This window comes from Alteromonas sp. R7, from assembly GCF_055755235.1.
Genome location: NZ_JBVTQX010000006.1, coordinates 288358 through 329045, shown reverse-complemented (window position 1 = coordinate 329045; position 40688 = coordinate 288358). Strand labels below are relative to the sequence as shown.

The window sequence follows — 40688 nt, the reverse complement described above, 5'->3', positions numbered from 1 at the left end:
TTTTGAAAATTTATTTTCTGAAGCGTTTCTTCTAAACTCCCGTCTTTACTGGCCTATAAAGGTAGTAGAGACTTACTCCAAGAGGCTTGCTGTTTTGCTTTTCCCCCGAAGCGGATGCGCATTTTAGGGAAATGAGCGCTCACGTCAACACTTATTTTAAAAAAAGTGTCATATTCGTTTTGAACGCTCAAAATACCAACTATTTCCAGTATTTCAGCTTATTCCTTAACCTGAACTTGCGCCAAAGGTTAAGCGGCTTAGCTTTTATCTTACCTTTATAGTTACTATCAAAGTCATCGACTGCATCTAAAATACGTTCGCAATTATGTCCATCTCTATAGGCTTCATGATAATGGGCAAAGTCATTAACCTCTTTCATTAATGATGCTGGTCGCGTTAATGCAGTTTCAATGGCGTTTTCTACTTCGCTTACTTCTGTGACATTAAGTAAATGTTGTCCGGGGTTTGTATTGCGATAAGTGACAACAGGTTTGTTCATCATCATAAACTCTAAAATTATAGAGCTGCTGTCACACAACATGACATCTGATTGCTGAAAGTCTTCAAGACGCACATTATCGACAAACGTAACGTTACTATATTCATCTGCCAGCGCACGATATCTATCTAATAGTGCTTGATCGTTGAGTTTGGGATGGAATGTTAAACGCCAATTCCATTTCTTTTCTTTCACTAACCTACTAATTGTATCGACAAGTACAGGAGCAGAGGTAATGCCTTTAGAAAAAGTGGTGGCGTAGAGAATAGTGGGAACATCGTTTTCCTTCTTATATGAAGAAAAGTAGTCATCCACTTTAGCCCAACCTGTTTGATACACTTTAAAAAACTGATGCTTTGCTTCAAGCTGCTTAAAATACTCTGTGCTACTTGGCCCCTGAGTACAGTACATATCAAACCACCCGCGAATAGAGAAGTGATCATCTGTAGCGCTAGTCTTCTCCCCCCGCTTGCCAATCGGGTAACCGTGAAATACTGATACCTTTATACCTGGCAAAAAGTGATAGATGATATTTCCACACGCAAATATGGCTAAGGGGTTGTATTCAATAACATCATTAATAGTATGAAGGCGAATTTCATCAGGCTTCAATAGATCGGGACATTCTCCTTCCAAAAACCACGCTACTTCGTCACCTCTAGCCCTAATGGCCTCTTGTAGTGGTCTATAAATAGGATACGCATAGGAAAGGGCAGTGAAAAATACATAGCGCTTGGGCATTACAACGTCTCGATAAATTCTATTAGCAAGCTACATTATCATTTTTCTCCTTGTGATTTACTACCCTCCTCTTCGCGTGTTGCTACCCCAAGATAGTTACCTGTTGCTTAAAGCATTACAGGTAGGCTCTGTAACCACCCTACTAGTACCAACTCATCGGCATTGCTGTTAGAGTTTGCGTAATTCACTTTCTGCGCAATTTATATGAGTGTGTAATGCATAAATCGATTGATAGTTTTAAAGGTGTTTCTCCTACATTAGGAAAGAATGTCTATGTTGATGGCTCGGCAAGAATCGTCGGTGATGTAGTTTTAGAAGATGATGCGAGTATTTGGCCGCTGGTTGCAGCTCGTGGCGACGTGAACAAAATTCGTATTGGCGCCCGTTCTAATATTCAAGATGGCAGTGTTTTACACGTTACCCGTAAATCTGAGAAGAACCCCAACGGCTTCCCTCTTATCATTGGTGAGGACGTTACCGTTGGGCATAAGTGTATGCTGCACGGCTGTCAGTTGGGTAATCGAATTCTCGTTGGCATGGGCGCTATTGTAATGGATGGTGTTGTTGTTGAAGACGATGTGTTTATTGGTGCAGGTACATTAGTACCGCCGAACAAAAGGTTAGAAAGCGGATTTCTTTACGTTGGAAACCCCATGCAAAAGAAAAGGCCGCTCAACGACGCCGAAATGGCATTCCTGAAACAGTCTGCCGTTAACTATGTTGTATTGAAAGATGAGTACCTTGAAGAAGCGAACTAGTTTCGCTTCTCACCTTGCTCAACGATAGCCCTGACACGTTTTACAATATCTGAAGTATCGGGGCGCTTATGTGTCCATATGTAGAAAGCTTCAGCCGCTTGCTCAACCAGCATCCCTAACCCATCTATTTGTGTTTTAACACCAAGTTCGGCCGCCTCTCTCATAAAGCGCGTGGGTGAGTTTTTATAAACCATGTCGTACACCACTTCACAGTTTTGTAAAACACCATCATTTAAACGGCACGGCAATTCATTGCTTAAACTGGCGGCTGTTGAATTGATAATAATATGAGGCGCAACATCTGCGATATCTTCAAGCGCAGCCACCTGCACTTTAGCGTTTGAAGCGGCGCTTGCCACTTCCTCAGCTTTCGCTTTGGTTCTATTGGTGATGGTTAAAGAGGCGGCCCCTGCTTTTAATAACGGGGAGATTACGCCACGAGCAGCGCCGCCGGCACCAATAAGCAACACGAGCTTACCCTTAATTTCCACACCGCTGTTAAGCAAGTCGTTTACCAGCCCTACACCATCAGTGTTGAATCCCCATATTTCACCGCTGTCACCATTCATTAGCGTATTAACAGCTTGTGCATCTTTGGCTGCTTGGTCGTCTACCTTTGCCAAGTTGAATGCATCAAGCTTAAAAGGCATGGTGACGTTACAACCTACCGCGCCTTCCTGAGCTAAAAACGCGTTGGCGGCATCTACAAAACCGTCTACTGGCGCAAGTATCTTTTCATAAGAAATCTTTTCTCCCACTTGTTCAGCAAACATTTGATGGATAGTTGGTGATAAACTCTGTGCAATAGGATTTCCGAATACAGCGAATTTTTTCATGGGAATACGAGACTTATTTAATATAAAGAAGAAAAGCGATAATCGTGCTTCGCAGAGTACACCATATGAACGTATAGGTGGAGAGGAGAAAGTACGGGAATTAGCAAATACGTTTTACGACATAATGGAAACCGATCCACTCGCCAATGAACTGCTAGCTATTCACCCCCAGCCATTAGACAGAATTCGCCACGTGTTCTTTCTCTATTTAAGTTTATGGCTTGGTGGTCCTGATGATTATCAGCAGCAGTATGGCCACCCGCGTCTGCGTGCACGCCACCTACCTTATACCGTAACACCAGAGTTAAAAGCGCAGTGGATGTATTGCATGCGAAAAGCCATGTTTAAAACGGTTGAAGATATCGCCTTAGCTCAACAGTTGATAGACGCACTTGATCAACTCGCCAATCACATGGTGAATACAAAATAAAAAAGCGCGTTGAAAGGATTAACCTTTTAACGCGCAACTCCCCTGTTACTGTCTACGCTCTTTATGGCGCATAAAGTAGTGCAATTGTGAAAGCCTAATAGTTAATAAGGCGTAGAACTAATAATTAGAATGTGTAACCCACCGATAAGGTATACACCCAAGGATCTATTTCAATATCACTTACCTTTCCAGCAGCATCACCCACTTTAAAGGTGGCTTCGGTATCTATATCAATGAATCGAACCGATGCATTGACATGCCATTTGGTATCAATTTGGTAATCCATTCCCACCTGTGCTGACAAGCCAAATGAATTATCAAGCGAAAGGTCGCTTAAGCCAGCTGTTTCATTCGCACCTGTAAACTCTTCATCAAAGATAAAGGTATAGTTGATACCTGCACCAATGTACGGCTGAAACGCAGAGCTGGCATCATTAAAATAGTAGTTTGCGGTAAGCGTAGGTGGAAGGTGCGTGACTTCTCCAAGCTGGTTACCCGTCCCTAACGGGTCAGCAACAGAAAAATTCACATCGTGCTTAAAGGGCGTTGCGGCAAGCAGCTCAATATTAATATTGTCAGTAATAAAGTACGCTACGTTTAGACCTAGCTGAGTATCGTTATCGATATTAAGGGCCACGCCAAGATCAGTTCCACCCGCGACGATGTTAGAGGTAGATTCGTCAGGAGCAACGGTAGTAAGACCGCCACGAACAATCCAGTCGCCCTGCTGGTGAGCGCTAGCTAAAGGTGAGAGTGCAGCAAGAGTAAAGCAAAGTGCAGATGCAGATAAAAAGTGTTTGCGCATGATGTGTCTCTTTTGTGTTTAACTAAGATGGCGATACTTTACGCCTGTGGTTAAGAGAAACATTGATCCAGCGCAAGTTTGATAACTCACTGAAACACAGATGATATTCCACCTTGATGTAGATCAAAAAAACGCCGCATTAACATTAATACGGCGTTTTTTAGTCATTAAAGATGAAAGCTGCTATCGGCGGTCCGCGTAAGGATTTAAGCGCTGCCTTATTTAATAATTAATCACCAATCAGTAGGTTTTAACCAGTCTGTCAGCTTGGCTTCGGCGCTACCCGGTGCAGGTGTATAACAATACTCCCAGCGCGCGAGCGGCGGCATCGACATTAGAATTGATTCCGTACGCCCGCCGGTTTGCAGTCCAAATAAAGTGCCTCGGTCGAATACAAGGTTAAACTCAACGTAGCGGCCCCGGCGGTAAAGTTGGAAATCACGCTCTCTTTCGCCGAAATCGGTTTGCTTACGACGTTCAACAATAGGAACGTAAGCATCGATGAAGCCAATACCAACAGCCTGCATAAATGCAAATGACTGTTCAAAGCCCCATTCATTCAGGTCGTCGAAGAATAAACCGCCCACTCCGCGAGTTTCATTGCGATGCTTTAAGTAAAAGTAGTCGTCGCACCACTTTTTGTACTTAGGGTAGACGTCATTGCCAAATGGTTTGCACAACTTCTTTGCAGTGTCATGCCAATGCAAAACGTCATCTTTAAACGGATAAAATGGCGTCAAGTCGAAGCCGCCGCCAAACCACCAGATAGGTGCTTCGCCCTCTTTTTCTGCAATAAAAAAGCGAACATTAGCATGTGACGTTGGGATGTACGGGTTATGTGGATGAATAACGAGTGATACACCCATTGCTTGAAAGTTTCTTCCCGCAAGCTCAGGGCGATTAGCCGTTGCTGAAGCAGGCATTTGACTGCCAAACACATGAGAAAAGTTAACGCCGCCTTGTTCAATCACCGCACCATTTTTTAGTACTCGAGAACGGCCACCGCCACCTTCTTCTCGCTGCCAGCTGTCTTCAACAAACTGGCCCTTACCATCGGCAAGTTCAAGTGTTTGGCAAATGGTGTCTTGCAGCCCTAGTAAATAGCTTTTTACTTGTTCTATTACTTCAGCGGCATTTTTACCGTCCAGTAATTCTGCTGATGTCATGCTCTTATTACCTCTGCTGTGTCACCATCGCGAATGGTACTGGGTTTAGTTGCACCGCCTACTTCCCCTTCGACATAGAAGACGGAATCAGCGAATACGGCTTTTGCTTCTTCAGTGGTGATGGCTGGCGGTTGGCCGGTCAGGTTAGCGCTTGTAGAAACTAACGGTTTACCTAACTTGTTGCACAATTCCACTACTACAGGGTGATTAGTTACGCGCACCGCTATTTTACTATGCTTGCCGGTTAACCAAACTGGCGCAGATGACGACTTAGGTAATAGCCAAGTATTAGGGCCTGGCCAGCTCGAAAAAATATCGGTGCGTCTGTCAGGGCGAATGGCGTTATCGTTAACATAAGGCAGTAGCTGACTGTAGTTTGCAGCAATCAAGATCACGCCCTTTTCTACCGGTCGCTGTTTTATCTCTAACAGCGCATTTACAGCGGCTTCATTGTCGGGGTCACATCCGATGCCCATTACCGCTTCGGTTGGATAAACGATTAAACTGCCAGCTTGGAATGCGGCAACAACAGGGTCTACTTCAGGTGAGTTAGCCTCAACGGGGGTAAACGTGTTTACGTTCCCATTTTGGATATCAGACATGGTTTTAATCTCTACGTATAGTTCTTCGTATAGTTGTTCGTATAATTACTTTTTATAGCCGCAAGCCGGCTGAGGACACTGTAACTGCCCCTTTTTGTCTATCAATACTCCCCAACCGCAGTCTGGGCAGCTTTCATTAACCGGCGTGAAATTTAGCACATATCGACATTGTGGATAATGGTTGCACGCAAAAAACTGTTTGCCGTATTTGTTAGTACGCGAGATTAGATGCCCTTTCTTACACTTTGGACAATCCACCAAAGTATCTTCTTTTTCTTTAATGGGCTCTATGTGATGGCATGAAGGAAAATTGGTACAGCCGATAAACATGCCAAACCGCCCTTTCTTTATTGCTAAGTCGGATGCGCATTCAGGGCAGGCTACACCGTCTAAGGTTTTCAGTATGGTGGTTTGTTTATCGTGAAGTGGCTTACTAAAGCTACATTCCGGATAGCCCGTACACCCGATAAAAGGGCCGGATTTACTGTTCTTTATATGAAGAGGTTTACCGCACTCGGGGCAATCTCCGAAATTATCATCGAGAGCATGCTCGTGCGCTGAAAAGAGTGAATGGTCTATTTTAGACATGTATTGGACGTTAAGGCCTTAAACGCGCTGTAATTTCACAGCGCATTTTTAAGTAAAGATTCAAATACCAGTGACTACAACTGCATTAATGCAGAACACCATCTGGCTCTTCGAACAAAAGATCTTCCATTTGTGCGTAGGCTTTCTCTTTGCCAGGTACGTTGAATAGTACCATTAGCACCACCCACTTCAGGTCTTCCAAGCAAAATTCATTGGAATCAATTTCCATAACGCGATCTATAACCATTTCGCGTGTGGAGGCATCCAACACATTAACCTGTTCTAAGAACATAAGAAAACCGCGACATTCCACATCTAAACGCATTTGTTCTTCATGCGTGTAAATACGGCTTAAGCTAGTGCTAATACCTTTGCAAAAGTACGGTTTGATGTCCGTCTCTTGCAGTGCCGCTAACTTTTCTAACCATGCGAGGGCTTTATAAATCTCATCGTGATGAAATCCTGCGCGCACAAGCTCTTCCGTTAACTCGTCTTGGTCAACACGAATTTCCGTTTCACTGTGAATGAAGTTTTCAAACAGATACATGAGGATATCGAACATATTATTTTCCCCTCAATTTAACGTAACCACCAGGGACAGCGGCCACTAAACCACGCAACTCATATTCTAATAATGATGCCATTGCTTGCGATACAGATAAGGCATTGCGCTGGGCTATGACATCAATAGCGGTGATGTCATAATCCACACTAGCTAATAATTTATCGGTTGCCAAGCTATTCGCTGTACTTTTTTCGTTTTGCTCGTCAACATTCAAGCCTAGTTGTTCAGGCTGAACGCCAACTTCATCTAGAATATCGCTTATATTTGTTACTAATTTGGCGCCCTGTTGGATTAACCAGTGGCAACCTTCAGCGTAAGCGTTAGCGATATTGCCTGGCACAGCGAATACTTCTCGCCCCATATCTGCGGCCAAATTCGCAGTTATCAAGGTGCCACTCTTAATTTTTGCCTCTACCACTAAGGTTCCGAGGGATAACGCTGCGATAATTCGATTTCGCCTTGGAAAATGCCAAGGCTTAGGTCCCTGCCCCGGAAAAAACTCTGTAACGGTGACACCTCCGTCATTGTTGATAGCTTCATAGAGCTTACTATTTTTAGCCGGATATACCTTTTCAGGCCCCGTACCCATTACCGCAATGGTTCCGGTGCTACCAGACAGGGCGCCTTGGTGTGCGGCGCTATCAATGCCCATGGCAAGGCCGCTCGTCACTACAACTCCGCTACTAGATAACCCATAAGCAATGTCGGTTGCGGTACGCTTACCCTGAAGGCTGGCCCTTCTGCTTCCCACTATAGCAATCTGTGGTTTTTGAAATAGCGCTTTGTTTCCCGTGGCAAATAGCGCGAGGGGCGGACTATCCAATTGCTTAAGTAATTCTGGATAGTGAGGCGATGACAACGGCACGATGTGTCTATTGTCGCTCGCTTGCAGCCAGTTTATTGCTGCATCAATAAGAGGCGGTGAAATGTTGTTAGTGAGTTGTTTAACCTCGTTAGGCAGCGTAGACGCGTTGCTGCCTAAATCGACAGTAGAAAGTTGATATTTTTTGAGAGCCTGTAGCCATAGTTTAGGTGAAACACGCTGAGCGGAAGCCAGCGCAATCCATGCTAATGTTTCGCTGTCTAACTGAGAAGATTGTGGTGCCATTATCGCTCCTAATGCGAGCGACAATGAACCATGCAACGCTTAGGGCTTTGCGACAATAAAGCCGCGCTTTATCCCTTTGTTCGCTCGCGTTATTAATCCGTAACTTGCCGCATCAAATGTTTTAAACACAACAACTTCACCTACTTTAAGCGCGGGTTGCGATACTGTATCGATAAACCACTCACCACCAGTGTTAGCGCCGGGTTCATCTACATAGCGTGGACTTTCTTCGTCAATAATGGCTGGACCTTGTGAGTAAAGCCCTAGGACCGTACCTGGCGCTACTTCCATACTGCCTAAATCAAGAATGACAACGTCGTATTTGCCAAGTAAATCGTGATCATGCAAATCTCCAACTATTGCGCCTCGCTGCGAAGTAGCCGGAACAAGTTCAAAGCCTTCAGGATGTTCAAATCCACCCGCCATTAACTTATCACCGCGCTTAGCTTCTTGGTTCGCATCGTCGATGAAAAGCAACATCGTGTTGCTACCTTCATCTTTTTCCACTAGTGAAGCTGTTGAAACATGGGTAACTTGAATACCAAGGATTTCCCCATCAAGATTTCTAATCGTAGCGTGCTTTCTTACTACTCTGTACTGATCGTCGGTACTGAATTGTTGCTGGCTTAACACAAAATCATCAGACGCAAACCTTACGTTTCCATCCTGATTACCCAGCAATTTAGGTAGCGAAGCATAGCTTTCCTCGTCTAGCAGCATATGTTGTCTAATGAATGGAGAGATAGTTGTCCACGACAACACATCAACAGGCTTCGGTTTTACTCGCTTATCGGTAGCCGGAGAAAGCTTATAGGAAGGCTTGTCGCGCTTTACACTTAATACAGGCTGCCCATCAACATACCCAACGACGATAACATCGCCCGGGTAAATAAGGTGTGGATTGTCGATTTGGGTGTTGGTTCGCCATAATTCAGGCCAGAGCCAAGGCTCATTGAGAAAAACGTTAGCGATTGCCCATAGCGTGTCCCCACGCTTTACTGTGTAGGTTTCTGGCGCGCTCTCTTTTAGCTGCAGCGCAAAGGTAGGCAAAGAAAGCAGTACACCTAAGATAAACAATGCTGCACGACGCGCATAAATCAATCGCTTTTTCAAATTAACCACCTGCAAATTATTCACTGTCACTCATTGTTGATTTTTCAGACAATAGCACTATATCGGCATAACTAGGTATTCTAATAGAGTTTCGGTAAAAAACTGCACGAAACAGCCCGATATACGTTAGAATAGTAACTTAATAAGCACTGTAAAGTGTGCTGGCAATTAGATCGTATATGAATTTATACAGCGAAAAGGTGAAGTAAGCGAGAAATGGCAATTTTAGACGTATTAAGTTTTCCTGATGAACGTCTTCGCACGGTAGCTAAGCCGGTTGAAGAGGTTAACGACGAAATTAAACAATTGGTATCGGACATGTTCGAAACCATGAAAGACGAGAACGGTATTGGCCTTGCTGCAACGCAAGTTAACCGCCACGTTCAAGTTGTTGTAATGGACGTATCGGAAGATCAAAACGAGCCACGCGTATTTATTAACCCTGAAATCATTCGTAAAGATGGCTCCACGATTAGCGAAGAAGGCTGTTTATCAGTGCCGGGTAATTACGCGAAAGTTGAGCGCGCCGAATCAATTACCGTAAAAGCGCTAGATCAAAATGGCGAAAGCTTTGAGTTGGATGCAGAAGGTTTGTTAGCGATTTGTATTCAGCACGAGCTGGATCATCTAAAAGGCAAATTGTTTATTGATTACCTTTCACCGCTTAAGCGCCAACGTATTCGTAAAAAGCTTGAGAAAGAAGCGCGTCTTGCTGCAAAAGCCTAAGGAATAACGTGACAACTCCATTGAAAGTGATTTTTGCCGGTACTCCGGATTTTGCAGCTAAACATCTATCAGCGTTACTCGAGAGCGAGCACGAAGTCATTGCTGTTTACACTCAGCCTGATAGACCCGCAGGGCGAGGTAAAAAGCTTACCGCCAGTCCGGTTAAAGTATTAGCAGAAGAAAACGCCATTCCAGTTTACCAGCCTCAGTCGCTTAAAGCTCAAGACGCTCAGGAAGAATTAGCCTCGCTCAATGCCGATTTAATGGTAGTTGTCGCTTACGGACTGATACTGCCTACCGCGGTGTTAAATGCACCTAAGCTAGGGTGCATTAACGTGCACGGCTCTATTCTGCCTAAGTGGCGAGGCGCGGCACCAATACAGCGTTCAATCTGGGCGGGTGACGCTGAGACCGGCGTAACCATAATGCAAATGGACGAAGGTTTAGATACGGGTGACATGCTTCACATAGCAACATTACCTATTACCTCTGAAGATACCAGCGCCACCTTATATGAAAAGCTAGCAGAGCTAGGGCCACAAGCGTTGGTTGAGGTCGTTAATGAATTTGATCGTTACACGCCCACCAAACAAGACGACTCTCAAGCCACCTACGCGAAAAAGCTATCAAAAGAAGAAGCCCTTATCAATTGGGCAGATGATGCTGAGCAAATAGAGCGAAATATCCGCGCCTTCAATCCTTGGCCTGTAGCGTGGATGCAGGTCGAAGATCAGAATGTAAAGGTATGGTCTGCTAACGTTGTTCCGTTAAATAAAAATGTAACGCCAGGTACGGTAATCGGTGCCAATAAAGAAGGCATTACTATCGCTACAGGGCGCGATGCGCTTTGCATAACATCACTTCAAATTCCAGGTAAAAAGGCGCTTCCAGCGTCAGACGTTATCAATGCTCGCCAAACGTGGTTTGAAGTGGGCCGTTGTCTGACACAAGCGGACTAAACGTGAAACCATTACCCCTTCCCAAACAAAAGAACCTGCGCGCAGATTGCGCGTGGGTCATCTACCAAATTTTAGAACAAGGCAAGTCATCGCGTGAGTGCTTAGAGCGCGTTCAGCGCAGACACAACGCCAAAGATAACGCATGGATTCAAGAGATGTCACTAGGGGTAATGCGTCGCCTTCCCCTTTTACAGCACTGGCTGCGCTCTTTGTTGGATAGGCCTCTAAAAGGCAACAAAAAAGTCATAGAACATCTTATTCTTCTTGGTTTGTACCAGCTTAATTTTTCCCGTGTTAGCAACCACGCCGCCGTTGGCGAAACCGTCGCCGCAGCATCTTATTTAAATGCCGCAGGGTTAAAAGGGTTAGTTAATGCGGTACTGCGTAATTTTCAGCGAGAAAACCTTGCAGGCAAACCTGTAGACGACGCCATCATAAACAGCGGCTTACCAAAGTGGTTGTTTAAGGCAATAGAGAACGCCTATGGTGACGACGCCGAGCAGGTTCGTAACGAAACGAATGCCATGGCCCCCATTTGGCTTCGCGTAAATAAGTTGCAAACATCGTTGGTAGCATTTACTCAGGCGTTAGATAAAGCAGGGGTTGAATATACCCTTAGCGCAAACCATGCTGATGCCGTAATTCTGACTAAGCGAGAAGACATTACTGCCCTGCCTGGTTTTGAAAAAGGTCACTTTGCGGTACAAGATGGGGCAGCGCAATTAGCTGCGCATTACCTAAAGCCTCAAGCGAACGAACGCATTCTAGACTGTTGCGCCGCACCAGGCGGAAAAACAGGGCACATTGTTGAGTCTGCACCTGATACACAATACGTATTAGCGCTTGATGCTGATGCTACACGCCTAAAACGGGTAGAAGAAAACATGACTCGCCTTAAGCACACTGTCGATATCAAGCAAGGTGATGCAGCTAATCCTAATACCTGGTGGGACGGAAAGCCCTTCGACAGAATATTACTGGATGCCCCCTGCTCTGCTACCGGCGTGATTCGACGTCACCCAGATATTCGCTGGCTTCGAAAAGCCAATGACATCCACAACTTAGCACAGCTTCAACGCCGCATTTTAGATACGCTCTGGGGCTTGTTAAAACCAGGCGGCACGCTGCTTTATGCAACATGTTCTATTTTGCCAAAAGAGAACATGGCGCAAATACAGCAGTTCCTCGCCGACACTCCAGATGCCTCGTTATCGCCCATAGTGAAAACAGAAACCGTTGATAAACCAGGGCGCCAGATAACGCCTGGTGAGCAACAAATGGATGGTTTCTACTATGCGAGGCTGGTAAAGTCATCAGACTGAGTTCAATAGTTGTGCAACGTCACAAGTTTAAGACCTGCACGAATATGAAGGCAAAATAATAACGATGAAGATCATCATTTTAGGGGCCGGCCAAGTAGGCGGAACACTTGCTGAAAACCTAGTAGGTGAAAATAACGAAATAACGGTTATTGACTCTGACCCCACTATATTGCGCGCACTTCAAGACCGCCTTGATTTACAAGTAGTAACCGGCGTGGGTTCACACCCTGACGTGTTGCGTAAGGCCGGTGCGGAAGATGCAGATATGCTGATTGCCGTAACCAATAGTGATGAAAGCAATATGTTGGCCTGTCAGGTGGCCTACAGCCTATTTAAAACACCCACAAAAATCGCTCGCGTGCGCTCTGAACAGTACATCATTTACCAAGAGCAGCTATATAAGCAGCAAGACATTCCCGTTGACCACATTATCGCTCCTGAGCAGTTGGTAACTAAGGCCATCAAACGTCTTATTGACTACCCGGGTGCACTTCAGGTGGTTGAGTTTGCTGAAGGCAAGGCCAGCCTTGTTGCGGTTAAAGCCTATTACGGTGGCTTATTGGTAGGCCACGCGTTATCTGCGCTTAAAGACCACATGCCTAACGTTGAAACCCGGGTTGCTGCCATTTACCGACGCGGCCGCCCTATTCGCCCGTTAGGTACCACGGTTATTGAGGCCGATGATGAAGTGTTCTTTATTGCCGCTACCAAGCACATTCGCGCAGTAATGAGTGAGCTTCAAAAGCTCGAATCAAGCTACAAACGAATTATGATAGCCGGTGGTGGCTTGATTGGCGCAGGCCTTGCGAAAAAGTTAGAGCACAATCATAACGTTAAGCTTATTGAATACAGCCCAGAAAGGGCCAAATATTTATCTGCGAACTTAGATAAAACCATTGTATTTAGCGGTGACGCGTCTGACCCTGAATTGCTAAGTGAAGAAAATATCGAGCAAGTTGACGCTTTCATAGCCGTTACCAACGACGATGAAGCGAATATCATGTCGGCCATGCTGGCAAAGCGTATGGGTGCACAAAAAGCCATGGTGCTTATCCAGCGAAGTGCTTATGTGGACTTGGTGCAAGGCGGTGAGATAGATATCGCGTTTTCACCTCAACAAGCCACTATCTCGGCACTACTGACTCACGTACGTCGCGGTGACATTGTAAACGTGTACTCATTACGACGAGGTGCTGCCGAGGCTATTGAAGCGATAGCGCACGGTGATGAAAATACCTCTAAGGTGGTTGGCAAACAAATAGGCGATATTAAACTACCGCCAGGTACTACAATTGGGGCTATTGTTCGAGACGATCAGGTGATTATTGCTCACAGCGATACCAAGATTGAAGCAAACGACCATGTAATTTTGTTCTTGGTTGATAAGAAGTACATCAACGACGTGGAAAAGCTGTTCCAACCCAGCGCATTTTTCTTTGGCTAGCGCTTTTGCAAAGCGTCATAGGTGCCGCAAGATTAAAAGTTGAAGACATAAAATTAAAGGGCGATATTTATCGCCCTTTGTTTTTAGCTCGTATCAAAACTACCGGTTTATTTGTTAACTGCGCCAGAACGTTGGTGAGAACAAGACCAGCAATGAGAAGACCTCTAGTCGCCCAAATACCATGGCAATCACCAGTATCCATTTGCCTGCGTCAGTAACATCAGCATAGTTGGCCGCTACGCTGCCCAATCCCGGACCTAAGTTATTCAGCATGGCCGCAGTAGCGGTAAAGGCGCTTAGGTTATCTAAACCCGTGGCAATCAAGCCTATCATAATGATAACAAACACCACTGCATAAGCTGAAAAGAACCCCCATACGGCCTCTACTACTCTGTCAGGCATGGCACGGTCGCCAAACTTAACGCTGTATACTGCTTTCGGGTGAATTAGCCTATCAACCTCACGCTTGCCTTGTAGAAACAGTAGGCACACGCGTACTACTTTTAAGCCCCCACCCGTGGAACTTGCGCACCCGCCGATAAAGCTTGAAAAAATAAGCATAATAGGGAGGAATGCCGGCCAGACTGAAAAATCAGTGGTTGCAAACCCTGCTGTGGTACTAATAGATACCGCTTGGATCATAGCTTGATCTAAAGCCTGCTCTGCCGAGCTATAGTAGCCTGATAGTGTAAGTACTAAGAAACAAATCCCGATGAGTGAGGCTTGAATGATAAAGAACGCCTTAAACTCTGGATCGTTAAAATAGCCTTTAACCGAACGAGAGCTCACCGCCGCATAGTGTAATGAGAAGTTTAACGCAGCAATAAGCAAAAACACGGTACACACCACGTTTACCATAGGACTATTAAAATAGCCTAAGCTGGCGTCGTGGTTCGAAAAGCCACCAATAGCAACCGTTGAGAAAGAATGGCAAATCGCATCAAAAACATTCATTCCCGCAAGCCAGTATGCACCGGCACATGCAATGGTTATGGATAGGTAGATGTACCACAAATGCTTTGCCGTATCGGCAATACGCGGAGTCATTTTATTATCTTTAACTGGGCCAGGAGTTTCTGCCCGATAAAGCTGCATTCCCCCTACTCCAAGGATAGGTAAAATGGCAACTGCGAGTACGATGATACCCATGCCACCTAACCACTGAAGTTGTTGACGGTAAAACTGTACTGAGTGAGGAAGAAAATCTATCCCCTCAATAACCGTAGCTCCAGTGGTAGTCAGGCCAGAAAATGACTCAAAGAAAGCATCGGTTACCGTCATGCTTGGTTGCTCTAGCAAGATAAGTGGAATTGCCCCCACGCTTGCTAGTACTGACCAAAACAGCGCAACAATCAGAAACCCTTCTCGTGCTCTTAAGTCATTTTTCTGCTGACGGTTGGGATACCACAATGCCATACCGCCGATGACACAAAATATAAATGCGAGGATAAAAGGCAGGCCACTGCCATCTTGATAAATCAACGACACGATAGCGGGTGGGATCATGGTTACGCTAAAAAGCGCAATTAATAACCCAAGTATTCGTATGATGGCACGGTAGTGCATTGTTTGTTATGCCTTTATTTTTATAGTGCGCATAAGGACTACTGAGCCCTAGTTACAATGTGCTTTTTGATATGGTTTCAAAAAGCGAATCTATCTACGTGAAACAAGGTAGATGAAATCCTATACGTTACGCATAGGGTTTTGATTATAGGACTATAATGAACAAGGGGAAACCTTTGTCTCCCCACTACATTAGGCTAATTACACATAAAGGCACCTGATCTTTTCACTAGGAAAAAACCAACCACTTTTATTTTTTAGTTTCCTATTTCATAGCAAGCACGGTTTTAGCCATTTTAGTAATACTCGCATTGGCTTCACTAATGCTTTGCGCCAGCATATACGCAGGTGTAGTAACAAGCTTTGCGTCATTATCAACAACCACCTCATCAACTGGGCACTCTACATGCGTGGCTCCTAATGCATTCAACCCACCAGCCGTGGCTTCGTCATTGCCAATGGTCAGTTTAGTTTTGTTGCCATACACTTTTGCTGCTAGCGCAGGTGCAATACACGCGTACGCTGCGGGCTTTTTAGCTTGTGCAAAGGCTTTGCACACTGTCAGCACCTCTTCGTTAAAGGTACAATTTTCACCGTCTACAGCAAACGTACACAGGTTCTTCGCAGCGCCAAAGCCACCAGGTAAAATAAGTGTATCAAAAGCAGTTACGTCGCACTCAGTCACGGGTTTTATATCACCTCGGGCAATACGGGCCGATTCTACTAACACATTTCGTGCTTCACCTTCTGATACCTCACCGGTTAAGTGATTGACTACATGCAGTTGGTTTACATCTGGAGCAAAACACTGATAAGACGCGCCTTCTTGCTCAATGGCTAAAAGTGTCAATACCGCTTCGTGTAACTCAGCCCCGTCAAACACACCACTACCACTTAAAATAACGGCTACTTGTTTCATATTGTCCTCCTAGACGCTATGCCATCTACTTATTCAAAATTTGGCTATTAAACACACAACTGTTCAAAAAAAGTTCTTAATAATACGTGTATACATTGTTAATGGTTATGCTACATTACTTGACCAACTTGGTTAAACCAAAAATAAACGTACACCAAGTTATCCACATAAAATGGAATGGTAAGTAGCAGGTACGCTGTTTTCACACCTAAGTCTCATTCCCTTATTTTTCTTGATTTGAAAGGTGATCTTTAACTTGACAAAGATCATCCGGATCACTGTGCCCAAAATTTTAGATCACAAAGTTATCCACAGGCGAAATGCGATCCGCTATCGACCTTAATGTTCCTTCATGATATGGCGATCTGCCCTAGCCTGTGGCATCCTTGCGCTCATATTCTCTATTGGAAAATCGCCATCTATGCCTGATTCTAAAAAGCCTCCATTTATTCTTGTCGATGGATCGTCATATCTTTTTCGTGCCTTTCACGGTTTACCACCATTAACCAACTCAAAAGGCCAAGACACCGGTGCTATTTATGGTGTTGTGAACATGCTTAAAAGCTTGATCAAACAATACAACCCGACGCATATGGCGGTGATTTTTGATGCTAAAGGCAAGACCTTTCGCGATGACATCTATAAAGAGTACAAAGCGAACCGTCCTCCGATGCCGGATGAGCTAAGAAGCCAAATCGAACCGTTGCACGCCATCATTAAGGCAATGGGATTACCTGTTATTGTTGAATCGGGTGTAGAAGCTGATGACGTGATTGGCACGTTAGCCAAACACGCCACAGAAAAAGGTATTGATACCCTTATCAGCACCGGCGATAAAGACATGGCGCAACTAGTAAATGAACATGTCACCTTAATCAACACCATGACAAACCAACTGATGGATGTCGAAGGTGTAAATACGAAGTTTGGTATTCCACCGGAGCTTGTGATCGACTTCCTTGCGCTTAAGGGCGATAAAGTCGATAACATCCCAGGTGTACCTGGTGTAGGTGATAAAAGTGCTCAAGCCTTGTTAAACGGTATTGGCGGTATCGACGACATATATAAGAACCTGGATAAAATTGCAGATCTGTCGTTTAGAGGCAGTAAGTCGATGGCGGCTAAAATGCAGGAATACGAAGAGCAAGCTCGGCTTTCTTATACCCTAGCTACTATCAGCATCGATCTTGACCTTGACTATGATGTCGAAGCTCTTATGCCTTGCCAAGCCGATAACGAACAACTTCGCGATCTGTTTGCCGAATACGAGTTCAAACGCTGGCATGCAGAAGTAAGCGCGCTAATAGCCGGCGGAGATACCTCTGGTCCCAATGCAAACACCAACGAAGAAAAGAGCGATAGCGCAGAAGAGAGCGAACAAAGTGAATCGGTAGAGATAGATAAGTCGAAGTATGAGACAGTGCTTGAAGAGGAACGCTTTAATGCGTGGGTCGCGAAGCTAGAAAAAGCCGAGCTAATCGCTTTTGATACCGAGACAACCAGCCTTAACTACATGGATGCGGAATTAGTTGGTGTTTCATTTTGTATAGAGGAAGGTGAAGCAGCTTATGTGCCTGTTGCTCACGATTACCCAGATGCACCCGCCCAGCTATCACGAGAATTCGTATTAGACGCATTAAAACCTATTTTAGAATCGGACACCGTGATCAAAGTAGGTCAACACATAAAATACGACAAAAACGTATTAGCGAACTATGACATTACCTTAAACGGCATTGGCTTTGACACCATGCTTGAAAGCTATGTACTAAACAGTACTGCGCAGCGCCATGATATGGACTCACTTGCCCTAGCCTACCTTGGTCATAAAACTATTCATTTTGAAGAGATTGCAGGTAAAGGCGCAAAACAGCTTACGTTTAATCAAATCAGCCTTGAAGAAGCTGGGCCTTATGCCGCAGAAGATGCTGACATTACGCTTCGCTTACACAACGCCATTTGGACGAAGTTGAAAGAAATTCCTGAGCTTAAAAATCTATTGATAGATGTTGAGGTTCCCCTAGCCTGTGTACTTTCTCGTATGGAACAGGAAGGTGTATTGATAGACAGCCAAAGACTGCGTCAGCAAAGCCAGGATCTTGCCACCCGGATTGCCGAGCTTGAAAGTGAAGTACATGAGGAAGCTGGCGAGCCATTCAACTTAGGTTCTACTAAACAGCTTCAACATGTCTTGTTCGAAAAAATGTCGCTACCGATCATAAAGAAAACGCCTAAAGGGGCGCCGTCTACTTCTGAGGACGTACTGCAAGAACTTGCGCTTGAGTACCCGTTGCCGAAGAAGATCATGGAATACCGTGGCCTAACCAAGCTAAAGAATACCTACACGGATAAACTTCCTAAGATGATCAATCATCGTACGGGTCGAGTGCATACTTCTTATCACCAAGCAGTAACCGCCACGGGACGACTCTCTTCTACCGATCCTAACTTACAGAACATCCCTATCCGAAATGAGGAAGGTCGCCGCGTGCGTCAGGCATTTGTACCAAGAGAAGGAAATAAGTTCGTCGCTGCCGACTACTCGCAAATTGAATTGCGAATAATGGCTCACCTTTCGGGTGATAAGGGTCTATTAGACGCCTTTGCACATGGCAAAGATATTCATAAAGCTACAGCGTCTGAAGTGTTTGGTGTTCCACTAGATGAAGTAACCACTGAACAGCGTCGCAGTGCAAAAGCGATTAACTTTGGCTTAATTTACGGTATGAGTGCCTTTGGGTTGTCGAAGCAACTTAATATTCCACGTAATGAAGCACAAAAATATATGGATCTTTACTTCGAACGCTACCCAGGCGTGCTTGAGTATATGGACTCAACGCGTGAGAGCGCCAAGGATAAAGGTTATGTAGAGACCGTATTTGGTCGCAGACTTTATTTGCCAGACATTAAAGCTAGTAATGGAGCACGTCGAAAAGGTGCAGAGCGCGCGGCGATTAATGCGCCTATGCAAGGCACGGCTGCGGACATCATTAAGATGGCAATGATCAAAGTTGATGACTGGATCAGGAAAAATGCATCTGATGATGTGACCATGATGATGCAGGTGCACGATGAATTGGTTTTTGAGATAAAAGAAGACAAAGTGGAAACCTATGTCTCTACTATTACTGCTCTTATGGAAAGCGCAGCTACGCTAAATGTTCCGCTGGTTGTTGAGGCTGGTGTGGGCGAAAACTGGGATGAAGCGCACTAGTTTGGTAATTAGATTACAGTTTTTACATTAAAAGGCGCGTTATATTCATTAAATTTGGTAATTTAATTACATAACACCCTTGCCTTTTCTGTGCTTTGTTGTAATATTACACATGTAGGGTACAGAGGTGAGAAAGCTGTTTTCAAACCTTTGCTTTAACCCCGACAGTTTTGTCGGGGTTTTTTTATATCTGCGGAAAATAAATAATTCATAAATATCAATAACTTAAAAAATAAAGCGAATTTTATTTTAATTTTTCTGAACTTCTCTATTTATCACGACTCTATATCAACGGTTTTTATGTGTTTTCTCTCAGTTTACGCCTCGCTCTATGCGGGGCGTTCTTTTTTCTAACACCCCATCATACCTATCCATCGGGCACGTCAGATCAGCACAAACGGTAAGGGTGAATTGCGCTACTGTACTTCGCTATCAGAATCTTCTGTTTCGTCTTGTTTATCTAAGCCAAACCACGTATCCAAAATACGCTCTAATTCGGGTAACCCGTGCTTATTTAATGACGAGAAGGTTTGCACGGTAACATCGCCCATAAATGCCATCGCAGCTTCACGCGCCATTAACAGCTGTGCCTTTCGCTTACCGCTTTTAAGTTTGTCGGCTTTAGTGAGAAGTGCCAGTACTGGAATATTTGAGGCTACTGCCCAATGGATAAGATCTTGGTCTAAATCTTTGAAGGGGTGACGAATATCCATTAAAACGACTAATCCTTTAAGGGACTTGCGCTTTTGAAGATATTCACCAAGTGACGCCTGCCACTTCTTTTTCATGGCTACTGGCACTTTTGCAAAGCCATATCCTGGCAAATCAACCAAGCGTAAGTCTTCTTCTAATTCAAAGACGTTGATCAATTGGGTGCGACCCGGTGTTTTACTGGTTCTTGCCAAGTTCTTCTGACGAGTTAACGTGTTAAGTGCACTCGATTTACCCGCATTAGAGCGGCCCGCGAACGCTACTTCAATTCCGGTATCATTCTTTAAATGACGAATATCAGGTGCGCTCGTAAAGAATTTTGCTTTGGTGTAATACGACATCTAGACTTACCTCCACATGCGTCTCAACCTTCGGTTTACAGTTTTTTAATGAATAAACCAACTAAAAACCATAGTTTTATCATGGAATAGGTTTTTCTGACGCGTTAAATGTGTAAAATACGCATGATATCACGTATATCACGCGAGCCGTTGGATCCATTTAAGAGATTTATTATGAAAAAACTGTGTTTGTTGGTATGTATGTCTTTAGGTTTAAGCGCAACTGCTATGGCAGAAGGCGACGCCGAGGCAGGTAAAGCGAAATCTGCAGTATGTGCAGCCTGTCATGGCCCTGATGGCAACAGCATGATTGACATGAACCCAAAGATTGCTGGCCAGCATGAGAAGTACATTGTTAAGCAATTAACCGAATTTAAACTTGCCTCTCAAACAGGTGGCGAGGAAGGTCGTAATAATGCTGTGATGAACGGCATGGCTGCCCCACTTTCAGAGCAAGACATGAAAGACCTAGCCGCTTATTTCTCAAGCCAAGAGCCAAAGGCGGGTGAAACACCAGAGCAATACGTTGAAGCTGGCCGTGCATTGTACCAAGGTGGCGACGAGTCTCGAGGCGTAACTGCATGTATCGCGTGTCACGGTCCTAAGGGCAACGGCATGGGCTTAGCAGGTTTCCCTGATATCAGCGGTCAACATGCAACTTACACTGCAGCTCAATTGAAAGCATTCCGTTCAGGCCAACGTCACAATGACATGAATGGCATGATGCGTGATATTGCGATGAAATTAACCGACGAAGATATTGAGATTTTATCTAACTATATCGCGGGCTTACACTAAGCATTACCGTTTTTGCATATTGTTGTTAAAAATTTGTTACCGAAAAAGTTGTATTTTGAAATTATTCGTGTAATCTAACGGCGTAGTTTGTAGGTGCCTTTGAAAAGCTACAAGCTAAATAACAAGAATAATAATAAAAATGCAGCATGGAAGACGGGATAAAGAGCCACGAGGGCCAAAAACAACAATACAGCTCTGCTAACAATAAAAATAAGGGGAGCACGGCTAGGGAAGCAAAATACACATAGAAGTGTATAACGGGAGAGGTGTCATCTGACACTCATACAATGTAAGGTGATGGTGAGAACCATCACCTTTTTCTTTTTTAAGCCCCTTATTATTGTTCACTTTCCTATGTACTGTCCTTTATGCAAAAGCGCTAACGCGCCATCTCACTATCACTCAGATAAAAAGCGCGATTACCTCCAATGTAATCAATGCAAACTCGTTTATGTTTCTCCTGAATTCTTACCATCTAAAGAAGTAGAAAAGCAGGAGTATGACCTTCACGAGAATAGCTTTGAAGACGAAGGGTATCGAAAGTTTTTAGGAAAGGTTTTAACGCCACTTACACCTTTTATAAAAGACATGAAATTTGGTGAACTCCGAGGACTAGACTTTGGCTGTGGCCCTGCGCCTGTTTTAGCAAGTATGCTGGAAGAAGAAGGCGTTAGGATGAATATGTACGATCCCTTCTATGCACGCAACTTATCGGTACTTGAGCAAAGCTATGACATAGTGACATGTACAGAGGCTATAGAACACTTTCACGCCCCTCATGTGGAATGGGCGCTATTTAACAAACTTGTAGCTTCTGGTGGCGTTCTTGCCATCATGACCAAGCGCGTACTTGATAAAGCCAGGTTTGCAAATTGGCACTATAAAAACGACGTCACCCACGTTAGCTTTTTCAGCGAAGCAACCTTTCAATATTTGGCACAACGAGATGGCTATGATGTCACTTTTCCTGCCAGCGATGTCGTTCTATTGAGAAAGCACTGAAACAAATTCCCGTAATACTTTATGTTCCCCGTATTGATTTTGCACTGCATACCCAAAGATCAATACGTAGACACTAATTCGCGCTATAATAGCGCTGTTTTTTCACTCTCTTTGTTATTTGGAAATTATGGCACGTTCAAAGAAATCACGTAAAGTCGGCCTAATCGGCGTTCGTAAAGATCCTGACTTTAAACCAAGCGAAAACCGTAAATCAGACTCGCCTCGCCCTAAAAAGCATAAAGGTAAGCCCGCTGGTAATCGCCACAATGTTGAACAGAAAAAAGTGACGGGCAAAAAGAGTGCTGAGAATAAAGATCCGCGCCACGGCAGTAAAAAGCCTATTCAGCTTGTAAAAGCAGTGACGCCCACCCCTGCTCAAAAGAAAAAGTACGCCACACCAGCCCAAGAACTGGCAGCGCTTGAAGCAGATCAACGCTTGTCAGATTTACTCGACAAACTTGACGACGATAAACCGCTCACCCGTGAGCAACAAGCTTATGTCGACGAGAAGATGGCACGCCACCGCATTCTTTGTGACCTATTAGGAATAGTAGAAGAGGATGATGAAGACGACGATATGGATCCGTTTAATGATTTAGACGCTATTAATATCGACGACTTTAAGCACTAATAAAAAACGGGAAAGAGTCATGCTTTGGGCAGTACTTTCAGGCATCGCGCTACTAATTATTCTTGCGCTAGGTTTTTACGCAGGCAAACTGCTGTTTATGTTAAAACAACAAAAAGAGCGACAAGAAGCGGCAAGGCAGTCGCGCGTAGCCACTATAACCGACAGTATTATAGTAATAGCTAAGGCGATGGAGCAGCAGCAATGTGATTTGTCAGAAGGCGTAATTCGCATCGTGAACTTGCTTAACGCGCTTCCAATAAGTACTCCGCCTGATTTTAAAGCGCAGTATCCCAACATTCATGCACTATTCACAGAGGTAAGCGGTTTTGCAATTTTAGAAGCAAGGCAACAGCTACCTAAGAATGAGCGAAGAAAGCAAGATATCGCTCGCGAGCAGATTGAATCGGAATACGAATCTAAGGTGCTGGACGAATTACCACCGCTGAAGGCGTATTGTGAGACACTTATAGCCACTAAATAACGAGTAAGCGCGACGCTGATTTAAAAGATAAAAACTAATGCAATCAATATAGAAAATGGCCGAGTACAGTATGTAGTCGGCCATTTTTTTAACCCGGTTACCTTTGCCTATATCACTTTATCGCGAGCTCGCAAATACGCTCGTAGCAATGACACCCTACCTCGTGGTCATTGACCATACCTACAGCTTGCATAAAAGCATAGCAAATCGTTTCACCTACAAAATTAAATCCGTGCTTTTTAAGTGCTTTTGACATTGCTTTAGACGCATCGGTTGATGTGGGTGCTTGCCTGAAGTCTTCCCAAGCATTAATGACCGTACGTCCATCTGTAAATTGCCAAATAAAATCACTGAATGGCTGCGACGCTTCGATAGCTAAAAAACCCTTGGCATTTTTGATAACCGACTCTATCTTGAGCTTGTTTCTGATTATGCCGCTATCTTGCATAAGTCTATCGACATCAGCGGGGCCCATCTTCGAAATTTTCTCAGGGTCGAACTGATAGAATGCCTGTTCAAAATTCTGCTGTTTTTTCAAAATGGTCAGCCAAGATAAACCAGCCTGTTGTCCATCGAGGCATAACTTAGCAAACAACGCGCGACTATCTAGCTCGGGTATACCCCATTCGTTATCATGATACGCTAAATAAATAGGGTCGCTGCTTACCCAACCGCAGCGATGCAAAGGCATATTTTTTTCTATTTTTGTTTGATTGGGCATGGCTTAAGATTAAATCCTTGTTGTGAAGTGGCATATTGGCTTTATTCGTGACGTTTTTTCACCCTTTACACCTACATACTATGCCTCACAAATTGTATACTATCCCACCTTTATTTTAAGTCAGATAACTAATAAGCAGCGGATGTATGCAGAAATACGATATTAAGACCTTTCAAGGGTTGATCCTTGCGCTTCAAGATTATTGGGCGCGTCAGGGCTGCGTTATTATTCAGCCTCTGGATATGGAAGTGGGTGCCGGTACTTTTCACCCTATGACGTTCCTACGTTCTTTAGGTCCAGAGCCAATGAGTAGCGCCTATGTTCAACCGTGCCGTAGACCAACCGATGGTCGTTACGGTGAGAACCCAAACCGCTTACAACATTACTATCAGTTCCAAGTAATGCTTAAGCCTTCACCTGACAATATTCAGGAGTTGTACTTGGGCTCTTTGAAAGAGTTAGGTTTCGATCCGCTGGTTCATGACATTCGCTTCGTAGAAGACAACTGGGAATCACCCACGCTTGGTGCATGGGGTCTAGGTTGGGAAGTGTGGCTAAACGGCATGGAAGTAACTCAGTTTACGTACTTCCAGCAGGTAGGCGGTCTAGAGTGTAAGCCTGTTACCGGCGAAATTACCTACGGCTTAGAGCGACTCGCCATGTACGTTCAAGGTGTAGATAGTATCTACGACCTGGTTTGGACTGACGGCCCTATGGGCAAAGTGACCTATGGCGACGTGTTCCATCAAAACGAAGTAGAACAATCGACGTATAACTTCGAACACGCCAACGTTGAAGCCTTATTTAGAACCTTCGACGAATGTGAAGCAGAAAGCAAAAAGCTTATCGAAAACAACCTTCCACTTCCTGCCTATGAGCAGGTTATGAAGGCGTCACACGCATTTAACTTGCTTGATGCTCGTCATGCTATCTCAGTGACTGAACGCCAGCGCTATATTCTTCGCGTTCGAACGCTAGCCAAAGCGTGTGCAGAAAGCTATTACCAAGCACGTGAAGCACTTGGCTTCCCACTATGTAACAAGGAGGCATAAGCGTGCGTACAGAAAATTGTTTAGTTGAATTAGGTACTGAAGAACTCCCACCAAAAGCGCTTAAGTCTTTAGGTGAAGCCTTCGCCACGCAGTTTGAAGCTGCGCTTACGCAAGCTGACTTAAGCTTTGATTCAGTCAGCTGGTTTGCCGCCCCTCGCCGCTTAGCCGTTTATGTTTCAGGTCTTGCTGAAGGTCAGGCTGACAAAGTAGTAGAGAAACGCGGCCCAGCAGTATCAGCCGCGTTTGACGCCGACGGTAATCCCACTAAAGCAGCACAAGGTTGGGCTCGCGGTAACGGCATTGACGTTGCTGACGCAGAACGCCTTGTAACTGACAAAGGAGAGTGGTTACTTCATAAAGCCCACGTTCCAGGGCAATTAGTTGCAGAGCTTCTAGAAGGGCTGATAAACCAAGCGGTAAGCAAGCTACCTATTCCAAAGCCAATGCGTTGGGGTAATTACAACACTCAGTTTATACGCCCGGTTCACACCCTTTGCGTGCTTTACGGAAGCGAAGTGGTTAACGTTTCTGTATTGGGCCTAACAAGCGGCCGCGTTGTTCAGGGTCACCGATTCCACGGCGAAGGTCGCTTTGAACTGGATCATGCTGACAATTACGCCTCTGCCCTAGAGCAACAATATGTGCTGGCAGATTTTGAGGCGCGTAAAGATAAAGTGCGTCAGCAGCTTGAAGACGCAGCGCAAAGCTTGTCGCTTAAGCCAGACTATAATGAAGACTTACTAGAAGAAATCGCGTCACTTGTAGAGTGGCCGGTTGTACTTCAAGCTGGGTTTGATGAGGCTTTCTTGGCAGTACCGAAAGAAGCGCTTATCTATACCATGAAAGACGACCAAAAATATGTGCCGCTGCTAGATAGCGATGGTGCACTTTCAAACACTTTCTTATTTGTAACGAATATCGAAAGTCGCGATGCGTCTCAAGTTATTTCTGGCAATGAAAAGGTTATCCGCCCTCGTCTTGCAGACGCTGAGTTCTTCTTTAACAGCGATAAAAAGACGACATTAGAAAGCCGCCTTGAAAGTTTAGAAACCGTGTTGTTCCAAAAACAGCTTGGCACGCTAAAAGAAAAGTCTGAGCGTATATCTGCCCTATCGGCGTTTATTGCGTCGCAAGTAGATGCGAATGAAACACAAGCTGCACGAGCAGGTCTTCTAGCTAAAACCGACTTGATGTCGAACATGGTTATGGAGTTCCCTGACGTTCAAGGTGTTATGGGTAAATACTATGCGCTAAACGACGGTGAAGATGCGCCTGTTGCAGAAGCACTGTATGAACAATACATGCCGCGTTTTGCTGGTGACGCACTTCCTAGTTCAGGCGTTAGCGCGTCGGTCGCGCTTGCTGACAAACTAGATACTCTTGTGGGTATTTTTGGTATTGGCCAGTTACCTAAGGGTGATAAAGACCCATTTGCGCTTCGTCGTGCAGCTATCGGTGTACTACGTATTGTCACTGAGCTGTCACTGCCGCTAGATCTTGAAACGCTAGTAAGCAAAGCTATCGATGTGTATGGCGATAAGTTAACAAATGCTGAAACACAAGCTCAGGTTGTTGATTTTGTATTGGGTCGATTTACTGCGCTCCTACAAGATCAAGCTATCGCCATTGACGTTATTCAGGCAGTTGCTGCTCGTCGCCCTACTAAGCCAGCTGACTACTTAGCCCGAGTTCATGCAGTAGATAAGTTCAGAGCATTGGAAGAAGCCGAAGCGCTAGCTGCCGCTAACAAGCGTGTTGCAAACATCCTTGCTAAGCAAAACGTTGAAGTAACAGACTCAGTGAATATTGATGAGTCACTGTTAGCCGAAGAAGCTGAAAAAGCGCTTTATGTTGAGCTGAAAGCCGCACAGAAAGAAGTTGATATTGCTGTTCCTTCACAGGACTATACGCGTATTCTTACTGCGCTTGCAACCTTACGTAATGTAATCGATAACTTCTTCGATAACGTAATGGTTATGGCTGATGACGAAGCGGTTAAGAATAACCGACTTGCTTTACTGTCGCTTTTAAGGCAACTTTTCCTTACTACCGCAGATATATCTATTCTCGCGAAGTCGTAGGCTAGTAAGAGTTAACGCGGTTTTATGCCGTGAAAAACAAAGAGCCCAGCCTTAACGTTGGGCTTTTTTATAAATGGAGACGCTGTGAAAAAGTTACTAACTATTGCTTCTATGTGCATAACACTTTCAGCATGCTCAAGCAGTGGAAGTTTTAAAATTCCAGAAATAGCACCGGACGTGCCTCGTATTCAATTCGAAAACATGTTTCTTAGAGGTGTATTTAACTGGTGGGAGGCTGACCCAAGTTACAAGTTTAAACGATCAAATTCAGGCTGGACAGTAGACGTTGAACTCATAGCCGACGGACAACCTTATGATTTTAGGTTGTCAGATGCAAAATGGACGCCCTCACAAAGCTGTGGCGGCAAATATAAAGGGCAGCCTGTAATGTTAGGCTCCACTGTTTATTTAGTCTGCGAACAGGGCTCAGAGAACTTGCAATTTACCCCCTCCTCAACTGGCACCTATCGCTTTACAGCAACAGCAGCAAGTGCGGGGGAAGTCGCCTTGGTCGTGTCTAAATTGTAGTTAGCTTAGGTTTAACTATTCACCTTCTGCGAGAAAGATCGCTTTTAGTCTTTTTCGCAGCAGGTATTTAAAAGAATTCTATTTCAAGTTCGGCTAGCATCATTGCCCCATCATCGTTTTCAACGAAATATAGATCGTACTTTGCATCATCTAGAAATACCTGCCAATAATCGTCATTACCCATTACTTCATCACCGTAAAGCGCCTTAACCTCAGTGCTAGGTTGTTCAAAATAGTGCTCTGCAAACTTCCAATCTTCTAGATTCTGTTTGTTTCTAAACACACTTTCGTAAACAGATAACTTACTTAGTTCTTGATAACTAAAGTTCAGTACAAGATGGTTGCCATATACTTGAATAACATCACCGTTATCCGCATAAGCATCAAAAATTGGACGAAACCCCTGCTCATCTAATTGCTCTATCGTTATGGTTTCACCCTGTTTACGCTTACTGTCAACAAAAGCGATAACTTCATTGTATTGATGTGCTTTCTCAGTTTCATTGCTTGAATCTTTTATATAAGCAGTATCCGTATATCCATACTCGAAGCCGTTAACTAGCCATTCCTTTTCACCGTTTATAATTTTCAAATCTATTATTACATCAAGATTTACATCAGCTTCCTTTTTCAGAGTAAATCGGTATTTGCCTCTTTCAATTTGATTCCCCTCAGGCAACTGTTTTAACAATTCCGCCTTTTTAGTCTCGTAGCCGACTTTCTCTTTTATTAGCCAATCGCTGTTAAACCGGTTATCAAAGGCAATAGAATTAGTAAGGGTTGTTGATACCCAGTGATTTTCTGTAGTCACTTTTTTTACTATTCCTTTGTGGGTCACCACCCAAAGGTTTCTCCCATAAGAATACAGCACGGTGTCTTCGTTAACGCTATACGTTGACGTAGGTGTACCGAGTACGCTCAGCATACTTGTTACACTTTCATTGATTGTTAAGCCAAATACACCACCTTTAAGGGAGATATTATTGTTCTGTAGCGGTGGCTGGGATTTATTGATACTTGGTGTTCGAGATATAGAAAACTTTACCTCGTCTTCAATGACTAGCACGGTTTCTTTTTCTGCTCCGTTTGTCACTGTTACCGATTTATCGGCATTATCTACAATCTTATAATTAGTTTGTGCTAATGCGCTTGGTACCGTGTGGAGCATTAGCAATCCCATGCATGCAATGACTGTTTTTTCCATAATATTTTCCATCCCTTTATGTCCATTATTTAACGTTTATTTGCTTATTGAGTATTTTTATATTGCTCACCTATCGCATTTATTTCATTTTTGTATTTCTTCGCGGTTTCAGGGTGCCTTAAGACGCTTGATAATCTTACCTCTACATTCGCAATCATTTTTCTCAACGGGTAATGCTCCAGCTCGTCTACTTGACTCAAAAATATGGCGATATCTTTCAAATCAGATATACAACATGATTTAATATCAACGCTGTATTGCTTAGCCAAAAATTTCACCATGCCATCACTTGTCGACGTACTATTACTGGTTAGTGGCTGTAGTGGCATATCTTCTATGTCTTTCTTGAAGCTTACCGTCATATCTACTGACTGGTGCAGCAGCTTTACTGCTGTTAGGCCTGCACTATTTACATAAGAACCAATTCGATTATCAAGGGCTGCTAAGCTTTCGCTCTTAAGGTTAATTTTGGCATCAATAAATACTTGCTTAGCACGAAGTGCTATTTCACTCGCATAAGAAATGTGGTTTAAATCTTCTAGAAAAATACCTTTAACTTTGGTATCTAGAATGATGTTCGCTTTTTCAATGAGAACAGCCTGGGCTTTCTTGGCCTCTGATAGTCGAATCTGAGACTCTGTAAGTCCAGCCTGTTTTGAACAGCCTATTATTAAAAACGCAACGAAGATGGAAATAATACACAAACGTCCTGTCATTTATATGTCCCTGTTTTAGTTGATAAGACCACTTATCAGCTTGTCACATAAATTTATACTAGAACAACTTTTACTCTTTTGTAAGGCTCTTCAATATTTCGTTAAGATACATTTTTGTACACAAAAAAAAACGACCCTACCTGGGTCGTTTTTAAAATATGCATCATTAAATAAATAATCTACACGTCTAAGTTTTCCACTTTAAGCGCATTAGCTTCGATAAACTCTCGACGAGGCTCAACTTGGTCACCCATCAATGTAGTGAACAGCTGGTCACAACCAATGGCATCCTCAATGGTAACTTGAAGCATACGGCGGCTTTCTGGGTCCATGGTGGTTTCCCATAGTTGCTCAGGGTTCATCTCACCTAGCCCTTTATAGCGCTGAATGTATTGGCCGCGTTTCGCTTCATTCATTAGCCACTCTAGGGCTTCTTTGAAAGACTCAACTGGCTGTCTACGCTCGCCACGCTGAATATAGGCGTCTTTGCCCATCATGTCGTTAATGGCAAGGTTAAGCTCTTTAAGGCGCTGATATTCAGACGACTCGATAAACTCATGATCGATAACGTACTCATAATCGATACCGTGCATACGCATAATGATTGTAATGTAGTACTCGCTAAGCTCAGCATCAGTGCGAATTTCATAACGGTATGTAGCACCATCGTTTTCGCGCTCTGTAAGCTGCTCTACGAAGTGTTTCGCCACATGCTCTAGTGCAGATTGATCTTTAAGGTCTTCAAGGTTTAGCGTAGGCGTGTAAAGCATTCTGTAGAGGATAGATGCAGGCATAAGACGTTTCATACGTGCAATCATCTTCTCTACCGATTGGTACTGCTTAACAAGGTTTTCAAGGCCTACACCACTAATACCTGGGTCTTCATCGCTGGTGTGCAAAGACGCACCGTCAATTGCGATTGATGTTAGGTAGTTAGTTAGCGCATCGTCATCTTTAAGATACTGCTCTTGTTTACCCTTCTTCACTTTGTATAGCGGTGGCTGTGCAATATATACATATCCACGCTCAATGATTTCAGGCATTTGACGATAGAAAAATGTGAGTAGAAGCGTACGAATGTGAGAACCATCTACGTCAGCATCGGTCATGATAATGATGCTGTGATAGCGTAATTTTTCAGGGTCATACTCGTCACGACCGATACCACAACCTAGTGCCGTGATAAGCGTCGCAACTTCCTGAGAAGAAAGCATCTTATCAAAACGCGCTTTCTCAACGTTTAGGATTTTACCTTTAAGCGGCAGAATAGCTTGGTTTTTACGGTTACGACCCTGCTTAGCTGAACCGCCCGCAGAGTCTCCCTCCACTATGTATAATTCACTAAGTGCAGGATCTTTTTCCTGACAGTCAGCTAGCTTACCCGGCAGACCAGCCAAGTCGAGCGCACCTTTACGGCGTGTCATTTCACGGGCCTTTCGTGCAGCTTCACGAGCACGAGCAGCATCAATAATCTTACCCGCAATAATTTTACTTTCTGCAGGGTTTTCTAATAAGAACTCTGCTAGCTTTTCATTCATTGCCGATTCAACAGCTGGACGAACTTCAGAAGATACAAGCTTATCTTTAGTCTGTGAGCTGAATTTTGGATCTGGTACTTTAACGGAAATAACCGCGGTTAGACCTTCACGCGCGTCGTCACCACTGGCATTCGTTTTAGCCTTTTTGTTCAGGCCTTCCTTTTCCATGTAGTTATTCAATGTACGCGTCAACGCTCCACGGAAGCCCGCCAAGTGAGTACCGCCGTCGCGCTGAGGAATGTTGTTGGTGAAACAGAACACGTTCTCTTGGAAACTATCGTTCCATTGCATCGCTACTTCTACTGCAATACCGTCTTCTTGTTCACTGCTGAAATGAAACACTTTCTGGTGAACAGGTGTTTTCTTTTCATTTAGGTACTCAACGAACGCTTTGATTCCACCTTCGTACATGAAGTGGTCTTCTTTTCCATCGCGTTCGTCTTTCAAGCGAATAGACACACCAGAGTTCAAAAATGATAGTTCACGAAGACGTTTAGCAAGAATATCGTAGTGGTAAAGCGTATCTGTGAAGGTGTCTGAACTTGGCCAGAAACGGATCATAGTTCCCGTTTTGTCAGTATCGCCTGTTACTGCTAGTGGCGCCTGTGGAACACCATGATGATATTCTTGTTCATGCGCTTTACCACCGCGACGAATACGAAGCTTCAGTCGGCTTGAAAGTGCGTTTACTACTGATACACCTACACCGTGCAAACCGCCCGACACTTTATAAGAGTTATCGTCGAACTTACCGCCGGCGTGAAGAACCGTCATAATAACTTCAGCTGCAGACACACCCTCTTCTGGGTGCAATTCAGTTGGTATACCACGTCCATCGTCAGACACAGATACTGAGCCATCGCTGTGAATGAGCACAGTAATCTCAGAACAATGTCCAGCAAGTGCTTCATCGATAGAGTTATCGACCACCTCGAAAACCATGTGGTGTAATCCGGTACCATCATCAGTATCACCGATATACATACCAGGACGCTTTCTTACGGCATCTAATCCTTTAAGTACTTTAATACTGGACGAGTCGTAGTTGTTCTCTGCTGACATACTAGCTTTTACTCCTCTTTCACGCTTCCATGTTCCACGTGAAACATTTTCTTTTCGTTGTATTTTTGTATAAAAGCGAGTTGCGTGGATTCTATTGCAGTAACGAAAACCTGCGTATCCATTTTGAGCAACCCATCAATAAATTGTTCTCTTTTATCGGCATCTAGTTCGGCACCAACATCATCAAGCAAAAAGATACTTTTACGCTGCGTTGCCTTATTAAATAGCTTAGTTTGTGACATTTGAAGCGCTGCCACAGCCATTCTAAGCTGTCCTCTCGATAAAAGCTCCTGGGCGTTTACCCCATTTACTTTAAGCCGTAAATCGGCTTTATGGGGCCCAGAAGAGGTATGTCCTATTTTACCATCATACTCACGTTTTTTAACTAGGCTTTCTGATAAACCGACATCTTTTTCCCACCCTTTATAGTAACTTAATTCCACATCGAAGTTAGGAAGAAATTCTTGCGCGTACTGCTTAAAAATAGGCGTAAGGGTATCCACATATTCCTGACGAGTAGCCGATAGAGCCTCACCTAGTTCTGAGAACTGAGACTCCCAATATTGATTTTGTGGTGCGCTTAAATTTGCCTGCTGTTTCAGTAAGGCATTTCTATGTTTTAAAAATTTACCATACTGATTAGCAAGTGATTGAAACTGATGTTTCACGTGAAACAATCCCCAATCACAAAAACGTCGACGCTCGGAAGGCGAACCAATTATAAGGTCAGTACTCTGCGGAGTAAAAAGTTGAAGTGGTACCAAACTAACTAAATCTGATAACTTATTTGAATGCTCACCGTTAATACTACAGGTGAATGTCTCGTTTCTACTTCGTTGAAAACCTAGCTTTAATTCATCCCCTTCTTCAGTTTTGCATGACGCGAAAACACTGAAGCTGTCCTTCTCATTTTGAATAACCGAACCGTGTTTATTTGTTCTAAAAGAACGTCCAAAGCCTAGGTAATAAAGTGCTTCGATTAACGAGGATTTCCCACTCCCATTCACGCCTTTAATGATAGTCAACGCTGGAGAAGGAGAAAGTGATACGGAAGTAAGATTACGAAACTGTGTAATCTGGACGCGGTCCAGTTTCATGAGGTCACACTGATGAAAGAAAAGAAGCGAGGAGTATCAACACTCATCGCTTCTTGAATTGATAATTTAAATAACAAAATAACGTGGGATATGCGAAACGCTGCAAACACTTAATGTAGTAGTGACTACAGTCGCATTGGCATAATAACGTATAACGCGGCGTCATCAGCATCATCTTCGATTAGCGCACTTGCGTTTGAGTCTGATAGGCTAACTTTAACACCATCAGATCCAAGCGCATTCAATACGTCAATTAAATAGGCAACGTTAAAGCCAATTTCTAAATCGTCACCTTGATATTGAACATCAACGATTTCTTCCGCTTCTTCTTGCTCTGGGTTATTAGCCGTTATCTTAAGCTCACCAGAAGACAAGTTTAATCGTACGCCTCTAAACTTTTCGTTAGATAGAATGGCCGCACGTGAAAATGCTTCTTTTAATACGGCTTTGCTCGCAATAATTTCCTTGTCGCCATTTTGAGGTAAAACACGGCGATAATCAGGAAATCTGCCATCAACTAATTTCGAAGTGAAAATGAAATCGTTTGAGAAAATTCGAAGATGGTTGGCGCCTATTTGCACCTTAAGAGATTTATCATCTTCGCTAATAAGACGAGAAATTTCTAACACGCCTTTACGTGGAATAATCACCTGACGAGATGGCAAAGCGGTCTCGTAGTTTAGGCGACAAAGAGCAAGACGGTGACCGTCTGTTGCAACGGTACGAATGATATTCTCTTCCGTTTCAAGGGACATACCATTTAAGTAATAACGTACGTCTTGCTGAGCCATTGAGAAGCTCGTTGCATCGATAAGACGTTTTAGATCACTGCACGATAATTCAAACTCAACTTCGCCTTCCCAGTCTTCTAGATTTGGGTAGTCGTTGGCAGATAAAGTAGAAAGCGTATAACGACCTCGACCGGCACGAATAAGTGCTTTGCTGCCGTCTAACGAGAAATGAATATCTGTTCCTTCAGAAATACCGCGAATTATATCAAACAGCTTTTTAGCAGGAACAGTAATTTCACCTTCCGTGAATTCACCTTCTAATTTCACGCTAGAAATTAGTTCTACCTCTAAATCTGTACCAGTAAGCCAAAGTGCGTCCTCACTTACTTTGATGAGAACATTGGAAAGAATTGGCAGTGTGTGTCTACGCTCTACAGCACCAGATACCAACTGTAGGGGTTGTAAAAATTGTTCGCGGCTTATAGTAAATTTCATCGCAGTGCTATCTCGCCTCTAAGGTCGTGGTGTTAGGAAGACAAAGTCCTAATGAGGTTCTTATAGTCCTCTTTTATATCATGACTTTCTTCTCTTAGCTGCTCTATTTTTCTACAAGCGTGTAAAACCGTAGTGTGGTCTCGTCCACCAAACGCGTTTCCTAGTTCAGGTAAACTGTGGTTGGTAAGTTCTTTGGCCAGCGCCATCGCGACTTGGCGAGGACGCGCCACACTACGACTACGTCGTTTAGACAAAATATCAGCTACTTTTATCTTATAATAATCTGCGACGGTTTTCTGAATATTATCCACGGTTACCAATTTTTCTTGAAGCGCGAGAAGGTCTCGAAGCGCTTCGCGAACGAAATCAATAGTGATAGGGCGACCGGTAAAGTTTGCGTTAGCAATAACACGGTTAAGTGCACCCTCGAGCTCACGTACGTTTGAACGCAATCGCTTAGCTATAAAGAACGCCACTTCATTAGGTAAGTGAATCCGGTTCTCTGCCGCTTTGCGCATTAAAATAGCCACTCGGGTTTCAAGCTCTGGTGGCTCTATAGCAATAGTTAAACCCCAACCGAAGCGCGATTTCAATCGATCCTCTACCCCATCAATCTCTTTAGGATATCTATCAGAAGTAAGGATGATTTGTTGGTTACCTTCAAGAAGCGCATTGAACGTGTGGAAGAACTCTTCTTGTGAACGCTCTTTATTAGCAAAGAATTGAATATCATCGATAAGTAACGCATCAACGCTGCGATAGAAGCGCTTAAAGTCCTCTATAGCGTTATTTTGTAGTGCCTTAACCATATCCTGCACGAAACGCTCTGAATGCATATACACAATTTTAGCGTCACCGTTATTAGCTACGATGCCATTACCCACTGCATGTAATAAGTGAGTTTTACCTAAGCCCGTACCACCGTAAATAAACAGTGGGTTGTAAGAACCGCCTGGGTTATTTGCGACTTGAGTTGCAGCCGCACGTGCTAGCTGGTTAGATTTACCTTCGACAAAGTTGTCGAATTGATAAGTCGGATTAATATTACTTTTATGCTTCATCGCCTCAGGGATCGGGATCACTTTCGGCGGTGTAGACGATCTTGGCGCTTGATCTGCGTATGCATTATATCCATTACGGTCGTGGTTTTGCGCACCGCGATCATTTAGATCCATACCCTGTGTGTATGAAGGTGATTTTGAAAACGCATTGTTTTGTCCTTGATCACCCGCTTGGCTTGCCGATGATGGCATACCGCTATTCGACATTGGTGAATAAGACGATGTGTGCTGCCCATTACTGCCGCTGTGAACAGGCTGATTACTAGTATTATAGTTCTGATACCCTTGACCGCCCGCAGGTGCACTAGGCTTACTTGGTTGATTATTAGGCGTATTTGGAGCAGGCGAAGATCCGCTGGTACTTACAGGCTGACTACGGCTTACGCTGTGGCGATTCATCACTTCTAAACGCAATTGTGGTGCGTCACTTCCGGCAAACTCTTTTAGTAGTGCGGTAATATTATTCAGGTACTTGTCTCTAACCCAATCAAGTACAAAACGATTGGGAGCATAGAGTGCAACCACGCCTTGTTGTTCTTCACAAACAAGCGGTCGTATCCACATACTAAACTGCTGCGTTGGTAATTCTTGACGCAATCTTTCAAGGCATTGGTTCCACAAGGACATGGTACGTAGTTAGCTCCCGTAACTCGCTAGAAAAACCAACTCCTGAAAAGCCAAGCATAAAGAAAGCAGGCACTAAAAAGCGCCATTAGAAGAAAATAGCGTTGGAAGTGTTGGGTAGCAGCGAGAAATTAAGTTATCGTTTTAATCGCTGTGGATTATCTTACTTTATCAACACAATGTAAATGGCGATCCCGATCGATCTTTTCGATCAAAACAACAAACAACTGATTAGCAAGATTTTTTCTTTTAGATCAAATCAAACTATAACGAGAAAAATTCATTCTAAATTTGTGCTAAAAAACCGTTAGATCACCTTGCTTTTTATATCTATCTCTGTGTTTTTCACAACGCACTGTGGATAACCTAACCAAATTTTACGCGTTATTCACAGACGATTTGTACGAAAACTGCGTTATCGATTAAGCTGTCGATTAGAAAATGCAAAAATTGTTCACTTATTCATCCGAAAAGCGAGAATATGCATTGACAGCACGCCCCGAGATCTCTAGAATTCAGCGTCCTTTTTCGATGGGCTTTTCTGGTGAAAACACCACATTGTTCTGGCAACAGCATAATGTGTTACCAAAAACGCCTATGTTTAACTAAATATAAGTGAGACTTTGGTCATGAAAAGAACATTTCAACCGAGCAATCTAAAGCGCAAGCGTTCTCACGGTTTTCGTGCTCGTATGGCGACTAAAAATGGTCGTAAAGTACTAGCAGCTCGCCGTGCAAAAGGCCGCGCTCGTCTTTCAGCTTAATTGAAAGACGCCAAAGTGGGCGAGAATAATTTTTCTAGGGAGTTACGTCTGTTAACTCCCACCCACTTTACCTATGTGTTTGATAACGCAACCCCAGCTGTATCTCCCTCTTTTACTGTTCTAGCCAGAAAAAACACACTTTCAACTCCTCGTTTAGGCATTACGCTCGCGAAAAAACGTATCCGTAAAGCTCACGATAGAAATCGTTTGAAGCGATTAGTCAGAGAAAGTTTTAGGCATAAGCAGCACAACTTACCCAATGTCGATATTATCGTTATTGGCAAGTCTGGCGCTGACAACCTTAGCAACCAAGAAGTTTTCGCTACATTGGACAAGCTATGGAAAAAATTAAACAAGCGTTGCGGCAACTCTTAATTGCAGTGCCTTTGGCATTGATAAAATTTTATCAATGGTTCATTTCCCCTATGTTAGGGCAACGATGTCGTTTCCATCCTTCTTGTTCTTGGTATGCTATAGACGCATTAAAAACGCACGGATTAGTAAAAGGCGGTTGGTTATCTATTAAACGCATATTAAAATGCCACCCTTTGCATGCCGGCGGATATGATCCAGTGCCGGAAAAACAACAAGATAAACACTCAAAATAAAGAGACCTCTATGGAATCGCAACGTAGTTTTCTGATAATTGGCCTTGCGCTAGTTAGCTTTTTGCTTTGGCAATCATGGCAAAAAGATTATGGGCCACAGCCAGTTGTGCCTGTTGAGCAACAACAAACGCAAGAGACATCACAAGGCGTACCGTCATTTAATGAAAATGGCAGCGAAGATGTACCTAGTAGTGATAGCGTTCCTGCTGCACAACCTATCGCAGCGGCGCAAAGCTCAAACCGCATTATTGAAGTAAAAACCGATACGCTTGATTTACGCATCGATTTGCTAGGCGGCGATGTAGTATCAGCAGACTTACTTAAGTTTCCGGTAGAGCAAGGTTCGGATATTCCTTACAGCCTACTTCGCTCTGGCAACGGTCTTTATGTAGCGCAAAGTGGCCTAATAGGTGCTCAAGGGCCTGATGCAAGCAGCAGTGGCCGCCCGGTGTATAATGCACAAAGTGACTATTATGAAATGACTGGCGACACCCTTGTTATTCCTCTTACATGGAAAAACAACCAAGGCTTGTCAGTTACTAAAACCTTCACTTTCACTAAAGGTCAGTACGACGTAAACGTAAGCTATAGCGTGGAAAATGGTACTGGCAGCGCAGCAACGGTTCAACCGTACGCACAGCTTAAGCAAGTGATGGAGTTTGAAGACGACGGTAACATGTTTATGCCAACGTACCGTGGTGCTGCATTTTCAACGGAAGATGACCGCTACCAGAAGTACTCGTTCGACGAGATTGAAGATGACAACCTACGCGAAACCACGAAAGCGGGTTGGGTTGGCATGCTTGAACATTACTTTGTATCAGCATGGGTACCTTCACAAGAGCAAACTAACACGCTTTATTCTCGTAATCTGAAAAATCAGTATGCGGTAATTGGTGTATTATCGCCGTCTGAGAGCGTAGCGCCTGGTGAAACCAAAACCCTTGCGTCTACCCTTTACATGGGTCCTAAAGATCAAGAAAGCCTAGCGAAAATTGCGCGCGGATTAGACCTAACCGTTGATTACGGTATTCTTTTCTGGATTTCACAGCCGCTGTTCGCCCTTCTTACCTTCCTTCATAGCCTAGTTAATAACTGGGGTGTGGCAATTATCCTTATCACTATTGTAGTGAAAGGCGCGATGTACTGGCTAACTAAGAAGCAATACGAGTCAATGGCACGTATGCGCAACTTAGCACCTAAGATGCAGCAGCTAAAAGACCGTTTTGGCGACGACAGACAAAAAATGTCTCAAGCTATGATGGAGCTTTACCGCAAAGAGAAAGTAAACCCAATGGGCGGTTGCTTACCTCTTCTTCTGCAAATGCCTATCTTCCTTGCGCTTTACTGGGTACTGATGGAAAGTGTTGAACTACGCCATGCAGACTTTGTGCTTTGGATCACTGACCTTTCTACAAAAGACCCATACTTTGTGCTGCCAATTCTAACTGGCGCAAGTATGTACCTATTGCAAAAACTTCAGCCAACCACCATTACTGATCCAATGCAGCAGAAAATCATGCAATGGATGCCGGTAGCAATGAGTGTATTCTTCCTGTGGTTCCCTGCAGGTCTGGTACTATACTGGCTAGTCAGTAACGTGATTACCTTGGTTCAAGCCAAAATGATTTATGCTTCAATGGAGAAGCGGGGCATCAGCAGTAAATAACACGCTGATCAATGAATTATACAGCCCGCCTATGCGGGCTGTTTTGTCTTAAGAGGAATAACCTGTGCCATCATTTGATATTGTTTCTGAAATCAACATGGAAGAAGTACGCAACGCCACTGAAAACGCAAGCCGTGAGCTATCAACGCGTTTCGACTTTCGCGGTATTGACGCGAGCTTTGAGTACAAAGATAAAACCGTGGTCATGAAAGCTGAAGCTGAATTCCAACTTCAGCAAATGGAAAGCATGTTTAGAACGGCGATGTCTAAACGTAACGTCGACACTTCATCTATGGATGTTAAACCCTACGATGCACACGGTAGAACTTACCGTCAGACCATTACCTTTAAAGAAGGTATTGAACAGCCGATGGCGAAGAAGATTGTGAAGCTGGTGAAAGACGCCAAAATCAAAGTGCAAACGGCTATTCAAGGCGAAGAACTTCGCGTAACAGGTAAAAAGCGTGATGATTTGCAGCAAGTGATTTCGCTGGTTAAAGAGTCGAACTTAGGCCAACCTTTCCAATTTAAGAACTTCCGCGACTAATTATGGAATCACTCACCCTTTCTACCGACACTATTACCGCACAAGCGACAGCGCCCGGTCGTGGCGGCGTAGGTATTGTGCGTGTTTCAGGTCCTAAGGCTAAAGCTATCGCAGAGGCGTTAGTACCAAGCGCACTAACACCACGTCTTGCGACCTATACGCCGTTTGTTGATGCTAACAACAGCGTAATAGACCAGGGCATAGCACTGTTTTTTAAAGGGCCTAACTCATTTACCGGTGAAGATGTACTTGAACTGCAGGGCCATGGCGGTCAAGTTGTCATGGACATGCTGATTGATGCCGTGCTTGCAACGGGCGATGCCCGGCTTGCCAATCCAGGTGAATTCAGTGAACAAGCCTTTTTAAATGATAAATTAGACCTTGCGCAAGCAGAGGCGATTGCCGACTTGATTGATGCAAGTTCTAAACAGGCAGCCAAAAGTGCGCTGCGCTCGCTACAGGGTGAGTTTTCTACACAAATTCAAACGCTATCTGACCAAATCGTGCATCTTCGTATGTACGTAGAGGCGGCCATCGATTTTCCTGAAGAAGAAATTGATTTCTTATCTGATGGGAAAGTATCAGGTGACTTAAGCGCAATTATGCAAAGCTTAACCAAAGTGCGCGAACAGGCTAAACAAGGCACCTTGTTGCGCGAAGGTATGCAGGTGGTGATTGCGGGGCGACCTAACGCCGGTAAATCGAGCTTATTAAACGCCCTGGCGGGACGAGATAGCGCCATTGTTACCGATATCGCTGGTACCACGCGAGACGTGCTTAAAGAGCATATTCACATTGATGGTATGCCGGTGCACATTATCGACACAGCAGGACTTCGAGAAAGCCCAGATAAAGTGGAACAAAT

General features: G+C 44.0%; 39 protein-coding genes (1 of these 39 running past the window's edge). 20 read left to right on the top strand and 19 right to left on the bottom strand.

The genetic code is table 11. The features are described from left to right. Positions 1-199: 199 nt before the first annotated feature. A complete protein-coding gene (locus AC0J2X_RS12345) occupies positions 200-1111 on the bottom strand; it encodes a UDP-N-acetylglucosamine 2-epimerase (protein WP_081333942.1) in 912 nt (303 codons plus the stop codon). A gap of 344 nt (positions 1112-1455) precedes the next feature. Here AC0J2X_RS12345 and AC0J2X_RS12340 point away from each other — a divergent pair, with 344 nt between their 5' ends. Further along, positions 1456-1998: a gamma carbonic anhydrase family protein gene (locus tag AC0J2X_RS12340; RefSeq protein ID WP_014947739.1), complete on the top strand. Its 543-nt coding sequence runs from the start codon at positions 1456-1458 to the stop codon at positions 1996-1998. Here AC0J2X_RS12340 and aroE read toward each other — a convergent pair. Then, positions 1995-2834: a shikimate dehydrogenase gene (gene aroE, locus AC0J2X_RS12335; RefSeq protein WP_069943470.1), complete on the bottom strand. Its 840-nt coding sequence runs from the start codon at positions 2832-2834 to the stop codon at positions 1995-1997. The genes AC0J2X_RS12340 and aroE overlap by 4 nt on opposite strands. On the opposite strand from aroE, the gene AC0J2X_RS12330 reads away from it, so the two are divergent. Then, entirely contained in the window at positions 2833-3264 is a 432-nt protein-coding gene (locus tag AC0J2X_RS12330; protein ID WP_014947737.1) for a group II truncated hemoglobin, read from the top strand. The genes aroE and AC0J2X_RS12330 overlap by 2 nt on opposite strands. 124 nt (positions 3265-3388) lie before the next feature. Here the strand turns inward: AC0J2X_RS12330 and AC0J2X_RS12325 are convergent, their stop codons facing one another. The 7 genes from AC0J2X_RS12325 to AC0J2X_RS12295 form a co-directional block, all read right to left on the bottom strand. Beyond that, positions 3389-4069 carry an OmpW family outer membrane protein gene (locus AC0J2X_RS12325; protein ID WP_069943469.1) on the bottom strand — a complete coding sequence of 227 codons (681 nt, stop codon included), beginning with the start codon at positions 4067-4069 and terminating at the stop codon, positions 3389-3391. A gap of 233 nt (positions 4070-4302) precedes the next feature. Continuing rightward, the gene (gene hemF / locus AC0J2X_RS12320) at positions 4303-5235 is read right to left on the bottom strand and encodes an oxygen-dependent coproporphyrinogen oxidase (RefSeq protein ID WP_069943468.1); all 933 of its coding nucleotides are present in this window, start codon (positions 5233-5235) and stop codon (positions 4303-4305) included. Next, a complete protein-coding gene (gene tsaC, locus AC0J2X_RS12315) occupies positions 5232-5837 on the bottom strand; it encodes an L-threonylcarbamoyladenylate synthase type 1 TsaC (RefSeq protein ID WP_014975257.1) in 606 nt (201 codons plus the stop codon). The genes hemF and tsaC overlap by 4 nt, the downstream gene beginning before the upstream one ends. 45 nt (positions 5838-5882) lie before the next feature. After that, complete coding sequence (locus AC0J2X_RS12310; RefSeq protein WP_039222332.1) at positions 5883-6425, bottom strand: DNA topoisomerase family protein; 543 nt, start codon at positions 6423-6425, stop codon at positions 5883-5885. Between the two features lie 85 nt (positions 6426-6510). Further along, on the bottom strand, positions 6511-6987 hold the full coding sequence (locus AC0J2X_RS12305; RefSeq protein ID WP_014947732.1) for a DUF494 family protein: 477 nt from the start codon (positions 6985-6987) through the stop codon (positions 6511-6513). 1 nt (position 6988) lies between these two features. Continuing rightward, positions 6989-8098 (bottom strand): DNA-processing protein DprA, encoded by a 1110-nt coding sequence (gene dprA / locus AC0J2X_RS12300; RefSeq protein WP_069943467.1) that lies wholly within the window; start codon positions 8096-8098, stop codon positions 6989-6991. Between the two features lie 39 nt (positions 8099-8137). Continuing rightward, positions 8138-9211: a LysM peptidoglycan-binding domain-containing protein gene (locus AC0J2X_RS12295; protein ID WP_014947730.1), complete on the bottom strand. Its 1074-nt coding sequence runs from the start codon at positions 9209-9211 to the stop codon at positions 8138-8140. A 216-nt stretch (positions 9212-9427) separates the two neighbouring features. On the opposite strand from AC0J2X_RS12295, the gene def reads away from it, so the two are divergent. The 4 genes from def (at position 9428) to trkA (ending at position 13662) form a co-directional block, all read left to right on the top strand. Beyond that, positions 9428-9937 carry a peptide deformylase gene (gene def, locus AC0J2X_RS12290; protein ID WP_014947729.1) on the top strand — a complete coding sequence of 170 codons (510 nt, stop codon included), beginning with the start codon at positions 9428-9430 and terminating at the stop codon, positions 9935-9937. 8 nt (positions 9938-9945) lie between these two features. Further along, on the top strand, positions 9946-10896 hold the full coding sequence (gene fmt, locus AC0J2X_RS12285) for a methionyl-tRNA formyltransferase (protein ID WP_061438871.1): 951 nt from the start codon (positions 9946-9948) through the stop codon (positions 10894-10896). Between the two features lie 2 nt (positions 10897-10898). Further along, positions 10899-12218, top strand: a complete 1320-nt coding sequence (gene rsmB / locus AC0J2X_RS12280) for a 16S rRNA (cytosine(967)-C(5))-methyltransferase RsmB (protein ID WP_069943465.1) — start codon at positions 10899-10901, stop codon at positions 12216-12218. A 64-nt stretch (positions 12219-12282) separates the two neighbouring features. Then, on the top strand, positions 12283-13662 hold the full coding sequence (gene trkA / locus AC0J2X_RS12275) for a Trk system potassium transporter TrkA (RefSeq protein ID WP_014947726.1): 1380 nt from the start codon (positions 12283-12285) through the stop codon (positions 13660-13662). A gap of 114 nt (positions 13663-13776) precedes the next feature. Here trkA and AC0J2X_RS12270 read toward each other — a convergent pair whose 3' ends face one another. Together AC0J2X_RS12270 and elbB are read right to left on the bottom strand one after the other, a co-directional pair. Further along, positions 13777-15228 (bottom strand): TrkH family potassium uptake protein, encoded by a 1452-nt coding sequence (locus AC0J2X_RS12270; protein WP_014947725.1) that lies wholly within the window; start codon positions 15226-15228, stop codon positions 13777-13779. A 265-nt stretch (positions 15229-15493) separates the two neighbouring features. Next, positions 15494-16147 carry an isoprenoid biosynthesis glyoxalase ElbB gene (elbB, locus tag AC0J2X_RS12265; RefSeq protein ID WP_472996060.1) on the bottom strand — a complete coding sequence of 218 codons (654 nt, stop codon included), beginning with the start codon at positions 16145-16147 and terminating at the stop codon, positions 15494-15496. A 421-nt stretch (positions 16148-16568) separates the two neighbouring features. Between elbB and polA the strand changes: the two genes are divergently transcribed. Continuing rightward, positions 16569-19361, top strand: coding sequence for a DNA polymerase I (gene polA / locus AC0J2X_RS12260; protein ID WP_472996059.1), 2793 nt, complete (start codon positions 16569-16571; stop codon positions 19359-19361). Positions 19362-19777: 416 nt separating this feature from the next. On the opposite strand, the gene yihA is transcribed toward polA, so the two are convergent. After that, positions 19778-20413, bottom strand: a complete 636-nt coding sequence (yihA, locus tag AC0J2X_RS12255; protein WP_423084103.1) for a ribosome biogenesis GTP-binding protein YihA/YsxC — start codon at positions 20411-20413, stop codon at positions 19778-19780. Between the two features lie 174 nt (positions 20414-20587). Between yihA and AC0J2X_RS12250 the strand changes: the two genes are divergently transcribed. From AC0J2X_RS12250 to AC0J2X_RS12235, 4 genes are all read left to right on the top strand, one after another. Continuing rightward, positions 20588-21211: a c-type cytochrome gene (locus tag AC0J2X_RS12250; protein WP_014947721.1), complete on the top strand. Its 624-nt coding sequence runs from the start codon at positions 20588-20590 to the stop codon at positions 21209-21211. A 300-nt stretch (positions 21212-21511) separates the two neighbouring features. Then, entirely contained in the window at positions 21512-22213 is a 702-nt protein-coding gene (locus AC0J2X_RS12245; protein WP_472996061.1) for a class I SAM-dependent methyltransferase, read from the top strand. 127 nt (positions 22214-22340) lie between these two features. After that, positions 22341-22844 carry a Der GTPase-activating protein YihI gene (gene yihI / locus AC0J2X_RS12240; protein WP_014947719.1) on the top strand — a complete coding sequence of 168 codons (504 nt, stop codon included), beginning with the start codon at positions 22341-22343 and terminating at the stop codon, positions 22842-22844. Positions 22845-22863: 19 nt separating this feature from the next. Continuing rightward, a complete protein-coding gene (locus AC0J2X_RS12235) occupies positions 22864-23325 on the top strand; it encodes a DUF2489 domain-containing protein (protein WP_014975247.1) in 462 nt (153 codons plus the stop codon). 112 nt (positions 23326-23437) lie between these two features. On the opposite strand, the gene AC0J2X_RS12230 is transcribed toward AC0J2X_RS12235, so the two are convergent. Continuing rightward, positions 23438-24046, bottom strand: a complete 609-nt coding sequence (locus AC0J2X_RS12230; protein ID WP_423084102.1) for a DNA-3-methyladenine glycosylase I — start codon at positions 24044-24046, stop codon at positions 23438-23440. 146 nt (positions 24047-24192) lie between these two features. Here AC0J2X_RS12230 and glyQ point away from each other — a divergent pair, with 146 nt between their 5' ends. The 3 genes from glyQ (at position 24193) to AC0J2X_RS12215 (ending at position 27707) form a co-directional block, all read left to right on the top strand. Next, positions 24193-25098: a glycine--tRNA ligase subunit alpha gene (gene glyQ, locus AC0J2X_RS12225; protein ID WP_014947716.1), complete on the top strand. Its 906-nt coding sequence runs from the start codon at positions 24193-24195 to the stop codon at positions 25096-25098. A 2-nt stretch (positions 25099-25100) separates the two neighbouring features. Next, entirely contained in the window at positions 25101-27179 is a 2079-nt protein-coding gene (gene glyS, locus AC0J2X_RS12220) for a glycine--tRNA ligase subunit beta (protein ID WP_338852774.1), read from the top strand. A gap of 84 nt (positions 27180-27263) precedes the next feature. Continuing rightward, complete coding sequence (locus AC0J2X_RS12215; protein WP_338852772.1) at positions 27264-27707, top strand: putative periplasmic lipoprotein; 444 nt, start codon at positions 27264-27266, stop codon at positions 27705-27707. Between the two features lie 67 nt (positions 27708-27774). On the opposite strand, the gene AC0J2X_RS12210 is transcribed toward AC0J2X_RS12215, so the two are convergent. The 6 genes from AC0J2X_RS12210 to dnaA all read right to left on the bottom strand — a co-directional run bounded on the left by AC0J2X_RS12210 (position 27775) and on the right by dnaA (position 36238). After that, positions 27775-28911: a hypothetical protein gene (locus AC0J2X_RS12210; RefSeq protein ID WP_338852771.1), complete on the bottom strand. Its 1137-nt coding sequence runs from the start codon at positions 28909-28911 to the stop codon at positions 27775-27777. A 44-nt stretch (positions 28912-28955) separates the two neighbouring features. After that, complete coding sequence (locus AC0J2X_RS12205) at positions 28956-29627, bottom strand: hypothetical protein (protein ID WP_069943459.1); 672 nt, start codon at positions 29625-29627, stop codon at positions 28956-28958. A gap of 179 nt (positions 29628-29806) precedes the next feature. After that, positions 29807-32227, bottom strand: a complete 2421-nt coding sequence (gyrB, locus tag AC0J2X_RS12200) for a DNA topoisomerase (ATP-hydrolyzing) subunit B (protein WP_039234384.1) — start codon at positions 32225-32227, stop codon at positions 29807-29809. Between the two features lie 8 nt (positions 32228-32235). After that, positions 32236-33324: a DNA replication/repair protein RecF gene (gene recF, locus AC0J2X_RS12195; RefSeq protein ID WP_069943458.1), complete on the bottom strand. Its 1089-nt coding sequence runs from the start codon at positions 33322-33324 to the stop codon at positions 32236-32238. A 125-nt stretch (positions 33325-33449) separates the two neighbouring features. Next, entirely contained in the window at positions 33450-34550 is a 1101-nt protein-coding gene (gene dnaN / locus AC0J2X_RS12190; protein ID WP_012516526.1) for a DNA polymerase III subunit beta, read from the bottom strand. Positions 34551-34582: 32 nt separating this feature from the next. Then, positions 34583-36238 carry a chromosomal replication initiator protein DnaA gene (gene dnaA / locus AC0J2X_RS12185; protein ID WP_039228897.1) on the bottom strand — a complete coding sequence of 552 codons (1656 nt, stop codon included), beginning with the start codon at positions 36236-36238 and terminating at the stop codon, positions 34583-34585. A 626-nt stretch (positions 36239-36864) separates the two neighbouring features. Here dnaA and rpmH point away from each other — a divergent pair. From rpmH to mnmE, 6 genes are all read left to right on the top strand, one after another. Then, complete coding sequence (gene rpmH, locus AC0J2X_RS12180; RefSeq protein ID WP_014290886.1) at positions 36865-36999, top strand: 50S ribosomal protein L34; 135 nt, start codon at positions 36865-36867, stop codon at positions 36997-36999. Positions 37000-37014: 15 nt separating this feature from the next. After that, positions 37015-37374, top strand: coding sequence for a ribonuclease P protein component (gene rnpA, locus AC0J2X_RS12175; RefSeq protein ID WP_015000154.1), 360 nt, complete (start codon positions 37015-37017; stop codon positions 37372-37374). Continuing rightward, positions 37359-37607, top strand: a complete 249-nt coding sequence (gene yidD, locus AC0J2X_RS12170; RefSeq protein ID WP_014951464.1) for a membrane protein insertion efficiency factor YidD — start codon at positions 37359-37361, stop codon at positions 37605-37607. Before rnpA ends, yidD begins: the two co-directional genes overlap by 16 nt. A gap of 10 nt (positions 37608-37617) precedes the next feature. Continuing rightward, positions 37618-39276 carry a membrane protein insertase YidC gene (yidC, locus tag AC0J2X_RS12165; RefSeq protein WP_069945256.1) on the top strand — a complete coding sequence of 553 codons (1659 nt, stop codon included), beginning with the start codon at positions 37618-37620 and terminating at the stop codon, positions 39274-39276. Positions 39277-39340: 64 nt separating this feature from the next. Continuing rightward, on the top strand, positions 39341-39823 hold the full coding sequence (locus AC0J2X_RS12160) for a YajQ family cyclic di-GMP-binding protein (RefSeq protein ID WP_014977844.1): 483 nt from the start codon (positions 39341-39343) through the stop codon (positions 39821-39823). Positions 39824-39825: 2 nt separating this feature from the next. Then, positions 39826-40688, top strand: partial view of a tRNA uridine-5-carboxymethylaminomethyl(34) synthesis GTPase MnmE gene (mnmE, locus tag AC0J2X_RS12155; RefSeq protein WP_014951461.1) — the 5' portion only. The gene runs 526 nt beyond the window's last position; 863 of the gene's 1389 nt are visible here — the first part of the coding sequence; its start codon is at positions 39826-39828; the stop codon falls past the right edge of the window.

Coding starts and splice junctions, on each gene's coding strand:
- yihA (WP_423084103.1), bottom strand. CDS start 20,413: ATGTCGTATTACACCAAAGCAAAATTCTTTACGAGCGCACCTGATATT.
- dnaA (WP_039228897.1), bottom strand. CDS start 36,238: ATGTCCTTGTGGAACCAATGCCTTGAAAGATTGCGTCAAGAATTACCA.
- AC0J2X_RS12340 (WP_014947739.1), top strand. CDS start 1,456: ATGCATAAATCGATTGATAGTTTTAAAGGTGTTTCTCCTACATTAGGA.
- glyQ (WP_014947716.1), top strand. CDS start 24,193: ATGCAGAAATACGATATTAAGACCTTTCAAGGGTTGATCCTTGCGCTT.
- AC0J2X_RS12305 (WP_014947732.1), bottom strand. CDS start 6,987: ATGTTCGATATCCTCATGTATCTGTTTGAAAACTTCATTCACAGTGAA.
- aroE (WP_069943470.1), bottom strand. CDS start 2,834: ATGAAAAAATTCGCTGTATTCGGAAATCCTATTGCACAGAGTTTATCA.
- def (WP_014947729.1), top strand. CDS start 9,428: ATGGCAATTTTAGACGTATTAAGTTTTCCTGATGAACGTCTTCGCACG.
- AC0J2X_RS12270 (WP_014947725.1), bottom strand. CDS start 15,228: ATGCACTACCGTGCCATCATACGAATACTTGGGTTATTAATTGCGCTT.
- dnaN (WP_012516526.1), bottom strand. CDS start 34,550: ATGAAATTTACTATAAGCCGCGAACAATTTTTACAACCCCTACAGTTG.
- gyrB (WP_039234384.1), bottom strand. CDS start 32,227: ATGTCAGCAGAGAACAACTACGACTCGTCCAGTATTAAAGTACTTAAA.
- yidC (WP_069945256.1), top strand. CDS start 37,618: ATGGAATCGCAACGTAGTTTTCTGATAATTGGCCTTGCGCTAGTTAGC.
- AC0J2X_RS12235 (WP_014975247.1), top strand. CDS start 22,864: ATGCTTTGGGCAGTACTTTCAGGCATCGCGCTACTAATTATTCTTGCG.
- AC0J2X_RS12210 (WP_338852771.1), bottom strand. CDS start 28,911: ATGGAAAAAACAGTCATTGCATGCATGGGATTGCTAATGCTCCACACG.
- yihI (WP_014947719.1), top strand. CDS start 22,341: ATGGCACGTTCAAAGAAATCACGTAAAGTCGGCCTAATCGGCGTTCGT.
- hemF (WP_069943468.1), bottom strand. CDS start 5,235: ATGACATCAGCAGAATTACTGGACGGTAAAAATGCCGCTGAAGTAATA.
- AC0J2X_RS12325 (WP_069943469.1), bottom strand. CDS start 4,069: ATGCGCAAACACTTTTTATCTGCATCTGCACTTTGCTTTACTCTTGCT.
- polA (WP_472996059.1), top strand. CDS start 16,569: ATGCCTGATTCTAAAAAGCCTCCATTTATTCTTGTCGATGGATCGTCA.
- tsaC (WP_014975257.1), bottom strand. CDS start 5,837: ATGTCTGATATCCAAAATGGGAACGTAAACACGTTTACCCCCGTTGAG.
- AC0J2X_RS12330 (WP_014947737.1), top strand. CDS start 2,833: ATGGGAATACGAGACTTATTTAATATAAAGAAGAAAAGCGATAATCGT.
- AC0J2X_RS12310 (WP_039222332.1), bottom strand. CDS start 6,425: ATGTCTAAAATAGACCATTCACTCTTTTCAGCGCACGAGCATGCTCTC.
- trkA (WP_014947726.1), top strand. CDS start 12,283: ATGAAGATCATCATTTTAGGGGCCGGCCAAGTAGGCGGAACACTTGCT.
- AC0J2X_RS12250 (WP_014947721.1), top strand. CDS start 20,588: ATGAAAAAACTGTGTTTGTTGGTATGTATGTCTTTAGGTTTAAGCGCA.
- rpmH (WP_014290886.1), top strand. CDS start 36,865: ATGAAAAGAACATTTCAACCGAGCAATCTAAAGCGCAAGCGTTCTCAC.
- recF (WP_069943458.1), bottom strand. CDS start 33,324: ATGAAACTGGACCGCGTCCAGATTACACAGTTTCGTAATCTTACTTCC.
- AC0J2X_RS12205 (WP_069943459.1), bottom strand. CDS start 29,627: ATGACAGGACGTTTGTGTATTATTTCCATCTTCGTTGCGTTTTTAATA.
- AC0J2X_RS12230 (WP_423084102.1), bottom strand. CDS start 24,046: ATGCCCAATCAAACAAAAATAGAAAAAAATATGCCTTTGCATCGCTGC.
- dprA (WP_069943467.1), bottom strand. CDS start 8,098: ATGGCACCACAATCTTCTCAGTTAGACAGCGAAACATTAGCATGGATT.
- elbB (WP_472996060.1), bottom strand. CDS start 16,147: ATGAAACAAGTAGCCGTTATTTTAAGTGGTAGTGGTGTGTTTGACGGG.